The organism is Pedobacter nanyangensis (genome assembly GCF_003313505.1).
In the GTDB taxonomy this organism is placed as follows: Bacteria; Bacteroidota; Bacteroidia; order Sphingobacteriales; family Sphingobacteriaceae; genus Pedobacter; species Pedobacter nanyangensis.
The window spans coordinates 1-57,671 of sequence record NZ_QMHO01000003.1 but is presented as its reverse complement, the minus strand read 5'-3'; the positions used below and the strand labels follow the sequence as shown (position 1 = coordinate 57,671).

47 protein-coding genes (1 of these 47 running past the window's edge) are annotated in these 57,671 nt (G+C 40.5%); 35 read left to right on the top strand and 12 right to left on the bottom strand.

Features of this window, described 5'->3' with window-relative positions; genetic code table 11:
• The 13 genes from DUT71_RS06240 to DUT71_RS06175 form a co-directional block, all read left to right on the top strand.
• Positions 1–313: the 3' portion of a hypothetical protein gene (locus DUT71_RS06240; protein ID WP_113661693.1), read on the top strand. Its footprint begins 287 nt before the window's first position; only the last 313 of its 600 coding nucleotides appear in the window; its start codon lies off the left edge, out of view; it ends in the stop codon at positions 311–313.
• A gap of 528 nt (positions 314–841) precedes the next feature.
• Entirely contained in the window at positions 842–1,345 is a 504-nt protein-coding gene (locus DUT71_RS06230) for a hypothetical protein (RefSeq protein ID WP_113661691.1), read from the top strand.
• A gap of 61 nt (positions 1,346–1,406) precedes the next feature.
• The gene (locus DUT71_RS06225) at positions 1,407–1,883 is read left to right on the top strand and encodes a hypothetical protein (protein WP_113661690.1); all 477 of its coding nucleotides are present in this window, start codon (positions 1,407–1,409) and stop codon (positions 1,881–1,883) included.
• Positions 1,884–2,369: 486 nt separating this feature from the next.
• Entirely contained in the window at positions 2,370–2,810 is a 441-nt protein-coding gene (gene rplK, locus DUT71_RS06220; protein ID WP_113638761.1) for a 50S ribosomal protein L11, read from the top strand.
• Positions 2,811–2,836: 26 nt separating this feature from the next.
• Positions 2,837–3,535, top strand: a complete 699-nt coding sequence (rplA, locus tag DUT71_RS06215; RefSeq protein ID WP_113661689.1) for a 50S ribosomal protein L1 — start codon at positions 2,837–2,839, stop codon at positions 3,533–3,535.
• A 2-nt stretch (positions 3,536–3,537) separates the two neighbouring features.
• Positions 3,538–4,059: a 50S ribosomal protein L10 gene (gene rplJ / locus DUT71_RS06210; RefSeq protein ID WP_113661688.1), complete on the top strand. Its 522-nt coding sequence runs from the start codon at positions 3,538–3,540 to the stop codon at positions 4,057–4,059.
• 67 nt (positions 4,060–4,126) lie between these two features.
• The gene (rplL, locus tag DUT71_RS06205; protein ID WP_113638764.1) at positions 4,127–4,504 is read left to right on the top strand and encodes a 50S ribosomal protein L7/L12; all 378 of its coding nucleotides are present in this window, start codon (positions 4,127–4,129) and stop codon (positions 4,502–4,504) included.
• Between the two features lie 155 nt (positions 4,505–4,659).
• Positions 4,660–8,463 carry a DNA-directed RNA polymerase subunit beta gene (rpoB, locus tag DUT71_RS06200; protein ID WP_113661687.1) on the top strand — a complete coding sequence of 1,268 codons (3,804 nt, stop codon included), beginning with the start codon at positions 4,660–4,662 and terminating at the stop codon, positions 8,461–8,463.
• A 79-nt stretch (positions 8,464–8,542) separates the two neighbouring features.
• Positions 8,543–12,829: a DNA-directed RNA polymerase subunit beta' gene (rpoC, locus tag DUT71_RS06195; protein ID WP_113661686.1), complete on the top strand. Its 4,287-nt coding sequence runs from the start codon at positions 8,543–8,545 to the stop codon at positions 12,827–12,829.
• 287 nt (positions 12,830–13,116) lie between these two features.
• Complete coding sequence (locus DUT71_RS06190) at positions 13,117–13,428, top strand: DUF3467 domain-containing protein (RefSeq protein WP_113661685.1); 312 nt, start codon at positions 13,117–13,119, stop codon at positions 13,426–13,428.
• A gap of 46 nt (positions 13,429–13,474) precedes the next feature.
• A complete protein-coding gene (locus DUT71_RS06185) occupies positions 13,475–14,110 on the top strand; it encodes a Pr6Pr family membrane protein (RefSeq protein ID WP_113661684.1) in 636 nt (211 codons plus the stop codon).
• 199 nt (positions 14,111–14,309) lie between these two features.
• Positions 14,310–14,807 (top strand): cupin domain-containing protein, encoded by a 498-nt coding sequence (locus DUT71_RS06180; RefSeq protein ID WP_113661683.1) that lies wholly within the window; start codon positions 14,310–14,312, stop codon positions 14,805–14,807.
• Positions 14,808–14,870: 63 nt separating this feature from the next.
• On the top strand, positions 14,871–15,599 hold the full coding sequence (locus tag DUT71_RS06175; protein WP_113661682.1) for an acyl-CoA desaturase: 729 nt from the start codon (positions 14,871–14,873) through the stop codon (positions 15,597–15,599).
• Between the two features lie 279 nt (positions 15,600–15,878).
• Here the strand turns inward: DUT71_RS06175 and DUT71_RS06170 are convergent, their stop codons facing one another.
• Complete coding sequence (locus DUT71_RS06170) at positions 15,879–17,126, bottom strand: DEAD/DEAH box helicase (protein ID WP_113661681.1); 1,248 nt, start codon at positions 17,124–17,126, stop codon at positions 15,879–15,881.
• 1,810 nt (positions 17,127–18,936) lie between these two features.
• Between DUT71_RS06170 and tgt the strand changes: the two genes are divergently transcribed.
• The 6 genes from tgt to DUT71_RS06135 all read left to right on the top strand — a co-directional run bounded on the left by tgt (position 18,937) and on the right by DUT71_RS06135 (position 27,082).
• Positions 18,937–20,067, top strand: a complete 1,131-nt coding sequence (gene tgt / locus DUT71_RS06165) for a tRNA guanosine(34) transglycosylase Tgt (RefSeq protein ID WP_113661680.1) — start codon at positions 18,937–18,939, stop codon at positions 20,065–20,067.
• Positions 20,068–21,171: an LptF/LptG family permease gene (locus DUT71_RS06160; protein ID WP_113661679.1), complete on the top strand. Its 1,104-nt coding sequence runs from the start codon at positions 20,068–20,070 to the stop codon at positions 21,169–21,171.
• Between the two features lie 19 nt (positions 21,172–21,190).
• Positions 21,191–21,679, top strand: coding sequence for an SRPBCC family protein (locus DUT71_RS06155; protein WP_113662121.1), 489 nt, complete (start codon positions 21,191–21,193; stop codon positions 21,677–21,679).
• Between the two features lie 1,005 nt (positions 21,680–22,684).
• Positions 22,685–25,459: a TolB family protein gene (locus DUT71_RS06145; protein ID WP_113661677.1), complete on the top strand. Its 2,775-nt coding sequence runs from the start codon at positions 22,685–22,687 to the stop codon at positions 25,457–25,459.
• A gap of 4 nt (positions 25,460–25,463) precedes the next feature.
• Positions 25,464–25,745 carry a LapA family protein gene (locus DUT71_RS06140; RefSeq protein WP_113661676.1) on the top strand — a complete coding sequence of 94 codons (282 nt, stop codon included), beginning with the start codon at positions 25,464–25,466 and terminating at the stop codon, positions 25,743–25,745.
• Between the two features lie 275 nt (positions 25,746–26,020).
• Positions 26,021–27,082, top strand: coding sequence for a phosphopantetheine-binding protein (locus DUT71_RS06135; protein ID WP_113661675.1), 1,062 nt, complete (start codon positions 26,021–26,023; stop codon positions 27,080–27,082).
• 250 nt (positions 27,083–27,332) lie between these two features.
• Here the strand turns inward: DUT71_RS06135 and DUT71_RS06130 are convergent, their stop codons facing one another.
• Both DUT71_RS06130 and DUT71_RS06125 read right to left on the bottom strand, forming a co-directional pair.
• Positions 27,333–29,324 (bottom strand): T9SS type A sorting domain-containing protein, encoded by a 1,992-nt coding sequence (locus DUT71_RS06130; protein WP_113661674.1) that lies wholly within the window; start codon positions 29,322–29,324, stop codon positions 27,333–27,335.
• 97 nt (positions 29,325–29,421) lie between these two features.
• Positions 29,422–31,182: a tetratricopeptide repeat protein gene (locus DUT71_RS06125; RefSeq protein ID WP_113661673.1), complete on the bottom strand. Its 1,761-nt coding sequence runs from the start codon at positions 31,180–31,182 to the stop codon at positions 29,422–29,424.
• A gap of 107 nt (positions 31,183–31,289) precedes the next feature.
• On the opposite strand from DUT71_RS06125, the gene DUT71_RS06120 reads away from it, so the two are divergent.
• Positions 31,290–32,117 carry a CvfB family protein gene (locus tag DUT71_RS06120; protein ID WP_113661672.1) on the top strand — a complete coding sequence of 276 codons (828 nt, stop codon included), beginning with the start codon at positions 31,290–31,292 and terminating at the stop codon, positions 32,115–32,117.
• A gap of 323 nt (positions 32,118–32,440) precedes the next feature.
• Here DUT71_RS06120 and DUT71_RS06115 read toward each other — a convergent pair whose 3' ends face one another.
• From DUT71_RS06115 to DUT71_RS06100, 4 genes are all read right to left on the bottom strand, one after another.
• Positions 32,441–33,607: an O-succinylhomoserine sulfhydrylase gene (locus DUT71_RS06115; protein ID WP_205313869.1), complete on the bottom strand. Its 1,167-nt coding sequence runs from the start codon at positions 33,605–33,607 to the stop codon at positions 32,441–32,443.
• A 73-nt stretch (positions 33,608–33,680) separates the two neighbouring features.
• Positions 33,681–34,103: an OsmC family protein gene (locus DUT71_RS06110; RefSeq protein WP_113661670.1), complete on the bottom strand. Its 423-nt coding sequence runs from the start codon at positions 34,101–34,103 to the stop codon at positions 33,681–33,683.
• Between the two features lie 66 nt (positions 34,104–34,169).
• Positions 34,170–34,973 (bottom strand): 4-(cytidine 5'-diphospho)-2-C-methyl-D-erythritol kinase, encoded by an 804-nt coding sequence (gene ispE, locus DUT71_RS06105; protein ID WP_113661669.1) that lies wholly within the window; start codon positions 34,971–34,973, stop codon positions 34,170–34,172.
• Between the two features lie 80 nt (positions 34,974–35,053).
• Positions 35,054–35,644, bottom strand: a complete 591-nt coding sequence (locus DUT71_RS06100) for a DUF1287 domain-containing protein (RefSeq protein ID WP_205313867.1) — start codon at positions 35,642–35,644, stop codon at positions 35,054–35,056.
• Between the two features lie 266 nt (positions 35,645–35,910).
• On the opposite strand from DUT71_RS06100, the gene DUT71_RS06095 reads away from it, so the two are divergent.
• From DUT71_RS06095 to DUT71_RS06065, 7 genes are all read left to right on the top strand, one after another.
• Positions 35,911–36,705 (top strand): thymidylate synthase, encoded by a 795-nt coding sequence (locus tag DUT71_RS06095; protein ID WP_113661668.1) that lies wholly within the window; start codon positions 35,911–35,913, stop codon positions 36,703–36,705.
• An 84-nt stretch (positions 36,706–36,789) separates the two neighbouring features.
• Entirely contained in the window at positions 36,790–37,278 is a 489-nt protein-coding gene (locus DUT71_RS06090; protein WP_113661667.1) for a dihydrofolate reductase, read from the top strand.
• A 128-nt stretch (positions 37,279–37,406) separates the two neighbouring features.
• On the top strand, positions 37,407–40,364 hold the full coding sequence (secDF, locus tag DUT71_RS06085; protein WP_113661666.1) for a protein translocase subunit SecDF: 2,958 nt from the start codon (positions 37,407–37,409) through the stop codon (positions 40,362–40,364).
• Positions 40,365–41,102: 738 nt separating this feature from the next.
• Positions 41,103–42,398, top strand: coding sequence for an NAD(P)/FAD-dependent oxidoreductase (locus DUT71_RS06080; RefSeq protein WP_113661665.1), 1,296 nt, complete (start codon positions 41,103–41,105; stop codon positions 42,396–42,398).
• The gene (locus DUT71_RS06075; RefSeq protein WP_113661664.1) at positions 42,379–42,828 is read left to right on the top strand and encodes a methylglyoxal synthase; all 450 of its coding nucleotides are present in this window, start codon (positions 42,379–42,381) and stop codon (positions 42,826–42,828) included. The genes DUT71_RS06080 and DUT71_RS06075 overlap by 20 nt, the downstream gene beginning before the upstream one ends.
• On the top strand, positions 42,800–43,681 hold the full coding sequence (locus DUT71_RS06070; protein WP_113661663.1) for a hydroxymethylglutaryl-CoA lyase: 882 nt from the start codon (positions 42,800–42,802) through the stop codon (positions 43,679–43,681). Before DUT71_RS06075 ends, DUT71_RS06070 begins: the two co-directional genes overlap by 29 nt.
• 59 nt (positions 43,682–43,740) lie before the next feature.
• Positions 43,741–43,947: a hypothetical protein gene (locus DUT71_RS06065; protein WP_113661662.1), complete on the top strand. Its 207-nt coding sequence runs from the start codon at positions 43,741–43,743 to the stop codon at positions 43,945–43,947.
• Between the two features lie 10 nt (positions 43,948–43,957).
• Here the strand turns inward: DUT71_RS06065 and DUT71_RS06060 are convergent, their stop codons facing one another.
• A complete protein-coding gene (locus DUT71_RS06060; protein ID WP_113662119.1) occupies positions 43,958–44,524 on the bottom strand; it encodes a Crp/Fnr family transcriptional regulator in 567 nt (188 codons plus the stop codon).
• A 109-nt stretch (positions 44,525–44,633) separates the two neighbouring features.
• Here DUT71_RS06060 and DUT71_RS06055 point away from each other — a divergent pair, with 109 nt between their 5' ends.
• From DUT71_RS06055 to DUT71_RS06045, 3 genes are all read left to right on the top strand, one after another.
• A complete protein-coding gene (locus tag DUT71_RS06055) occupies positions 44,634–45,320 on the top strand; it encodes an HAD family hydrolase (protein ID WP_113661661.1) in 687 nt (228 codons plus the stop codon).
• Between the two features lie 146 nt (positions 45,321–45,466).
• On the top strand, positions 45,467–46,090 hold the full coding sequence (locus tag DUT71_RS06050) for a chloramphenicol acetyltransferase (RefSeq protein ID WP_113661660.1): 624 nt from the start codon (positions 45,467–45,469) through the stop codon (positions 46,088–46,090).
• 84 nt (positions 46,091–46,174) lie between these two features.
• A complete protein-coding gene (locus DUT71_RS06045) occupies positions 46,175–47,089 on the top strand; it encodes an NAD(P)/FAD-dependent oxidoreductase (protein WP_113661659.1) in 915 nt (304 codons plus the stop codon).
• A gap of 66 nt (positions 47,090–47,155) precedes the next feature.
• Here DUT71_RS06045 and DUT71_RS06040 read toward each other — a convergent pair whose 3' ends face one another.
• Positions 47,156–47,647 carry a low affinity iron permease family protein gene (locus tag DUT71_RS06040; protein ID WP_113662118.1) on the bottom strand — a complete coding sequence of 164 codons (492 nt, stop codon included), beginning with the start codon at positions 47,645–47,647 and terminating at the stop codon, positions 47,156–47,158.
• 156 nt (positions 47,648–47,803) lie between these two features.
• Positions 47,804–48,883, bottom strand: a complete 1,080-nt coding sequence (fbaA, locus tag DUT71_RS06035) for a class II fructose-bisphosphate aldolase (RefSeq protein ID WP_113661658.1) — start codon at positions 48,881–48,883, stop codon at positions 47,804–47,806.
• Positions 48,884–49,480: 597 nt separating this feature from the next.
• Here fbaA and accD point away from each other — a divergent pair.
• The 5 genes from accD to DUT71_RS06010 all read left to right on the top strand — a co-directional run bounded on the left by accD (position 49,481) and on the right by DUT71_RS06010 (position 54,852).
• The gene (gene accD / locus DUT71_RS06030) at positions 49,481–50,326 is read left to right on the top strand and encodes an acetyl-CoA carboxylase, carboxyltransferase subunit beta (protein ID WP_113661657.1); all 846 of its coding nucleotides are present in this window, start codon (positions 49,481–49,483) and stop codon (positions 50,324–50,326) included.
• A 456-nt stretch (positions 50,327–50,782) separates the two neighbouring features.
• The gene (locus DUT71_RS06025; RefSeq protein WP_113661656.1) at positions 50,783–51,238 is read left to right on the top strand and encodes a YciI family protein; all 456 of its coding nucleotides are present in this window, start codon (positions 50,783–50,785) and stop codon (positions 51,236–51,238) included.
• Positions 51,239–51,250: 12 nt separating this feature from the next.
• Positions 51,251–52,006: a helix-turn-helix domain-containing protein gene (locus tag DUT71_RS06020; RefSeq protein ID WP_240186869.1), complete on the top strand. Its 756-nt coding sequence runs from the start codon at positions 51,251–51,253 to the stop codon at positions 52,004–52,006.
• A 24-nt stretch (positions 52,007–52,030) separates the two neighbouring features.
• Positions 52,031–53,191 (top strand): FAD-dependent oxidoreductase, encoded by a 1,161-nt coding sequence (locus DUT71_RS06015; RefSeq protein ID WP_113661654.1) that lies wholly within the window; start codon positions 52,031–52,033, stop codon positions 53,189–53,191.
• Positions 53,192–53,304: 113 nt separating this feature from the next.
• Complete coding sequence (locus tag DUT71_RS06010; RefSeq protein ID WP_113661653.1) at positions 53,305–54,852, top strand: M20/M25/M40 family metallo-hydrolase; 1,548 nt, start codon at positions 53,305–53,307, stop codon at positions 54,850–54,852.
• A gap of 204 nt (positions 54,853–55,056) precedes the next feature.
• Here the strand turns inward: DUT71_RS06010 and DUT71_RS06005 are convergent, their stop codons facing one another.
• Complete coding sequence (locus tag DUT71_RS06005; protein ID WP_113661652.1) at positions 55,057–56,061, bottom strand: cytochrome d ubiquinol oxidase subunit II; 1,005 nt, start codon at positions 56,059–56,061, stop codon at positions 55,057–55,059.
• Positions 56,049–57,380 carry a cytochrome ubiquinol oxidase subunit I gene (locus DUT71_RS06000; protein ID WP_113661651.1) on the bottom strand — a complete coding sequence of 444 codons (1,332 nt, stop codon included), beginning with the start codon at positions 57,378–57,380 and terminating at the stop codon, positions 56,049–56,051. The genes DUT71_RS06005 and DUT71_RS06000 overlap by 13 nt, the downstream gene beginning before the upstream one ends.
• Positions 57,381–57,671: the final 291 nt, after the last annotated feature.

Genomic DNA, 57,671 nt, shown 5'->3' with positions numbered 1-57,671 from the left:
CGGAAGTGCGGCAGACATTAATCCTTATTTTACTATTGTTAATTTACCTGTGGACACTTTGAGGAGTTTTTGGAAAAGAAAAGAAACAATGGATATCTGGAAAGTTGTTGTAGATAACAGGGCACCTAATTGTGAGAAAAAATATACAGTTTCTACTCATCCAGATAAACTTATTATTTATTTAATTACAAAAAAGGAAATAAAATTACTCGAGTATGAATCTGCGTTTTTGTATGAAAAGATTTGTCCAGGTAATTTTAGCAGAAAGACGGCTGTTGGACTCTATTATTTATTTGAGACATACTTAAAATGAGTTTGACTTAGGATAGAAAGTTTTATGTTGGTACAATAAAGATGAACATGAAAAAAATATTTCTTTTTACCTGCATTTTAACAATATGTGCGACTGGTCTTTTTGCACAGCCGTCAAAAAAAACAGATACTACATATGTTATATGTTATCAAGAGAACTTAATTAATAAGTTCTATACAGTATCTCGTACTACAAATAAATTGTCAATCGGATTCTTTTTTAAAGTAGACGGGGAAATTCACGGATATAAAAAAGATATGTTTTTTTATATTATTTATCCCCTGATGAAAAAATGACCTGGGTTCATAATCCTATAGAATCTGATAAGTTTAGCAAAAAATGTTTATACCCTTGATCAGTTTACTAAGGAGTTAAGAAATAACAATTTTTTAGCACCAATAGCAAATGGAAAAGTTCAAATTATTATGCTTTATGGAGAAAAGTGCTCTACTAGATTTGAAATGTTTCCCGTAAAAGTGGGATCAGACTTATCCAGTGAAGGATAATGTATTCTTTTATTTTACGCTTATGAAAAATTATCTGTTTATAACTTTTGCATTGATTTTATTCACTCGCTTTGAACTGTATGCTCAAAATGAAAAACTAGATACTATTTATATCAGAACAAATATTGAAGATATAAGCAGTAAATTCCTTTCAAACTTTGAGAATCAGAATAGAGTCAGCTTTTTTTTCAAGATTGACTGGCAACTCCACGGGCACAAAAGAGATCATATTTATTTTTACTATTTATCTCCTAAAAAGAGTGGAATAAATGAATGGTCAACATTTATTAAAGACGAAAAGAATTTTATTAATAGTGGAAAATATTATACACTAAATCAATTTACTAAAAAGCTTGAAAATCAAGGCTTTTTTACACTTATATTCAATGGAAAAGCCCAAATCATTATACTATATGGGTCCAAATGTAGTAGTAAAGTAGAGGTATACCCCGTAAAGCTTGGTACAGATATCTCTAATGAAGGTCGATGGTTTTTGGCTGCCAATTTTTGTAGTAAAAGTATGTAGAATATCTTTTTATGATAGCTTAAGAAAAGAAAATATTCCTTGTAATTAATTTTTGATGATTATGAAAAGACTTTTAATATTTATGTGTTTACTTCAATTTTGCATAATTGAAATAAAAGCACAAAAAAGCAATAAATTAGATACAATTTATGTGATATGCCAACAAGAAAATTTAAATACGAAATATCATTTTATATCTTCTCAAAAAGATAGCTTTTATACCATTTTCTCATTTAAAGTACACTGGAAACTATATGGTTATGAAAAAGATACGTTTCAGTTTGATTTCCATTCAAAACCCGAACACTATAAGCCTGCTACCAATTTTTTTGTTAAAATGATAGACACAAGTGCAGTAAAGCACTTTAAGAACCTGTATACCTTAGAACAGTTTACCAAGGCATTAAATGAAGAGAAGTTTCTAGTGCCTATATTTAATGGAAAGGTTCAAATTATAATGCTATATGGGGCAAGTTGTCTTAGTAAAGTAGAAGTATATCCTGTTAAAGTAGGTACAGACTTGTCTAGCGAAGGTTAGTTTGCAATACGTATAAAGCGAGCAAAGGCTATCTAAGCCTGTAAAGTCAAACCATAGTTTTATAATGCAGCACTTTGAAGTAATATAAGATGATTAAAAAGTATTTCAGAGGTAAACAATTCAAATCATAGCCAATTTAGCGATTATCATTTTGAAGGTTTGGCATATGAGGGATTACATGAAACACAATATTATCAGCAAAAAGTTATTAAAGATATAGATGGGCAAATCATGTTGATTATAGTGATTTTCATTTCGATGCCCTAGCGTACAAGGCTTAACCGATACATCATGCCTCAGGCTAATCCAACAACTAATTATGAGATCATCAAGAAGAATTAAATAATTTTTATAAAAGTGTTGTAGGACTGGAAGTTAATTTTTATCTTTGCAGTCCTTTTTGCGTTATAATGCACTCAAAGGGATCTTAAATGTTACATTGCTTCCAAAATTTAACATTGAGTTTTAATTAAACAAAAACAAAAAATGGCAAAAGAAGTCAGTGCACTGATCAAATTACAGATCAAGGGAGGAGCTGCAAACCCATCGCCACCAGTAGGGCCTGCATTAGGTGCTAAGGGTGTGAACATCATGGAGTTTTGTAAACAATTCAATGCTCGTACCCAAGATAAGCCAGGTAAAGTTTTACCAGTTGTAATTACTGTATATGCTGACAAGTCTTTCGATTTCATCATCAAAACCCCTCCGGTTGCTATCCAATTATTGGATGCTACTAAATTACAGAGTGGTTCTGCTGAGCCTAACCGTAAAAAAGTTGGATCGGTGACTTGGGATCAAGTTAAGGCAATTGCTGAAGATAAAATGCCTGATTTAAATGCATTTACTATCGAATCAGCAATGAGTATGGTTGCTGGTACAGCACGTAGTATGGGTATCACTGTTTCAGGTGATGCGCCTTTTAACTAATTATTTAACATTAACAGTTTACACTAGTGGCTAAGTTAACAAAAAATCAAAAAATAGCACACGCTAAACTAGAAGCCGGTAAGTCTTATACCTTAAAAGAAGCATCTGCTTTGGTAAAAGAGATTACTACTACTAAGTTCGATGCATCGGTAGATATCGATGTAGCCTTAGGGGTAGATCCTCGTAAAGCCAACCAGATGGTTCGTGGTATAGCTACATTGCCTCACGGCACCGGTAAAACTGTTCGCGTTTTAGCTTTGGTAACTCCTGATAAGGAAGAAGAAGCTAAGGCAGCAGGAGCAGATTTCGTAGGTTTAGACGAGTATGTTGCTAAAATTGAAGGTGGTTGGACAGATGTTGACATTATTATCACTACGCCTGCGTGTATGGCAAAAGTTGGTAAGTTGGGCCGTGTTTTAGGTCCACGTAACTTAATGCCAAACCCAAAATCAGGTACAGTAACTAACGAAGTTGGTAAAGCTGTAACTGACGTAAAAGGTGGTAAGATCGATTTTAAAGTTGACAAAACTGGTATCATTCACGCTTCAATCGGTAAAGTATCATTCTCTCCGGAGAAACTATACGAGAATGCGTTAGAAGTACTTCAAACGATCTCAAAATTAAAACCTTCTGCAGCAAAGGGAACTTATTTCAAGAGCATTCACGTGTCTTCTACAATGAGTCCCGGAATTTCAGTGGAAACTAAATCAGTAGCGGGGATCTAATTATGAACAGAGAAGAAAAACAAGAAGTAGTTTTAGCACTACAGGAGAAAATGCAAGAGTATGGTAATTTCTATATTGCCGATACTTCTAGCCTATCTGTTGAGAAAGTAAATAGCATCCGTCGCAAGTGTTTTGAGAGTGGTATCGAAATGAAGGTTGCTAAAAATACCTTGATCAAAAAAGCGATCGAAGGATTAGAAGGCGACTCATCAGATATCTTCCCAGCATTAAAAGGCCAATCGGCTTTATTGTTTTCTAAAGTAGGTAATGCTCCAGCCAAGCTGATCAAAGCCCTTAGGAAAAATAAAGAAGAGAAACCTGTGCTGAAAGCAGCGTATGTAGATACAGCAATCTTTGTTGGAGATAACCAATTAGACGCATTAGTAAGCCTTAAATCAAGAGAGGAGCTTATTGGCGAAATCATTGGTCTATTACAATCACCAGCTAAAAATGTTGTTTCTGCACTACAATCGGGCGGAGGTAAAATTGCAGGTATTGTTAAAACATTGCAAGAAAGAGGTTAACGAACACCTGATAAGTTCGTATTTAAACAAACAACAATTTTGTAAAATTTTTTAAAATCTTAATAAAATGGCAGATTTAAAAGCGTTTGCTGAGCAATTAGTAAACTTAACAGTTAAAGAAGTTAATGAGTTAGCTCAAATCTTAAAAGACGAGTACGGTATCGAGCCTGCTGCTGCTGCAGTAGCTGTTGCTGCTCCTGCTGCTGGTGGCGATGCTCCTGCAGCTGAAGAGAAAACATCTTTTGATGTAATCTTGAAAGATGCTGGTGGTCAAAAATTAGCAGTAGTAAAATTGGTTAAAGACTTAACTGGTTTAGGTTTGAAAGAAGCTAAAGACCTAGTTGACGGTGCACCTAAAGAATTGAAAGCTGGTGTTGCTAAAGACGAAGCAGAAGCTCTTAAAAAACAATTAGAAGAAGCTGGAGCTGTAGTTGAGATTAAGTAATCACTTAATTTTAACAAAACTCAAAAGAAAAGACTCCGACTGTAAAGTTGGAGTCTATTCCCGTTTATAAACATTTCATTTTGTTTGGTTTATGGAATGTTCCCTTTTTAAAACCAAAAAATAGTTTATTCTTAAACTAAATTAAATTTAGTCCCTTGGCAAATAAAGTCGACCAAAGAGTAAATTTTGCACGTAGTAAGCACATTATCGATTATCCAGATTTTCTGGATGTGCAGTTGCAATCATTTAGAGAATTTTTTCAGATCGAAACCACCTCAGACAACCGTCACACCGAAGGCTTGTTCAAAGTGTTTGCTGAAAATTTTCCAATCACAGATTCTAGAAACATCTTTGTTTTAGAGTTTTTAGATTATTTTATTGACCCACCTCGTTATGACATCGCAGAATGTATTGACCGTGGGCTAACTTACAGCGTTCCGTTGAAAGCTAAATTGAAGCTTTCATGTAACGATGCTGAGCACGAAGATTTTGAAACCATTATACAAGACGTATACCTGGGAACCATTCCTTATATGACTCCTAAAGGTACGTTTGTAATTAACGGTGCAGAGCGTGTAATTGTATCGCAGTTACACCGGTCACCTGGGGTGTTCTTTGGCCAAAGCCGCCACACCAACGGTACCAAGTTGTATTCTGCCCGTGTAATTCCGTTTAAAGGTTCTTGGATCGAGTTTGCTACAGACGTGAACAACGTTATGTACGCTTACATCGACCGTAAGAAAAAATTCCCTGTAACAACGTTATTGCGTGCTATTGGCTACGATTCTGATAAGGATATCTTGGAGCTTTTCGATTTAGCTGACGAAGTAAAAGTGAGCAAATCAGGCTTGAAGAAATATATCGGGCGTAAGCTTGCTGCAAGGGTACTTAGAAAATGGGTAGAGGATTTTGTAGATGAGGATACCGGTGAGGTAGTTTCTATTGACCGTAACGAGGTAATCTTAGATAGGGATACCATTTTAGAAGACGAGCATATTGATTTAATCATCGATGCTGGTGTTAAGACCATCATCTTGTCTAAAGATGACGGTGCATCGCAAGCTGATTATACCATTATATATAATACTTTACAAAAAGATACTTCGAACTCTGAAAAAGAGGCCGTGGAGAACATCTATCGTGCTTTGCGTAATGCAGAACCACCTGATGAGGAAACCGCAAGAGGTATCATCGAGCGTTTGTTCTTCTCGGATAAACGTTACGACTTAGGTGATGTGGGCAGATACCGTATCAACCGTAAGTTGAAAATGGATACTCCTGATGATGTTAAAGTTTTAACTAAAGACGATATCATCGCTATCGTGAAGTATCTGATCAAACTGATCAACTCTAAGGAAGAGGTGGATGATATCGACCACTTGTCAAACCGTCGTGTACGTACGGTAGGTGAGCAGCTGTACGCACAATTTGGCGTAGGTTTGGCCCGTATGGCCAGAACAATCCGTGAGCGTATGAACATCCGCGATAACGAGGTGTTTACGCCAACAGATTTGATCAATGCCCGTACTTTGTCGTCTGTGATCAACTCTTTCTTTGGTACCAACCAGCTATCACAGTTTATGGACCAAACCAACCCGTTGGCAGAAATCACGCACAAGCGTCGTCTTTCAGCTTTAGGTCCGGGCGGTTTATCTCGTGAACGTGCAGGTTTCGAGGTTCGTGACGTTCACTATACGCACTACGGTCGTTTGTGTACTATCGAAACTCCTGAGGGTCCAAACATCGGTTTGATTTCATCACTTTGTGTTCACGCAAAAATCAACAGCCTGGGCTTTATCGAAACTCCATACAAAAAAGTAGTTGATGGTAAGGTTTCTGTGAATGAAGATGTCATCTACTTATCTGCAGAAGATGAGGATGGCAAAACTATCGCTCAAGCTAATGCTCAGTACGACGATAAAGGTAATTTCGCTACGCCACGTGTTAAAGCACGTTACGAAGGTGACTTCCCGATCATTGAGCCTGAGAAATTAGATTTGATGGATATTGCACCTAACCAGATTACCTCTATCGCAGCCTCATTAATTCCTTTCTTGGAACATGATGATGCGAACAGGGCTTTGATGGGATCCAACATGCAACGTCAGGCCGTACCATTGCTACGTCCTGAAGCGCCAATTGTAGGTACCGGTTTAGAGGGTCGCGTTGCTCGTGACTCAAGAACCTTGATCAACGCAGAAGGAAATGGTGTAGTAGAGTATGTAGATGCCAATCAGATTGTAATCAAATATGAAAGAAACGATGACGATCGTTTGGTTTCTTTCGAAGGAGATAGCAAAACCTACAAATTAACCAAGTTCAAGAAAACCAACCAAAATACTTGTATCAACCTGAAGCCAATCGTTAAGAAAGGCCAGAAAGTTACCAAAGGCCAAGTACTTTGTGAAGGTTATGCAACTCAAGACGGTGAACTGGCACTGGGAAGAAACTTAAAAGTAGCTTTCATGCCTTGGCAAGGATATAACTTTGAGGATGCGATTGTAATTAACGAACGTATTGTTAGAGAAGATATCTTTACTTCACTACACATCGAAGAGTTTGAACTTGAAGTACGTGATACTAAGCGTGGCGAGGAGGAGCTAACACCAGATATCCCTAACGTTTCAGAAGAGGCTACTAAAGACCTTGATGAAAATGGTATCATCCGCATTGGTGCAGAGGTTAAGGAAGGCGATATCCTTATTGGTAAAATTACGCCAAAAGGCGAGTCTGATCCTTCACCAGAGGAGAAATTACTTCGCGCCATCTTTGGTGACAAAGCTGGTGATGTGAAGGATGCTTCGTTGAAAACTCCGCCATCAATCAAAGGTGTAGTTATCGATACTAAATTATTCTCCAGGGCTAAGAAAACTTCTAAAGCGGAAGAAAAATCAGCCATTGAGAAGCTAGATAAGAAATACAACATTGCCATGGAAAACTTGAAAAACGAATTAGTTGACAAGTTGTTCCAAATTGTGAACGGTAAAACTTCGCAAGGCGTATTTAACGTATACAAAGAGCTTTTAATTGCTAAGGGCGCCAAGTTTACGCAAAAAATGTTGGTAGACTTAGAGTATGCTCATATCAATCCGTATAAATGGACTACTGATGATGATAAAAACGAGCAGATCAAAATGTTGTTGCACAACTATGGTATCCGTGTAAACGAAGAGCTAGGTGCTTACAAACGTGATAAATTTGCCATTAGCGTGGGCGATGAGCTTCCATCAGGAATTGTTCAGATGGCCAAGGTTTATGTGGCCAAAAAACGTAAGCTAAAAGTAGGTGATAAGATGGCAGGCCGTCACGGTAACAAGGGTATTGTAGCCCGTATTGTACGTGATGAGGATATGCCTTTCTTAGATGACGGAACACCAGTTGATATTGTGTTGAACCCGCTGGGCGTACCTTCACGTATGAACTTGGGCCAAATCTACGAAACCGTATTGGCTTGGGCCGGTAAAGAATTAGGGGTGAAGTTTGCTACCCCAATTTTTGACGGAGCTAAGAGCGATGAGGTAGAAGAGTGGATTGCTAAAGCCGGTTTGCCAGCTTCTGGTAGAACTTACCTGAACAATGGTTTAACAGGTGAGAAATTTGATCAACCAACTACCGTAGGTATTATTTACATGCTGAAACTAGGTCACATGGTTGATGATAAGATGCACGCCCGTTCTATCGGACCATACTCATTAATTACACAACAGCCATTGGGTGGTAAAGCCCAATTCGGTGGTCAGCGTTTTGGTGAGATGGAGGTTTGGGCATTAGAAGCATTTGGTGCGGCTAATATCCTTCAAGAGATCTTGACTGTGAAGTCGGATGATGTTATTGGAAGGGCCAAAACCTACGAAGCCATTGTTAAAGGCGAAAACCTGCCAACTCCAGGCGTACCAGAATCGTTCAACGTATTGGTACACGAGCTACGCGGCTTAGGTTTAGATATTACGTTAGACTAAAGTATAAAGTAAAAAGTTGAAAGTTTAAGGTCTCGACCACTTTCAACTTCTCACTTTTAACTTTCAACTCAAAAAGAATATGTCTTACAAAAAGGATAATAAATTAAAAAGTAACTTCACTTCCATTACCATTAGTTTGGCTTCTCCAGAGAATATCTTGGAGCGTTCAAGCGGTGAAGTTTTAAAGCCTGAAACCATTAACTATCGTACTTACAAACCAGAACGTGATGGTTTGTTCTGCGAGCGTATTTTTGGTCCGGTAAAAGATTACGAATGTCATTGCGGTAAATACAAACGCATCCGTTATAAAGGGATTGTTTGTGACCGTTGTGGTGTTGAAGTAACGGAGAAGAAAGTACGTAGAGAGCGTATGGGACACATCAACTTGGTGGTTCCTGTAGCGCACATCTGGTATTTCCGTTCTTTACCTAACAAAATCGGTTATCTTTTAGGTTTGCCAACCAAAAAATTAGACTTGATCATTTACTACGAGCGTTATGTAGTTATCCAAGCTGGTTTAATGGCTGAGCAAGGTATCCAGTTCATGGATTTCTTAACTGAAGAAGAGTACCTTGATATTTTAGATAAATTACCTAAAGAAAACCAATACCTAGACGATAAAGATCCTAATAAATTTGTAGCCAAAATGGGTGCAGAGGCGTTGGAAGATTTGTTGAAACGTATTGATTTAGATAGCTTATCTTATAACTTACGCCACCAAGCAGCTAACGAAACTTCTCAGCAACGTAAAAACGAAGCGTTAAAACGTCTTCAAGTAGTTGAGGCTTTCCGTAGCTCAAGAGAGAATATCGAGAATAACCCAGAGTGGATGATCATCAAGATCGTTCCAGTTATTCCACCGGAGTTACGTCCATTAGTTCCATTGGAAGGTGGTCGTTTTGCCACTTCAGATTTGAACGATTTATATCGTCGTGTGATTATCCGTAACAACCGTTTAAAACGTTTGATCGAGATTAAAGCACCAGAGGTTATTTTACGTAACGAAAAACGTATGTTACAGGAAGCTGTGGATTCGTTGTTCGATAACTCACGTAAGGTAAACGCTGTTAAAACTGAAGGTAACCGTGCCTTGAAATCACTTTCAGATATCTTGAAAGGTAAACAAGGTCGTTTCCGTCAAAACTTATTAGGTAAACGTGTAGATTATTCTGCCCGTTCGGTAATTGTTGTAGGTCCGAACCTTAAATTACACGAATGCGGTTTACCAAAAGATATGGCTGCTGAGCTTTACAAACCGTTCATCATTCGTAAGATGATTGAGCGTGGTGTTGTAAAAACAGTAAAATCAGCTAAAAAAATTGTTGATAGAAAAGACCCACTGGTTTGGGATATCCTTGAAAACGTATTGAAAGGACACCCAGTGTTGCTAAACCGTGCACCTACGCTTCACCGTTTGGGTATTCAGGCTTTCCAACCAAAATTAGTTGAAGGTAAAGCGATCCAATTACACCCCTTAGTGTGTACCGCATTCAACGCCGACTTTGACGGTGACCAGATGGCAGTTCACTTACCATTAGGTAATGCTGCAATTTTGGAAGCCCAAGTATTGATGTTGGCTGCACACAATATCCTTAACCCTGCTAACGGTACGCCAATCACCGTACCTTCTCAAGATATGGTTTTGGGTCTTTATTATATTACTAAAGGCCGCAGAACCGATGCTTCTAGAGTAGTAAAAGGTCAGGATATGAATTTCTACTCAGCTGAAGAGGTAATTATTGCCTACAATGAGAAAAGAGTAGATCTGCACGCCTGGATTAAAGTTAAAGCTAACGTTAAAGAGGCCGATGGTACTATTGTAAACAAGCTGATTGAAACTACAGTAGGCCGTGTGCTATTTAACCAAATGGTACCAGAGGAAGTTGGTTACATCAACGAACTATTGACCAAAAAATCTTTAAGAGATATCATTGGCGAAGTGGTAAAAATGACTGGTATGGCCCGCTCGGCCAAGTTCTTGGATGATATCAAAGAACTAGGTTTCCAAAGTGCTTTCCGTGGTGGTTTATCGTTTAACTTACAAGACGTAAACATCCCAGTAGAGAAACACACTTTATTGGAGCAAGCTGCCAATGAAGTTGAAGAGGTAAGAAACAACTATAACATGGGTTTCATTACCAACAACGAGCGTTACAACCAAATTATCGATATCTGGACCCGTATCAACAACCGTTTAACCACGTTTGTAATGAACCAGTTATCATCAGATAATCAAGGTTTCAACTCTGTTTACATGATGCTTGACTCTGGAGCCCGTGGTTCTAAGGAGCAGATCCGTCAGTTGGCAGGGATGAGGGGCTTGATGGCCAAACCTCAAAAATCAGGTTCTGGTGGTGAGATTATCGAGAACCCGATCCTTTCGAACTTTAAAGAAGGCTTGTCGGTACTAGAGTACTTTATCTCTACCCACGGTGCTCGTAAAGGTTTGGCGGATACGGCGTTAAAAACGGCGGATGCGGGTTACTTAACTCGTCGTTTGCATGACGTAGCGCAAGATATGATCGTGAATGATGTAGACTGTGGTACTTTAAGAGGTATGTACACTACAGCATTGAAAGATAACGAAGATATTGTAGAGCCTTTATACGAGCGTATTTTGGGTCGTACATCATTACACGATGTGTACAACCCGTTAAACGGCGAGTTATTGGTGGGCGCAGGTCAAGATATCGACGAAGATGTAGCCAAGGCCATCGAAGAATCTCCATTGGAAGGTATCGAAATCCGTTCGGTATTGACCTGTGAGAACAAGCGTGGTGTTTGTGCTTTATGTTACGGACGTAACCTGGCATCAGGTAAACGTGTTCAAAGAGGCGAGGCTGTAGGTGTAATTGCTGCACAGTCAATTGGTGAGCCGGGTACACAGTTAACACTTCGTACTTTCCACGTGGGTGGTACGGCGTCTAACATTGCCAATGAGTCGCAAATCAACGCTAAATTTGATGGTGTTATTGAATTTGAAAACTTACGTACGGTACAAACTACTACCGAAGAAGGTGTAATCGATATCGTATTAGGCCGTTCAGGGGAGTTCAGAATTGTTGAGCCGGGAACTAATAAAGTTATTGTTAACAACAATATCCCTTATGGAGCATTTTTATATGTGAAAGAAGGTGATAAAGTTGCCAAAGGCGATAAAATTGTATCTTGGGATCCATATAATGCGGTTATTATCTCGGAATTTGCAGGTAAGATCGAATTTGATGCCATCATTGATGGGGTTACCTATCGTGAAGAATCCGACGAGCAGACCGGCCACCGCGAGAAGGTAATTATCGATACTCGTGATAAAACCAAAAACCCTGCTATTAAGGTATTGGATAAAAAAGGCGAGCTGATCAGAACTTACAACATTCCAGTAGGTGCGCACATTGCAGTTGATGAAGGTGATGCGGTACAAAGCGGGCAGGTATTAGTTAAAATTCCTCGTGCTACCGGTAAAACCCGAGATATTACAGGTGGTTTACCTCGTGTAACGGAGTTATTTGAGGCTCGTAACCCATCAAACCCAGCCGTTGTTACCGAAATTGATGGTGTAGTAACCTTGGGCGGTATCAAACGTGGTAACCGTGAGATTACGATCGAATCTAGAGATGGTGAAGTGAAGAAATACTTGGTACCACTTTCGAAACACATCCTGGTACAGGATAATGACTTTGTGAAAGCGGGTATGCCATTATCAGACGGTTCTATCTCTCCAGCAGACATCTTGGCTATTAAAGGCCCTGCGGCAGTACAAGAATACTTGGTGAATGGTATCCAAGAGGTTTACCGTTTACAAGGGGTGAAAATCAATGATAAGCACTTTGAGGTAATTGTACACCAAATGATGCAGAAAGTCCATATCGAAGATCCGGGAGATACCCGTTTCCTAGAGAACGATTCTGTAGATCGTTGGGACTTCATGGATGAGAATGATGAAATCTTCGATAAGAAAGTTGTTGTGGAAGCAGGTGATTCGACTACCGTAAAACCAGGTCAGATCATTTCTTTACGTAAACTAAGAGATGAAAACTCTCAATTGAAACGCCAGGATTTAGCTCAGATCGAAGTAAGAGATGCCAAGCCAGCTACTGCAAGTTCAGTACTACAAGGTATCACCCGTGCTTCATTAGGTACTAAATCATTCATTTCTGCGGCATCATTCCAGGAAACTACAAAAGTGTTGAACGAAGCTGCAATTGCAGGTAAGAAAGACAAAATGTTAGGCTTGAAAGAAAACGTAATTGTTGGTCACTTGATTCCTTCAGGTACCGGTGTACGTGGCTACGAGCGTATCATTGTAGGTTCTCAAGAAGAGTACGACAAATTATTGGCTTCAAAACAAGAAGAAGTAGAAGCTTAATAAGCAGCAGTGCTGAAAAGCATTTGTAAATATAAATCCCTAGCGTTTTCGCTAGGGATTTTTTTATAAAGCAATATTTTAATTTGTGGGCAAACTGCAGACTTACGAAGTTTTTAAAACTTCGTAAGTCTTTACACTGGCAATATGAGCAATTGCCTCACTTAGCTACCCAAATGCTCGTTCGCAATACATTCTAAAATTCGACGATCATATAATAGTAACCATAAGACGGTAAACATTTTTTAAGAAACTTAGCACTTTTCAATTAAAGTATTAGCTTTGTTCATATGGAACAACAACAGCACGAAAACCAATTAAATATAGAATTGTCGGAAGAAGTAGCCGAAGGTATTTTTTCCAACCTGGCAATTATTACACATTCCAATACAGAATTTGTGTTGGATTTTATCAGGGTGATGCCGGGCATCCCCAAGGCAAAAGTAAAATCGAGGATTATTTTAACTCCAGAGCATGCCAAACGGTTAATGCATGCCATGCAAGACAATATCGAAAAGTTTGAAGCCGCACATGGGCGTATTAAAACCCAAGATGAAACACCTTTCCCTATGGGTTTTGGTGGCCCTACCGCCCAAGCTTAAAAAGAACAGCCACTTGCCCTAACAAGTGGCTTTTTTATGGAGCAGCATGAAACAAACGGAAAAAATATATTTGGGTTTGCTAACGGTAACCACCTGGTTTGCCCTTGTTTTTCAATTTTATTTGCATATTAACAGTGGAGTGGCTACTGGTGGTGAGTTGTTGGTGAGGTTTTTTAGCTACTTTACCATTGACAGTAATTTGCTGGTAGCGCTATGTGCAACGGCAATACTGTTAATGCCCCAAACTGCTTTGGGCAGGTTCTTTAAAAAGCCAAGTGTAATTACTGCCATTACGGTATATATTGCGGTAGTTGCATTGGTTTACAATGCGGTTTTAAGATTTTTATGGGTGTTAAATGGTTGGGCAATTGTGCTAAACGAACTGCTCCACGTAATTGTTCCCATTCTATTTTTAACCTATTGGATTTATTTTGTGCCCAAATATCAATTGAAATGGGCTAACATTTGGGGATGGCTGGTTTTTCCCTTGATTTATATCTTATTTGTGCTCACCAGGGGAAATTATGCTGATTTTTATCCATATCCTTTTTTAAACGTCAGCAAATTAGGGCTGCAGCAAGTGATCTTTAACTGCATGCTGATTACGCTTTTGTTGCTGATATTGTTCCTGGGATTTATCGCTATTGGTAAGCGTCAAATAAAAAGGCAAAGTGGCCAGTAAGAAACTATTTGAATTTCTATCAAAGAAAATACACCGACAGTGGGGAGGGCTTTCTTTGGCATGGCGAGCGTGGGCATAGCCCCAACAACAACCTCTGTAAAATAGCTGCTTGTTCCTAACAGCCAATAAGTATTCATTTATTTTTTAAAACTAGCTAATAATACATTTGTTTTAGAATTTAACTGTTATTTTTGAAGTTATGGACACTCAAAAGAGAGATATTTTTGATAGCGTGGCCCAGCGCTTAAAATTAGAAGGATTTAACGTTATCAATAGGGACGAAACCAGGCCCTGGGGTGGCTTTTTTGTGATAGATGAAGCTCAAGCTCAGCAATTTGCCGATACTTATTTTGACAGATTGGATGTAGATACCTTAAAGATAGGGGGTAAATTAAGCCCCAAAATATTAATTGTAGCACCAAATGCCAGGCTTTCATGGCAGTACCACCATAGGAGGGCTGAAATTTGGCAGGTAGTTACGGGTACCGTTGGGATTAAAACAAGCGAAACCGACCAAGAGGGCGAGCTTAAAACCTATGCGGTAAACCAGCAGATTAAACTGCACCAAGGTGAACGCCATCGTTTAATTGGACTTGACGATTGGGGCGTGGTAGCAGAAATATGGCAGCATACAGACGCTAATAACCCTTCGGACGAGGATGATATTGTACGCGTTCAGGACGATTTCGGAAGATAACCTTGTCCCCAAATATTAACTCAAAATAAATTTATGGCAAGAAAGCTATTCTTGCCCTTTTGTATGATTATTTTATATTTTTTCCTGGCACATTGGTTTTTATCATTGTTTAGCCAAACTTTTTTCCTTCACCGTTATTCATCGCATAAAATGTTTAAGATGAATAAGTTTTGGGAACGTTTTTTCTATCTGTTATTGTTGATTTCGCAAGGTTCTTCTTTTTTAAATCCGCGGGCTTATGCCATTTTGCACCGCATGCACCATGCCTATAGTGATACCGAAAAAGATCCGCATTCGCCGCACTTCTTTAAAGATGTTTTTGGGATGATGATTGCTACTAAGAATATGTACCTGGCTTATTTACTCCATAAAATAGAGCCAGAACCTGCTTTTAGAGGAAACTATCCTGAGTGGCCAATTATTGATAGAATAGGGGATTCATGGTTTTGGCGTATTGCATGCGGTTTATTCTATATTTGGTTTTATGTAACTTTTGCTACCTCATGGTGGATGTTTTTACTACTGCCCATCCATTTTTTGATGGGCCCAATTCATGGTGCAATTGTAAACTGGTGTGGGCACAAATATGGGTACTCCAATCACGATAACGATGACCATAGTAAAAACTCGCTACCTTGGGATTTTCTGTTGATGGGGGAACTGTTCCAGAATAACCACCATAAAAGGCCAAATTCGCCTAATTTTGCCACTCGCTGGTGGGAGTTTGATCCAACCTACCCCATGATGAAATTGATGCACTGGCTTAAAATTATTAAGCTTAGGAAAGCTTAATAGCATGCCTGTTTAGCAATGATATAAATTGTTGGCTATCAATTGGCATTTGCGGTTAGGGCATATTCCAGCTGATGCCGGAATAAGACCGGCGTGACGAAGCGCTACGGTAAAAACTGCCCCTGTATAGGCGTTGGTGACTTGGTGGCTGGCTTTATTTTGGGTTCAGGACGGGCGTAAAATAGCCCGGATTGCAGCGGCAGCGCCCGACCAAAGGGAGGGACTACAGCGGAAAGCCGGACTATCGTTTCATTTTTGTAGCTCAGTTGCGCTCCACAGCTATTTTCTACTCTTGTGAAATTTCCGTTTCTTTTTGCTCGCTGCTCCAGCATTTGCTTTGGAGTCTTTTTGTGGTTTCCTCACAACTTCTTTACTGGCCAGCATGCTTTGCCAGCTCAAAGGGTAGGGGTGATCTTCTACAATTGGAATCACCTTTTTGATCAATTTGTGGATAGCAATGAGGTACTCGTTTTCTTCGGCATCAACAAAGGAAATGGCATTGCCGTTGGCTCCGGCCCTGCCTGTACGGCCAATGCGGTGCACATAAGTTTCGGGCACATTGGGGAGGTCGTAATTGAAAACATAGGTTAAATCATCAATGTCAATTCCTCTGGCGGCAATATCGGTAGCTACCAATACCCTCAAAGTTCTGTCTTTAAACTCGGTTAGGGCACGTTGCCTGGCTCCCTGAGACTTATCTCCGTGAATAGCGGCAGCCTTCACGCCATCTTTAACCAAGTCTCTCGCAATTCTGTCGGCACCATGTTTAGTACGGGTAAAAATCAGGGTGTGATTGATCTTAAGGTCGTCCAGCAGGTGTTTTAAGAGCTTCCTTTTATCCGGTTTGTCTACAAAGTAAACGGATTGATTGATGGTTTCGGCGGTAGAAGAAACGGGAGTAACTTCTACCAATACCGGATCTTTTAAAATGGTATTGGCCAGTTTTTGTATCTCAGCAGGCATAGTGGCCGAGAAAAATAAGGTTTGTCTTTTTTGGGGCAGTTTACTTACAACCTTTTTTACGTCGTTGATAAATCCCATATCCAACATGCGGTCGGCTTCATCCAGTACAAAGATTTCTAGTTCGCTCAAGTTGATATGTCCCTGCGCCATTAAATCTAGCAATCTTCCCGGGGTAGCAACTAAAATGTCTACTCCTTTTTTTAGTGCTTCAACCTGTGGCTGTTGACCAACTCCGCCGAAAATCACGGTGTTTTTAACCGGCAGGTTTTTGCCATAAACACTAAAACTTTCTTGTATTTGGATAGCCAATTCTCTAGTTGGGGTTAAAACCAGGGCTTTAATGGCTTTCTTGTTGGTTTTTAAGTGCCTCATGTGCAAAATCTGCAACATCGGAATGGCAAAGGCCGCCGTTTTTCCGGTGCCTGTTTGCGCACAGCCCAGCAAATCCTTTAGTTTTAAAATGCTTGGGATCGCTTTTTCTTGTATGGGCGTTGGCTTTTGATATCCCTCAGATTCAACGGCTTTTAGTATAGGCTCAATTAGCCTTAATTGTGAAAATAACATTCTTTTTTAAGTAAAAAGTAAAAAGTAAAAAGTAAAAAGTAAAACAACCCCAAAGGAGGCATACTTACGAAGAAGCTAGAACAATCATTTGTTGAAGGACTAACTTTCGAGTTGCTTTAAATGATTAAAGAAATTCTGCTTCGAGCGACAAAGGTAGTTAAAATTTCGGGGTTTAACGATTTGGAAATGTTCGTTAGCTTTTCATCGCAGCATTAGTCCCGCTTTTCATTACAAGTCCTCGCCTCGTTTTACTCGGCTGTGGGCTTTCCATTACAATCGGGTTTAATAAACCTGGGTTCCATGAGCAAAAAGTATAAACCTTGTCCATAAATTCAGGTTTAAGACCTCGAAGAGGTCAAATATTTATAAAAATAGAGCTATGTCCTTTGGGTACGACTCCTACGGAGTCGCATGATTTCGCGTACATATTTCTCTGTAAGGATGGAAATCCTTCGGATTTTCGCTTCTCTAATGATGGGTGATAACAAGAGGTAAATTGCTTCTAAAAGGAGCAATTCGGAGCTTGGAGGTTCAATGTTGCTTCTCGGATAAAGCAATATGCTGCTTTATGGACAAAATTGTTTGTAAAAGGTTCGGCTTTGAGCTTTTGAGGGTCGAAATTGCTTCTCGGATAAGGAAACTTTGATGCGCTAAGTAGGAAATTGCTTGTAAGAGCAAGAAATTCGAACCTTGTAGAAGAAACATTGCTTCTCGGACAAGGAAACTTTGCTGCTCTAAAGAGGAAATTGCTTGTAAAAGCAAGAAATTCGAAACTTATAGAAGGAACGTTGCTTCTCGGATAAGGAAATTTTTAGACCTGTGGTTGGTGTTATCACCAACCACCCGCACTAAACCATCACTAACCATTGTATAAACATATCCAAAGATCTCTCCACAAGGTCGAGATGACGAAATGCCTATACCACTAACCATTCTATTGATCGTCATTATAAAAACATCAAATTCTATTTTTGAGAGCAATGTTTGTCAGCCTTTCATCGCAGCATTAGTCCCGCTTTTCATTACAAGTCCTCGCCTCGTTTTACTCGGCTGTGGGCTTTCCATTACAATCGGGTTTAATAAACCTGGGTTCCATGAGCAAAAAGTATAAACCTTGTCCATAAATTCAGGTTTAAGACCTCGAAGAGGTCAAATATTTATAAAAATAGGCCTATGTGCTTTGTATACGACTCCTACGGAGTCGCATGACTTCGCGTACATATTTCTCTATAAGGATGGAAATCCTTCGGATTTTCGCTTCTCTAATGGTGGGTGATAATACAGGGTGCTAGTTTAATTTTGTAATGGATGATGACAGTACAAGCCATAAGCTCATCTACTGATCGTCATTATAAAAACATCAAATTCTATTTTTGAAAAGCAATGTTCGTCAGCTTTTTATCGCAGCATTAGTCCCGCTTTCCGTTATAATCTTTTTGTGGTTCCTTTGCTATCGTTGCAAGGAAAGAGGAATCTATTCCTGAACTGCCTTAACCTACAGGTAAAACAAAAAGTATTTCCACTTCAATCGGGTTTAGGATACTTAAACCTGTGCACAGCAGTAGTGCGATAAACCCGATTGTAGCGGGCACGAGCAGCAGCGCCAGCGGTGCGAAGTAAAGCGGAAAGCGGGAATGACATTGATCGCAGCAGGTATTTTGCTTTTCTTGTCCTATTGGTTAATGAAGTTTTAAAAGTTAGTACATAAGCCATTTGCTTTTAAGGGCAACCTTAGAAACCTACAAGGTTTAGGGTACAATTTGACAATTAATATTTACTTTTGTCGGATTTTTGAAGAGGAAAGCAACGCATGAAATTTAACTTACAGGCAAAGGACCCACATTCCAAAGCAAGAGCAGGTGTAATTACCACCGCTCACGGCGATATACAAACCCCTATTTTTATGCCTGTAGGCACCGCCGGAACGGTAAAAGCGGTACACCAAAAAGAATTAAAGGACGACATTAAGGCCCAAATTATATTGGGCAATACCTATCACCTGTACCTACGTCCGGGCTTGGATGTGCTGGAACCAGCGGGCGGTCTGCATCAGTTTATTGGCTGGGACAGGCCCATTTTAACCGACAGCGGCGGCTACCAGGTGTATTCGCTAAGCCAGGTACGTAAAATTAAGGAAGAGGGAGTTACTTTCCGTTCACATATTGATGGCTCAAAGCATTTGTTTACGCCAGAGTATGCCATGGATATCCAACGTACCATTGGTGCGGATATCATTATGGCCTTTGATGAATGTACGCCTTATCCTTGCGATTATAAATATGCGGCAAACTCGATCAATATGACCCACCGTTGGCTGAAAAGGTGCTGCGAACGTTTTGACGCCACTGAACCCAAATATGGCTACGACCAAACCTTGTTCCCTATTGTACAGGGCTCGGTTTATAAAGACTTAAGGGTAAAATCTGCCGAGTTTATCGCTTCGATGGATCGTGAAGGCAATGCCATTGGCGGCCTGTCGGTAGGCGAGCCAGCGGAGGAAATGTACGCCATGACGGAAGTGGTTTGTGATATTTTACCTTACGAAAAACCCCGTTATTTAATGGGCGTGGGCACGCCAATCAATATTTTGGAGAATATTGCGTTAGGAGTAGATATGTTTGATTGTGTAATGCCTACCAGAAATGCCAGAAACGGCATGCTGTTTACCAGAAAGGGTATCATCAATATTGGCAATAAAAAATGGGCCAATGATTTTTCGCCAATTGATGCCGACAGCGATCTTTTGGCCGACCAGGTTTACTCTAAAGCCTATTTAAGGCACCTGATGCACAGCAAAGAAATTTTGGGATCGCAAATTGCCACGCTGCACAACTTGCATTTTTACCTTTGGCTGGTAAATGAGGCCCGTGAAAAAATCATTAGCGGCGAGTTTTATGAGTGGAAAAACAAAATGGTTACTATCTTAGGAACAAAACTCTAAATGAAATTTCTCTTCCGACGTTCGAAAATCATAGACGCCTATATTATTGGCAAATACCTGGGCACTTTTGTGTACACCCTGGCCGTATTTGTGGTGGTAATTGTGATTTTTGACCTTTCGGAAAAACTGGATGATTTCCTGGAGAACGACATGACGATATGGGAGATTTTTTCCCAGTACTACGCCGGCTCTATTCCATTTTATGTGAATATGCTCTCGCCGTTGATGAATTTTATCGCGGTGATCTTTTTTACGGCAAAAATGGCCGATCATACGGAAATTGTCCCCATTTTAAGCGGCGGGGTTAGTTTCAACCGTTTTTTAAGGCCTTATTTCATCTCGGCTTTTATCATTTTTGCGCTGAATTTGGGCGCCAACCTTTTCTTGCTGCCGTACACCAACAAAATCAAGAACAGCTTCGAAAATCAGGTTATCAAGAAAAACGACCCTTATACCAAGTCGAACATTCACATGAAAATAGATGAACATACCTATATTTTTATTGATAATTTCGATAACCGCAGCAACATCGGCTACAGGTTTACGCTAGATCGTTTTAAAGGCGATGTATTGGAAAAAAAGCTGATGGCCGAGCAGATTAGCTACGACTCGGTGAAAAGAGTTTGGAAGCTGAGCAATTATACGACCCGTAATATCGACGGTTTAAAGGAAAGCATGGTTTACGGCAACACCAAAACTAAGGATACCGTACTAGACATGAAACCTGATGATTTCTCGGTGTACGATAACGTGGTAGAAAGCATGACGAGCAGAGAGCTGGCAGACAAAATCAAGAAAGAAAAAATTAGGGGGTCTGGCGTAATGAACGATTTGCTTTTTGAGCAATATAAGCGTTTTATACAGCCCTTATCGGCCTTTGTACTTACCCTGATTGGGGTGGCCCTATCTTCTAGAAAGGTACGCGGCGGGGTGGGTTTACCATTGGGAATTGGCATTGTATTGAGCTTTTTGTTCATTGTACTCAATCAGTTCGCCAAAATGTTCTCTACCAAGGGCGGTTTGCCACCGCTAGTAGCCAATTTACTGCCTGTAGTAATATTTGCCATACTTGGCCTATATTTGTTACGCAGAGCGCCCAAATAATTTTAAGCAAACCAGTACTATGCCAAAAATTGAGCTCGTTACTGAAATAAACGCCCCTATTGACATTTGCTTTGATTTGTCCCGAAGTATCGACCTGCATCAAATTTCGACAGCGCACACCTCCGAAAAAGCCATATCTGGCGTTACCAGCGGGCTAATTGGCCTAAATGAACACGTAACCTGGCAGGCCATACATTTTGGCCTCAAGCAAACGCTAAGCTCAAAAATTACCGCCTTTGAAAGGCCCTATTATTTTGTTGACGAACAAATACAAGGCGCCTTCAAATCGATTTACCATACCCATAAATTTGAGGAGGTAAATGGCTGGGTGACCATGACAGATCATTTCGATTTTAGCACGCCTTGCGGAATATTGGGGAAGCTTTTTAATGTACTAATCCTAACTTCATACCTACGAAAACTACTGCTCAAGAGGAACGAAATCATCAAGTATTATGCGGAAACAGACCAATGGAAATTGGTTCTTGACGAGCGTAAATACCGTTAAAAAAAACTAAACCGGGTGCCTGCCCAAAGGCACTCATCCCCTCCCGTTCCACTTTCAAAATCGCATCAAAAAGCGCCTTGAAAAAGGTGTAAAAAACTTAGTTTCCCGCTCCATTTCAACACCAAAACCAGTTACCAAAAACAACCTGAAGCAGTCGTATTTTCTGAAGAAAAAACCGACAGTAAAACGGGCCATTTTAACCGGTCAACAACCCGCTTAAAGCAAGCGAAAAAACACCTCAAACCTAACAATCAAAAAACGCAAAATACAGGCTATTTCTTGCCACGCAAATCCCGTGGAAAACACCCCAAGCGCCCTACAAAACAACACGCTAAAAAACTTAAAAAACCCGCCAAAACCAATGGTCAAAAAGCTCATCCGTAATCATATTTCCCGACAGCAAAAAGCAACGAGTTAAATTCAAAAAACCAAAAAGCCCGAACTAAATCCGATACACCAACAAGCGCACTCCTTACGCCAAGCTTATCGATAGCCAAACAAATTCCACCAAAACATAAAGAAAAAAAATACACTATCTACCTTTAAAAACCAACATAATTTTGAGCGTAAGCCCGCCGTTGATTTCAAAAAAAACCATGCTAAAATCTGATCATTTTTTCATTAGCAGATGAAATATTCCAGCTATTTCAAGTCTATCCGTAACACGGCAGCTACGTTTAAAATTTTAATTTCGCTATACATATTCAAAAATAAGATGAATTTTACTTCAAAAAAATAAGCATCAATAGTGTACAAGTTATATCAATAAAATAACCTATCTTAGAAATCGAAAAATAAGCCAAACAACACTAAAAACACCCTTAACGATCTTAAAAAAAACAGCTGAAACGTTTTTATTTTAAAAACATATAAATTTCTAAAAATCAGTAAATTTAAATCAACAATATCAACAATAAATAAACATAAAATAAAATCAAAAACCAGCACAAAAACTAATTTTTTTAGCAAACAATTTATACCACCAACATATAAAATAAAAATCAATTGAAATTCAGAATATTAACCTCACTATTATTAAGTTTTTGTTCACAAGCGGTTTTTTCGCAGTTTTTTGATGAAAGCCAAACGCCGCTTAGTGTAAAATGGAGGCAAATTGAACACGGCGGCTTCAAAATCATCTATCCCAGCTCGCTCGAAAAAGAAGCGCAGCGAATGGCCAATACTTTCGCCTACATCTACCCTACCGTGGGCCGAAGCCTGGGCGAAAGCAAAACCATTATCCCTATTGTATTACAAAACCAAGGAACCACCTCAAATGGCTTTGTACAGCTAGCCCCAAAAAAATCACAATTCTACACTATGCCCTCTCAGCAATTCGATAGTCAAGAGTGGTTAAACAACCTCGCAGTTCATGAATTGAGGCACGTTGCCCAGTTCAATAAAATCAGCGGAACCAAGGGCTTTCCCTTTCCCGAAGAAGTTTACTTTGGCTATATTGGAGTGAGCACTCCACTTTGGTTTTTGGAAGGCGATGCGGTAAGCACCGAGACCTCGTTGACCTACTCGGGAAGAGGCCGTCAGCCCAACTGGATTATGCCATTCAGAACCTCCATTTTAGCGGGCAAAAACTTCAACTATTCCAAGGCTTATTTCGGCTCTGAAAAAGACGTGACACCCGGCTATTATCAACTGGGTTATTTGATCAATTCCAACCTCCAAAAAAACTATGGAAACAACATCGCAAACGAGTTACTTTCCGACCTCAACAAACGTCCTTTAAGACTCTACCCTTTTTCGCAAAGTCTTAAAAAATTTACTGGTAAAAATACCAGGCAATACTACCTCAAAACACTTGATGATTTAAGGGCTGCCTGGGCCCAACAAAACGACCAAAATCAATCTGTCAATTACCCAAGCTTAAACCCCAAAAGCACTTACGCTACCAACTACCATTTACCTACCCAGCTACCCAACCAAAATATCGTTGCCATTAAGCAGAGCAAGAGCGAAACCCCAGCTTTCGTTAGCCTGGCTCCAAATGGCAAAGAAAAGGTACTTTTGAAAATTGGATACCAAGAGCAGCCATGGTACAGTTACGGAAATGGCAAAATCGTTTGGGACGAGCGACGGGAAGATCCGAGGTACAAACAACGAAGCTACAATGTGATTTGCATTTACGACTTACAAAGCGGCAAAAAGCAACAGCTCACTCACCAAACCCGGTTATTTGCACCAAGCATTTCGGCCGACGGCCAAAAACTCCTTGCCGTAAGGATTGATCTTAGCAATCAAAACACTTTGGTCACCCTGGATATCGCCACGGGAAAAATCATCGACAGTTTGGCTAATCCAACAAACGACCAAATCCAAACACCTGCATTTAACCAAAATGGCAGCAAAACAACTTGGATTACCGTTACCGAAAAAGGGAAATCGCTTTGGCTAAAAGACGGTAAAAACATTAGCCAATTAATCAGCAACAGTAGGCAGCAGCTAAGCAGGCCAATATTTTTTGGCGATAAGATCGCCTTTAACGCCCATTTTAGCGGCGTAGATAATATTTATGAGATAGACCCCGCCTCCAAAAAGATCAGTGCGCTCACAGCCTCAAAATACGGCGCCTTCAATGCCAGCTTTCCAGCAGACGGCAAAACACTTTTGTTTAACAACTACCAGTTGATGGGCTACGAGATCGCTAAAACCGAGTTACAGCCAACAGCCATACCCCAAGACCACTTTGTATACTTTGGCCAGCCTACCCAGCCCGAAGACTATGTGTTTGCCCACGTTCCCGATAGCACTTTCAGCTCTAGAAGTTACAGCCCGCTAAAGCATCTGTTCAATTTCCACAGCATTAGCCCTACTTCTGATGACAATGTAGAACGCGTAGGCCTACAGCTTAAATCCGACGACCTGCTGAACACCGCCAGCTTTTACGCCGGCGTTACCTATGAGAGCTCCTTGCGCCGTTTCGAGTACAATGCCGGGTTCAAGTACAAAGCACTCTATCCGGTCATCAACCTCAACTATCGTAACAGGCCGCGTTTGGCCAATTACCGCTACCAAAATGCCATTCACCAGGCCAAATGGCGTGAAGATTACCTCGCCCTGACCACTTCGCTGCCCATAAGTTTTAACTCGTTCAACCACCTTTTTAGCTTTATAGGCGAAGCGGGAACCTATTATGTAAACCGGCATTTCAACCCCGTTGACGACAAAAGATTGGTAAACACCATCGAATTCCCGATGAGCTACAGGATAGGCTTCAACCATCAGGTGCGCAGCGCAGAGCGGGATATTGCACCTAAATGGGCACAGCTTATCGAACTTAAATATCAAAATTTACCGTTTGACCGCAGCCTTACGGGGCGGCTTTTTGCCTTCGAAAGCTTCTTCTATTTCCCGGGCCTGGCTAAAAACCATACCCTACTAACCAGCTTTAGCTACCAACAAAACAGCGGCACTTTCAGAACCGTTAATGACATTCCCACGGTTTACGGCTACAACCAAATCAGGGCAAAAAGCCTACTGAAAAACACATTACTGCTCAACTATCGCTTCCCGTTTTTATTTCCAGATTTGGAAATTGGCCCATTTGCCTACATCAGGAATGTAAGGGCAAACTTTTTTAGCCACTACGAAAACATTGGCAAGGAAACCAATTTGGCACAGCCCAAAACTTTCGGCATCGAATTGCGTAGCGACATGAACCTTTTGCGCTACCAACCCGTGGCCGATGTGGGCGCCCGCTTAATTTTTGTTAACAACATCTACAATCAAAATCCTATATTCGAAGTGTTATTCAACTATTATTTCTAAAAACATGAAAGGCAAAACCATATTCATCATTGTCATTACCGCACTACTCACCCTGTTTTTAGTGGCCAACAACGACGCGGTTGAGTTCAACTTCCTTATCGGCAAGCCCGTAGAAGTATCAAAATTGATCGTCATCGGCATCTGTATCCTAACCGGCTTTATTTTGGGTTTCATTGCCGGCAGGCCCCGCAAAACCTACAGCAGCTATAATGATGAAGTGGAAAAAAACTACGCCAACGAACAGAAAAGCGCCCTAAGCGACGAGGACAGAGACTACATCAGTTAGTTTTTTTGAAAATCAACCACACAAGCGCTTGGGAAAATGCGGCCCTGCTTTCCGGCTTTAGGCCCTCGCTACGCTCTGGGCGCTGCCGCCTGCAATCAGGTTTAGTTGGCAAATACAGTGGTACAATGGTCAATTCGCAAAGGAAATTCAACGTGCTACCGCAACCCCATCTCCGCCAATCGCTAAAATTTCTACCCGATTCAGCCTAGTACCTTTTGCCCACCCCTACACCAAGGAAAATCAAGCTTACTAACATTTTCAAAAACAAATAAATAATGCTTCAAAAAAACAAAATCCTGTTAGGTTGCCTGTTTATGGCCACCATTTGCAGCTTTGGCTGCAAAAAAGACGAACTGGCCGCACAACCCCTAAACCAAAATAAGGACCTGCTTTGGACCACAGACCTTGGGCAAAAAACCAGCTATTCCAGCACCGTAACCACTCCGTATCAAGTAGAAACGGAAGTAAAACGAATTATTAGCGAGCAGCTAGGCCTCCCGCTTAATTTAATTACCTATGGTGCCTCGTTAACAAATGATCTTGGTGCAGATGAGCTTGACCTCCTAGAAATTTCAACCGAAATAAGAGATTTTTTTAACATTCAGTTCAGTACTGGCGATGTAGAGAACTTAACCTCCGTAGGAAGCTGGGTGGAATATGTAACAAACAAAATAAACCCCGTTACCGCTCCCAACAGCCATAGCGATTTTATTCAAACGCCAATAGCCAACGGCAATATCAATGTAACCTTTGCCTGCAAGATTTCAGAAAAAGCGGATGGTAAAATTACAGAAATCAAAGACCTCACCTCAAGTGGCACTGTCAATATCCACAATATTTACGATTCCAATTCAAATATCATTAAAACCATTACAACTTCCTATTCTCCAAAACCAAGTAGCTTTTCCATAAGCCAGCCAACCAACGGACCTGTATTAGTTTCGTGGAATGGCGAGGTTAAAGTTGAGGAAAACATAAGCGGTGTAAAAACTACCTATAAATATGCCCTTCTACATCAAGCCTGGATTCCGGCAGGCAGTCCCATTACCACAAACGTCCTTACACCAATTACAGGTAATGGCGGCGGCAACCCAAACCCTGCATTCCGTGACAGGCTGGTGAACTTATTTGTAGAGGTTTATGGCTGTAATCCCGCTGCCGTACTGGATACGGTATTGTGGCAAACCAACGCCCTTGGCGGTGATGATTTATCCTCCACAGAGCTTGTTATTAAAGCTAAGAACGAATTTGGATGTGAAATCCCAGATGAGCAGTTAGAGCTTCTGCCTACCGTAGCAGACTTATACCAATACCTACTGGCCCATTATACCTATTAATTTTGATAGCCGCCAACGGAGGAATAGTTGGCGGCTATGATATAAACGGTTGCCTAGCGGCCTGCAAACATAATTTAGCAGCCATAAAGGATAAATTTCGACCTTATTTCCCTACCCAAACAGCCTTATTATCATGGTCAAAATCTATTTATCTGATTCTGGTAGTAACACCACACCGCAATAATCAATATTACGGCTATCACCAACAACCACATCAATAGCTTATTATTTTTTTCCCCACTCATAAAACCTATTGTTTCAATACCCTTAGCGTGCTGGTTTCATTGCCCAGTAGTTTTACCAAGTATAGGCCAGATGAGAATTTGGACAGATCAAATGAAACGGCAACATCATTGGGAAGTATCGTTTTAATTTCGAGCTGCTGACCGATCATATTAAACAATGCCGCTTCTTTAAATACGTGGCCGGCCAAATCCACCTTGATGATATTTTGAGTAGGGTTTGGATATGCTGATATTGAAGCGATCTGAAAATCGAGTACTCCCATTGCCAGGTTTTTTGGCAAACCATTGTAGTCTACCTGCTGCAATTGATAGTAGTTTTTCCCTCCTTGCGGGCTGGCATCATACCATGAATAGCTACCCGGTCCCTTAGCCGGAATTTTTCCTAAAAACTTAAAATCAACACCATTACCAGCCCTTAAAACAACAAATTCCTTATGATTAATTTCGGTCTCTGTTTTCCAGGTCAACAAAGCACCATTTAATTGTTTAGCCACATTAAAGCCAACCAAAGTTACCGGCAATGCGGTTTGATATTCAACAGCTCCAATATCAATCTTTGCTCCATCTAAACGAGGATTTCCGTAAATATCCTTATCCGTTAACAGATTTACATTCCCGGTGTATAATGCGTCATCACCAGCATTTACAGCAACGCTACCGGATGAGGGCGCAAAATTGTTAGCCCCCGCAAACAAAGGGTTTTGGGAAAAAACATTGGCCGAAGAGGTTAATACAAGGGCAGGCGAAGCATTGAGAACACTGTTTTTAATTATAGCACTCTGCGGCTGATTATCGGGCAGCAAAATGGCGGGAATATTGACCGCATCATTCCATGCAATACTGTTATAAAATTCAAAAGAGCTAGCCATCGACAATGAAATCAGCTCATTAGCTGCGTGGTGCAAGGTTGAATTAATCAATTTCAGATTAGCCTCCCTGTTAAAAACAGTAGCTTTATTGTTGTTATAAAACAGCGAATTGTAAATGGTTACATTAGCTTTTTTTACCGCAGCTATTGCACTTCCGTTGCCATAGGTAGCATAATTATGCGCTGTAAAAGTAATGGCCGTGACATTATCGTTAAAAGTACTGTTCCTTACGGTTAGACTACCTTTTCCTAAAGCGCAGATAGCACCTCCCGAACTTTCGGCCCCACGTGATTGCGAGTTGTTATTTACACTGTTGTTTTTAAATGTACAATTAGCTACATCTACATTGTAATAGTGTTGCGCCGTGTTACCCGCATCTAAAAATGCTTCATCGTAGAAAAACATCAAAGCACCTCCTATCCAGCTGGATGAATTACCCTCGAAATGGCATTGCTTAATCGACAATTGTTCTGAAGTGCTTAAAAGTCCATCAAAATAGATCGCTGCCCCACCCTGATATGCCGCATTATTTAAAAATTTACAATTGGAAACTATGGGATAACTTTTTTGACTATAATCTTGGATGGTAATAAATAGTGCTGCTCCCATATATAAAGGCAATTCCTGATTAATTACAGCGCCAGAATTGGCATTAGCCTCTTTAAATACAATGCCATCTATTATCGTTTGATCACTGATAACGGCATCAGTTTTTGGCCAAACCACCAACAAATGGTAGCTATTGTCTGTACTTGTAGCGACATTGCCGATATTCCCACTAAGGGTGGTAGTGTTTGTGGCCAAATCTCTTTCGGCAATTAGGTTTTCGGTGCCATTGAACCCTCCGTAAACCTTTATATTACGGGTAATTTCCAAATATTTTTGCCTATCTGTATCATTGGTTGGATAATAGGTCCCGGATTTTATCCAAATCTGCTGGATGGCAGTATTGGTTTTAGCTGCCATAAATGAGGGTCTAATCTCCGCAGCATTGGCCCACGAATCTCCAGATTTGTTTCCAGAACCCTGTTCATCTACATAAACAATACCATTGGCATTTGGTGTAATTTGCGCATGTAATAGCGCAACACCCAATAACATAAAAAGAAGAGTGATTTTTGTTTTCATCTTGTTTCCTCATGAAGCATTTGTAACTCCACAAAGATTGGGGCATAACAAGAATTAAACAAGGTTTTAAGGCGGACAAAAAACGGACAATGCGGGGTCAAATGTCGGCAACGAGCGCTAAGATATACACTTCTAGGGTTTGATCTGCTGGCACGGGCAACTTCTGCTTTAAGCGCCGCTTACTTCTGGACACGCTATCTACACTAATCCCCAATGTACCAGCAATTTCCTTATTGCTCATCTGTAGAAATATCAAGCTCGAAAGGCGCTCTTCTGCCGCGGTAAGCCCGGGCATTTTGGCACGAAGGCTTGGATAAAAAGTAGGGTAAACCTTATCAAAATCAGCCCTAAAAATTTCCCACTCTGCATCCGTTACCAATACATAAGCCAGTAAGTTTTTACCTATAAGTTTTTCATCTAACACATGTTGCAGTGAACTTTTTCGTAACGATTGTTTTAGGTTAACAATGAGCTTATCTTTTTCAACCAATTGATGCCTAAATTGGAGCAAGCTGTTTTTAGCCTTATCTACTGCAGCTTTTGCCTGCAAGTTTTCAAACGCCATCGCTTGTTTTTCGAGCTTTATTTTTAGTGCCTGCCTGTTATAAAGCAACCAACCTATTATCATGAGCAACACGATAGCACCAATAATGATATTCCTAGTTTGCCGTAATACTGAAATGCTTTCATTAGCTTTTTCTAAGTTCCGTTGACTGTTATCAAACAATATTCTGGCATTCATGGCGGATAATTTGCCGTTATTGATCATCTCATTTTGTTGTTGCAGATAACGTCCATAACTATGCTGATAATAAACAGCACTATCCGTCTGTCCCAAGTAGGTATAGGCAACAGCAATTCCCTTGGAAGCTTTCACCTTGTCGTCCATTTTTTTGCTAAAAATGGCTGCTTTTAAGGCCTCTTTAAAGGCAATTAATGCAATTCCATATCGCTTTTGGCTTAAAAATATTTCGCCCCTAACATTTTGGGCAATGGCAATATTGTTATATTGTTGGTATTTAATACCTGCTTGTAATTGCTGATTGATCAAAGGCAACGCAGCTGCAGCATTTCCTTCGTAAAAATAACATCTGCCAATGTTCCCTCTGGCTATCGCTATCCATAGCTCATCAGGTTTAGGATGTATAGGCTTTTTTTGTAGGGTGTCTATAATTTGTTTATAGTAATTAATGGCCTCCTTATATTCGCCTAGCGCTAAATGCGAGGCTCCCAATACATCCAGCTGGAAAATATAAACCATGGGGTCCCATTCATAAACTTTCACCTTTTTAAAAGTCAGGCACCTTTCTCCATATTTGATACTCTCGCGAAAATCTTTGGTTTTGTAAAGCGATAAACTTGCTCCTAAAAACCTATTTTGAACATAAGAAAAATATTGATAGCCTATTTCCTTTTGCAATTCGATAGCTTTTAAGTTATAAAGTAAATAACCGCCCTCATAGTCTATATCGGCAGCCAAAGCATAAATTTCTGCCAGCAGCTGGTCGTCTTTTAAATTACTGGCCAACTTAATGGCTTCGGTCATTTTCAAACTATCTTGACGAGTTAATACTACATTGAACACTCTCCTGCCCAACAAATCAAACATGCACCACCTTGCTCTCAATCGCTTATCAGATTTTTTTTGAAGATACTCGTCAAACTCAGCACTCAGCTTGAGGAAGCTTTTCAAATTAAACTCATTTCTAAGAACCACATAACTAGCTTCGGCACTATCTGTTTGTGCCGTTCCTGTTACCGACCAAGATTTTGCAAAAGCCTTTACATATTTTTCTTGAGCGAAAACATTTGCAGAAAAAACCAGTATAAATATCAGAAAGACGGCTAATAGGCGCATAAAGACGGTATCTTAAACCAAAGATAAGATTCCTGGCTATTTAAACCTGTAAAAACGCAAAAGCTAATCTTCATATTCTTAGTATCTTTGCAGGCTAATTAAACAAGATGATCGCAATAGGCAAATACAATAAACTACGCATAGCCGCAAAAAACAGCCAAGGTTTAAGCTTAACCGACGGTACCGAAGAAGTACTCTTACCATTTACAGAAGTGCCCAAAGATGTAAACTTGGGCGATGATGTAGAGGCTTTTGTTTACCTCAATAAAGACGGCAGTACCGTGGCTACTTTAAAGGAAGTGCTGGCAACAGCCGATGAATTTGCCTTATTAACGGTAGTAAGTGTAAATGATGACGGTGCTTTTTTAGACATCGGCATTGATAAAGATATTTTTGTACCCAGGAGGGAGCAAAAAAAACCAATGGAGCTTGGCGAAAGCTATGTAGTTTTTGTTTACCTTGATGATTTCTCGAATAAGTTACTGGCTTCTTCCAAGGTAGACCAGTTTGTAGAGCTACACAACTTTGATTTCGAAGAGGGCGATGCCGTTGACCTTTTGATTGTGGATAAATCCGATTTGGGCTACAATGCCATCATCAATAACGAATTTATGGGACTACTATACCACAATGAAGTTTTTTCAATAGTAGAGCCTGGACAAAGAACCACTGGGTGGATCAAAAAAATTAGGATTGAGGGCAAAATTGACCTCACTTTACAGCCCTCGGGCTTTGGGCATATTTTAGAAACCAAAGACTATATTTTGGAGGAGCTACGTGTTGTTGGCGAAATTAACCTTGGTGACAAAAGTACCCCTGAAGAGATTTATAACAGGTTTCAAGTAAGTAAAAGTGCTTTTAAAAAGGCCATTGGTGGTTTGTACAAAGAGCGTTTAATTACCCTTTCAGATCATCACATTAAGCTGGTGAAATAGAAACATCTTCCGTCATTGCGAGGTACGAAGCAATCTCAATAAAATAGCTTTAAGATTGCTTCGTACCTCGCAATGACGAAACGCATAATTACAATAAGACTTACGAAGTTTTAAAAACTTCGTAAGTCTAGAAATATCTAGAACGAGTTTACGAGGAGAGATCTAGCAACATAACATACACTCGTTAGATTTCTCTCCCTAAAATTCGGGACTACGCTCCGGTCGAAATGACGAGATGTATCATAAAAAAGGAGTCCCGCAAGTGCGGGACTCCTTTTTCGTGCTCGCTGCTGCTTGAAAACTGTTAACCGAAATACCTACCGTTAACTGCCTAAAGCCTGCTCAATATCTTTCAAAATATCATCAATATGTTCTAAACCGATAGATAAGCGGATAGAACCTTGCTCAATGCCTACAATATTACGTTCTTCTTCGCTCAGCTTGCTGTGTGTACTGGTTGCGGGATGCGTTGCAATTGACCTTGTATCAGCCAAATTCGCAGAAATAGAGAACATTTTTAAGCCATCCATAAATTTACGGGCGGCTTCTATGCCTCCGTTAACCACAATAGTTACAATACCACCACCTTGTTTCATCTGCTTTTTAGCGATGCTGTATTGCGGATGCGACTCCAAAAATGGATATTTCACCAATTTAATTTTTGGATGCTTCTCCAGGTATTGCGCTACCTTCAAAGCATTTTCGCAATGACGGTCCATGCGAACGGCCAATGTTTCTAAGCTTTTTGACAAGATCCATGCGTTGAAAGGCGATAGTGAAGGTCCACTGTGACGAGCAAAAGCAACCACTTCAGCAATTAGAGCCTTGCTTCCCAAAATAATTCCGCCCAAGGCACGTCCTTGTCCATCGATGTATTTGGTAGCCGAGTGGATAGAAATATGCGCTCCCAATTTTAGGGGCTGTTGTAAATATGGCGTAGCAAAACAATTATCTACCGCTAGTAAAACATTGTGCTTTTTAGCCAGCCCACCTAAAAATTCCAAATCAATAATATCAATACCAGGATTTGATGGCGTTTCCACAAAAATCATTTTGGTATTTGGCTTAATCAAACCTTCCCAATCTTGCGGTTTATCTAAATCTGCATAGTCAAAAGTTACGCCCCATTTCGAAAAGATGTTGGTCAACAATTGATGGGTTGAACCAAATACCGAGCGGCTTGAAACAATGTGGTCGCCGCTTTTAAGAAAGGCCGCAAAGGTGGTGAAAATAGCCGCCATGCCCGTTGCGGTTGCAAATCCGTCTTCGGCACCTTCCAACAGCACCATCTTCTCAATAAACTCTGAAGTATTTGGGTTAGAATAACGGCTATACACATTACCCTCTTTTTCGTTAGCAAACAAGGCACGCATTTCTTCCGCATCATCAAACTTATAGCTCGAAGTGAGATAAATAGGTGATGAATGCTCCTTGTGCGAACTTCTTTCGGTTTGAGTGCGTATCGCTATGGTTTCGAAATTATCTGACATTATTAAGTTGTAGGTTTTAAGTATTAAGTTTTACGTTGGTTATAGCATTAGTTGCTTATAACTTAAAAACGTATTACTTATTACCATTTATAGTATATGTAAAATTTATAGTTGCCGACCTGCCCAAGATGTTGGAAACAGAACAGTATTTATCAAAAGTCATTTGTAGGGCACGTTCCACTTTCTGAACGCTTAAATCTCCGAACAGGTTGAAATGAATATCGATCACGTCAAATATAGGCGGCATTTCTTCATCCTTTCGAGTAGCTTTAATATTGATTTTGATATCGTTTAATGGCTCCTTTTGTTTGGTGAGTACATTTACCATATCAATACCACTACAGCCGCCCAAACCTACCAGCAACATCTCCATCGGGCGAAAGCCCTTGCCTTCTCCCCCAATAGCGGGCTTTGCATCCAATTCAACAGTAAAACCGTTATCGTTTTCTGCCTCAAAATTAAATTTTCCGCTTTTGCGGATCAGGTTGATTTCCATATTAGTATTGAGATATGAGTATCGAGTATCAAGACCTTATGCCTTAGCCCCTACACCTCAAACCTATTAAACATCGTAAAAAACTAAATTCTCTTTCTCCAGATCTGGCAGTTTTACCTCATTTTCAAAAATCGCAAATACAGATGAACCACTACCACTCATGAGCGCAAATTTAGCCCCAGCTTGGTAAAGCTTTGTTTTTATTTCGTCAATTTCTGGATATTTTGCAAAAACAGAAGGCTCAAAATCGTTGAAAATATGAACTTGCCAGTCTTGTAGCGGCAAATGTATCAAATCTTTTAAAGAAGTGGAAGGCTGTTTTACGTTTATATTGCTGTAAGCCTGCGCTGTGGAAACATGCACGGGCGGTTTAACCAATACCAAATAGTACGCAGACAGATCTATAGATAAGTCTTCAAACTCATCGCCTTTGGCAAAAGCATAAGTAGGTTTATTTTTGATGAAGAAAGCACAATCGGCGCCCAAGGGCCTGGCATACGCCTCCATTTTCTCATCCGTTAAACCCAATTCGAACTTTTGGTTAACGAGTTTGATCAAAAAGCCCGCATCGGCGCTGCCGCCACCCAAACCTGCGCCCACAGGAATATTTTTAAGTAATATGATCTGCTGAGGAGGTAAATTAAAATCTCGTTGTAAAGTTTGAAATGCCTTAAAACAGATATTATCTGTAGCATTTCCCGGAATACCAATCCCTTTGATCAGCATCGAGGTCTCCTCGGCGTCCACCAACTCCACCACATCATGTATTTTAATGGGATAAAAAACCGTTTGCAGGTTATGGTAACCATCTGCTCGTTTTTCGGTTAGGAACAAGCCCAGGTTTATTTTAGCATTGGCAAGTGTCAGCATCCTCGGATTTTAGATTGGTAAAAGAATAAAGCGCAAAGATAAAAGAGCAAAGACCAAACGCACAACTTAAAACGTAATACCTACGGCCTATAAACATAATGCCCAATAATTTTCCAGGCGAACAGCACATCTTCTACCACCTGTCCAGCGCCAATGTTGTGCACAATTAAATACCGCTTGCCATCTCCAGATTTACGGTTAACCACTAAACCTATATGCGTTTGTCTACCATTTAAATCCCAACATACAATATCTCCTGGCAAGTAATCCTCTGGCCTTTTAGTCATGGGCTTTTTAGTTCCTTTTCTACCAAAAAACACCATTAAATTGGGCACACGCCGATGGTCTATATTTCTATCGGTAGTTTTCATGCCCCAGTTTTTTGGATAAAGCCTGAAATTCGCTTTCATATCCTCGTGTACTTCCTTCTGTAAATCTGTACCCAGTTTACGATAGGCCCTAATCACTACATCGGTACAAACGCCTTTATCCGCAGGCACGTCTCCGTTAGGATAGGCTATCTTAAAATAGGCAGGATCGTAAATTACCCTATCTTTAGTAAGCTCAAGAGCTGCGTTTGACAGTTTTGCGGCTTGTTGACTTTGGGCAAAGCTATAAACGCCAAACCAAGCAACTGCGATTAGGGATAAGATAATTTTTCTGAACATCATTGTGAACAAATCTAAGGCATTTAAGACATATTAAGGCACTTCTTGGAGTAGAAATCAACAAAAAAATACCCTGTGGAAAAACGGATGAACATTCCTTCCTATTTAATCTTTAAATTTGTATTTCACATTTTAATGCGGACTTTAATCAATGCGTCATTTCGAGCGAAACATCGTGTAGTCGAGAAATCTTTTAAGCATATTTAAAGATTTCTCCATTCCGCTGCGCTTCAGTCGAAATGACGACCGTACAACTGTTAAGATAACACATGAAACAATATTTAGATTTGATGCAGCATGTGCTGGATAATGGCACACAAAAACACGACAGAACCGGAACAGGCACCATTAGCGTATTTGGGTATCAGATGCGTTTTAATTTGCAGGAAGGTTTTCCAATGGTCACTACCAAGAAACTGCATCTAAAATCTATCATCCACGAGCTGATTTGGTTTTTGCAAGGCGATACCAATATCAAATACCTAAAAGATAATGGCGTACGTATTTGGGATGAATGGGCGGATGAAAACGGTGACTTAGGACCAGTTTATGGTTCACAATGGCGCAGTTGGCCTAAGCCCGACGGTGGTCACATCGACCAGATTACCCAAATCATCAATACCATTAAAAACAACCCTGATTCGAGACGTATTATAGTATCTGCCTGGAACGTTGCCGAGATTGAGAACATGGCCTTACCTCCTTGCCACGCTTTTTTTCAATTCTACGTGGCCGAGGGAAAATTAAGCTGCCAATTGTACCAACGTAGCGCCGATATTTTCTTGGGCGTACCTTTTAATATTGCTTCTTATGCGTTGCTAACCATGATGGTGGCGCAAGTTTGCGGTTTAGCGGCTGGCGATTTCATCCATACCTTTGGCGATGCCCACATTTACAACAACCATTTGGAGCAGGTTAAGCTGCAATTGAGCAGAGATCCCAAACCACTACCAACCATGAAAATCAACCCTGAAGTGAAAGATATCTTTGATTTCAAATTTGAGGATTTTGAATTGGTAAATTACGAAGCACATCCGCATATTAAGGGGATTGTTGCAGTTTAATTTATATCGTCATTGCGAGGCACGAAGCAATCTCTTTCGCTTTAAGATTGCTTCGTGCCTCGCAATGACGCAACCCCGAAAGAAATGAACCAAATATCCATCGTAGTAGCCGTATCAGAAAACAATGCCATTGGCAAAGACAACCAATTGCTTTGGCACTTGCCTGCTGATTTAAAGCACTTTAAAAACATCACCACTGGACACACCATTATCATGGGGCGCAAAACCTATGATTCTATTGGCAAACCTCTTCCCAACAGAAGAAATATCATCATTACCCGTCAAAAAAATTTACATATTGAGGGCGTAGAAGTAGTGAACTCTTTAGATGAAGCTTTAGCCCTAAGTAAAGACCAAGAAGAAGTTTTTATTATCGGTGGAGCCGAAATCTACAAACAGGCCCTTGCCGTTTCTCATCGCATTTACCTTACAAGGGTACATCAGGAATTTGAAGCCGATGCTTTTTTCCCGGAACTTGAAAATGAGACCTGGAAAGAAGTTGAAAAAGTAGACCACTTGCCCGACGAAAAGAACAAATTCGCCTATACTTTTTCTACTTTAGAGCGCCGCTAAGACAAAATCAAGTCTTTTAAGTACTTGTCCTAACAAAATTACAATTAGAGGTTCTATTATTTAAAAAAATAATTAGATTTGCCGACTTGTTAAAAAACAGCTTATTATAAAATAGATTTAAACAAACAATGCAAGGTAAAGGTTTTATAAAATTCATGGCGATACTTTTAGGTATTGTCTGTCTGTATTCACTTTCTTTCAACATCATTACTTACAACGTAGAGAAAAAGGCTAAGGAATTTGCAAAAGGCGATGAAGCAAAAGAAAAAGCATACTTAGACTCGATGGCTACCGAAAAGGTATATCCTTTATTGGGCCTTACCTATCAGCAAGTAAAAAGCAAAGAAATCAACTTAGGTCTTGACTTAAAAGGTGGTATGAATGTTACCATGGAAATTTCTTTAGCAGAGTTGACCAAATCATTGGCGGGCAACACTTCTGATGAGAACTTTAACAAGGCACTATCTAACGCTCAAACCCAAATGAACGCCGGTGGCAGAGATTTCATTGCATTGTTTGTAAGCGAATATGAAAAATTAGTGCCTAACGGAAAGTTAGCAGACTTCTTTGCGAACCAAGACAACTCGGCGCAACTGAAAGCTACTGCGAGCAACGCTGAGGTAAAAACTTATTTGAGCAAAGAAGCCACTAGCGCTATCGACCGTTCATTTATCATCTTACGTAGCCGTATCGACGGTTTTGGTGTAGTAAGTCCTAACATGCAGAAACAAGAAGGTTCAAACAGGATCTTCATTGAGATGCCGGGCATCCAAGACAAAGAACGTGTTCGTAAATTATTACAAGGTTCTGCCGAGCTTCAGTTCTGGCAAGTATACCAATCGCAAGAGGTGTATCCTATTTTAGAGAACATCAACAAAACCCTTGCTGCAACTTTAAAAGATACAGTAGCTAAAGCTGCTGTTACTGATACCACTGCAAAAGGTGGTAAATTAGCTGGCTTAACTAAAGGTGCTACCACTCCTGCGGCTAAAGATACTAGCGCAAGTGCCAAAACTGCTGAACTTGCAAAAACAAGTCCGCTAATTAATACCGTATTACAATTACCAATTTATCAAGGCGAAAATGGCCAACCTCAATTAATGCCAGGTGCAGTAGTTGGTTACGCTTTGCAAAAAGATACCGCTAAAGTAAATGCTTACTTAGCTAAACCAGAAATCAAGTCGTTAATTCCAACTACCATGAAATTCATGTGGGGATTAAAACCTAGAACTGGAACTAAAGCATTTGAACTTTATGCCATTAAAGTAACTTCATTGGATGGCCGTCCTGATTTAAGTGGTGATGCTGTTGCGAACGCCCGTGATGGTTTTGACCAAAACAACAATCCTGATGTAACCATGTTCATGACCAGCGAAGGTGCTGCGAAATGGAAAAAAATGACAGCCGAAGCTGCTGCTGACCCAAACAACAAAAAAGCAATTGCAATTGTGTTGGACAACACGGTTTACTCAGCTCCTACCGTACAAAACGAAATTCCTAACGGTGTTTCTTCAATCACTGGAAGTTTCACTAAAGAAGATACCAAAGACTTAGCTAACGTATTAAAAGCCGGTAAGTTACCTGCTCCTGCTAAAATCGTTTCCGATTTCGTAGTAGGTCCATCACTAGGTCAACAAGCTATCGATAGCGGTTTATTATCTTTCGTATTAGCTTTCGTGGTAATTCTTGCTTTCATGGCATTCTATTACAACAAAGCAGGTTGGGTAGCAAACATTGCCTTGGTAATCAACGTATTCTTTATCATGGGTGTTTTAGCCGCATTTGGTGCAGTATTAACACTTCCTGGTATCGCAGGTATCGTATTAACCATTGGTTTATCGGTAGATGCTAACATCCTAATCTTCGAACGTGTTCGTGAAGAACTGGCACAGGGTAAATCTACCAACGTAGCCATCAGAGAAGGCTTTAAACATGCCATGTCATCCATCTTAGACTCAAACATTACCGTATTCATTTTAGGTATTATCCTATTTGTTTTCGGTTCTGGGCCAGTACAAGGTTTCGCAACCACTTTATGTGTGGGTATTGCTACTTCATTGTTTGCGGCGGTATTAATTTCTCGTTTAATCTTCGAATCGATGATGAACAAGAAAGCAAATATCACTTTCGACAACAGCATCACCCGTAACGCATTCAAAAACCTAGCGTTTAACTTCGTAGGTCGCAGAAAGCTTTACTACATCATCTCCGCTGTAATCATCATTTTAGGAGGTGTTTTCTATGGCAAAAATGGTGGCCTTCACTTAGGTGTTGACTTTAAAGGTGGTAGAACTTACATGGTGAAGTTCGACAAGCAACTAAACACCGAAGAAGTTGCTAAAACCTTATCCGCAAACTTCGAAGGTGAAGAAGCCTTAGTTAAAACTATCGGAACTGATAATTCATTAAAAATTACTACACCTTACCACATTACCGACCAAGATCCTAATGCAGATAAAATTGTTGAAACTGCATTGCGAAAAGGTTTAGACGGTTTAGGTGCAAAATACACCATTGAAAGTTCACAAAAAGTAACACCTACCATTGCTAGCGACATTATTACCAGTGCTGTTTATGCCGTATTGTTCTCCTGTTTAGTAATGTTCATCTACATCTTGGTACGTTTCAAAAAATGGCAATATGGTTTAGGTGCGGTAATCGCTCTATTCCACGACGTTTTATTGGTACTTTCATTCTACACTATTTTAGATGGCGTGTTGCCATTCCCTCTAGAAATTGGTCAAGACTTTATTGCCGCAATTTTAACCGTAATGGGTTACACCATGACAGAAACGGTAATTGTATTTGACCGTATCCGTGAGCGTTTGGCCGAAAGCGGCAAAACAGACGTACAAGGCGAAGAGCGCAACAAGCTCATCAACTTTGCTTTGAACAGTACCTTAAGCCGTACCATTTTAACCTCATTATCGGTGTTCTTCGTATTGATCGTGATCTTCATCTTCGGTGGCGATAGCATCCGTGGTTTCATCTTTGCCTTATTAATTGGTCGTATCATCGGTACATACTCATCATTATGTATCTCTACGCCTATCGTAATCGACTTATCAAAAGACGATAAGAAATAAACAGCATAACTAAACCAAATTATAAATCAAGAGGGTCCCGAGCATTTCGGGATCCTTTTTTGTTTTGGTGCTTTGCGGTCTTTGCGAAAACTTCATTAACCTTTGCGGTAAAACTCAAACACCAAGAAATATAAACCCCTAAGAAACATGAAGAGTTATGCGAAGAACGCAAAGCATTACCGAGCTATGTGAGTTTACGAGCCAAATTTGGCTACGCAATTCCCAAACAACCAACTCGGTAATTCCTTAATCGTTAAATAAAACAAAATTGTTAATAGAAAAGCAAATCACTGCACCAAACAACGCTCAGCCCCGCCAACCGCTCATACTGCACAAGGCCTTAGCCACAAGGCCGGTATCCGCTCATGTCGGGTTTAGAAAGCAAGTAACCCGCTCCTATTAAAGCCTGTCGAACCCCCTTCTTTGCGTCACTTTGCGAAAACTTCATCAACCTTTGCGGTAAAACTCAAACACCAAGAAAAATAAACCGCCAAAAAAAGAGTCACACGAAAAACGCGAACCCTCAAACCAACTGTTTCACAACCACCCTTTGCGTCACTTTGCGAAAACTTCATCAACCTTTGCGGTAAAACTCAAATACCAAGAAAACTCCTTCCCGAATCACCCTTTGTCAAAGCAATTCCACAATCCAAACAACCAAACACCCAAACACCCAAAAAACGATATAATTCCTATATTTACCGCAAACCAAATGGAGGTTTACTTAGTTTATTTGATATGGAACACAAAAAGAAAATCGTGATTATTGGCGGTGGTTTTGGCGGGATTGAGTTAGCTAAAAAACTGAAAAGTCAAAATGTAGACATTGTCATTTTAGATAAACACAATTACCACACCTTTCAGCCCCTACTCTATCAAGTGGCCACAGGCGGACTTGAAGCCGATTCGATTGCCTTCCCTATCCGAAAAATTTTCAAAGGGCAAAAAAACCTCAAATTCCGTGTTACCGAAGTAAAAAAGGTAGTTCCCGAAGAAAATAAACTGGAAACTACCATTGGCGATTATCATTACGATTACCTGGTGATTGCCACGGGCTCTACCAGCAATTTCTTTGGGCAAACAGAGATTGCTCAAAATGCCATGCCCATGAAATCTATTCCCGAAGCATTGAACCTGCGCAGTTTGATTTTACAAAATCTCGAAGCCGCCATTATTGCCACGGATCCTGAAAGAGAACACGAGCTGCTCAACTTTGTGGTGGTTGGCGGTGGACCAACAGGTGTAGAAACGGCGGGCGCTATTGCCGAGCTCAAAAAGCACGTACTCAAAAACGACTACCCAGAACTAGATCTTAATAAAGTAAACATTTACCTCATTGAGGGTTCTCCAGAACTATTGGGCGCCATGTCGGTACAGGCCCAACAAAAATCGAAAGCCTTTTTAGAAGAACTTGGCGTAACCGTGTATACTGAGGCACGCGTACAAGGTTACGATGGCAAAACACTGTCCTTAGTTGATGGCAGGAACATCGGTTCGGCCACTGTTATTTGGAGCGCTGGAGTTAAAGGTGTAGTTTTAGATGGCTTAAATACCGAAATTGTGGTACGAGGAAATCGCTTAAAAGTAAACGATATTAACCTGGTAGAAGGCTATCAAAATATTTTTGCCATAGGCGATGTAGCAGCCATGATTACCGATGAAACCCCAAATGGGCATCCTGGAGTAGCACCGGCAGCCATACAACAAGGCAAGCAATTGGCTAAGAACCTTATCAACATGATCGAGAATAAGCCTACCGTTCCTTTTAAATACTTTGATAAAGGCGCTATGGCCACCGTGGGCAGAAACAGAGCGGTAGTAGATATCAATAAAATAAGATTTCAAGGAATATTTGCTTGGTTTACTTGGATGTTCGTACATTTAATGACCTTAGTAGGATTTAGGAACAAATTAGTGGTGTTTGTGAATTGGGTATGGAGTTACTTTAGCTACGACAGGGGTACCCGACTAATCATTAGACCATTTAAACCTTATAAAGAGTACAAAAAAGCACATGACCCAGAAAAAACTTGAAGCCAATAAAACCATTGCCCTTGTGGCGCACGACCACCGTAAGGATGATTTGATTAAATGGGCCGCAGCCAATAAAGCGGCTCTTGCCCAACATCATTTAATGGCTACTGGAACCACTGGCAGATTAATAGAGGAACAACTCCAATTACCTGTACAAAAACTATTGAGTGGCCCGCTAGGTGGCGACCAACAAATTGGGGCTTTGATTGCGCAAGGTGAAATTGACGTCCTCATCTTTTTTTGGGACCCTATGGAGGCACAACCTCATGATCCTGATGTGAAAGCTTTACTGCGTGTGGGCATTGTTTGGAACATCCCAATGGCCTGTGATGTAGCTACGGCCGACTTTCTCATCTCCTCGCCGTACATGAACGGCACCTATACCGCTGCACTTACCGACTATGACGAATATAAAAACCGAAAACTCTAAACAAGCCATTAAACTGGTCGAATGCCCGCGTGACGCCATGCAGGGCCTACACGATTTTATACCTACCGAAACCAAAGTAAAATATTTAAACCTTCTGCTTCAAGTGGGATTTGACACCCTTGATTTTGGCAGTTTTGTTTCGCCTAAGGCCATTCCGCAAATGCGGGATACCGAAGAGGTGCTTGCGCAATTAGATTTACCTAGCAAAACCAAATTACTGGCCATTGTGGCTAATTTAAAAGGCGTAGAAAACGCGGTTAAGCATCCTGAAATTAGCTATTTGGGCTTTCCCTTTTCTATTTCAGAAACGTTCCAACAACGCAATACCAATTCGAGCATTGCACAATCGTTAAACACGGTACAGGAAATGCTTGAACTGTGCAACAAGCACAACAAAGAGGCGGTAGTGTATCTTTCTATGGGCTTTGGCAATCCTTATGGCGATGAATGGAATACCGATATTGTAACCCATTGGGCCAACCAACTGGTAGAAAAAGGCGTGAAAATTATTTCAGTGGCCGATACCGTTGGCGTTTCAACACCCGAAAAAATAACGGCCATCCTCCCTCCTTTGGTGCAACAATTTCCTACTATTGAGTTTGGTTTGCACTTGCACAGTACGCCACAGCAACGTTTAGAGAAAATTGAAGCTGCCTTTAGCGCTGGCTGTACCCGTATGGATAGTGCCCTAAAAGGTTTTGGTGGTTGTCCAATGGCCGCTGATGACCTTACAGGTAATATTGCTACCGAAGAGGTAATTTACTACCTGAATAAACAAAACAAAAAACTAAATTTAGATATGGAAAAATGGCGGGAAGCGGTGCTGTTTTCTAGCCATATTTTCCATGTATAACTCACATTAAAACATTTAGCTCAAAACTTCAATTATTCAAATATTTAATCTTTAAACAAATGTACATCCCAATTTTTATCGCTATCCTTTTAGGATTATTATCACCAAGCAACAATACATCTGCCAACAAAAAAGGATCTATTTACATCAATACTAACGAGCCCCCTAAATACTCAACCTTTGATACAGATAGCACCTCTACAGAAATTGAAGATGGTACCGGTGGAGAAAATGGTCAATTGCCTCCCCCTAAGCCAAAACCTTAAAAATAAAGCCTCATTTAGTACCAACCAGCTTCAAAGCCCTGTTCAAACTGCGCAAGGTAATCCCTAAATAAGCAGCCATATCATCCTTACTGATCTGTATATCTAGTTTCTGCTGCAGCTCTAAAAGTTTGCCCAGGCCGTGGTCAACCGTATACAATTGTTGAAAAGATGCCCTACTGCTTGTGTTCACGATACGTTCCGCCAATTCATGCAGCAGCAATTTGTTTAGTGTCAGATCTTTAGTCAACAACTCTCTAAAAACAGCTACTGGGATGGCATAAGCTTCTAAGGGGGTTAATGCCGATACATTACAAAGACAATGGGTATTCCTCAACGTTTCTATCTCACCTAAAATCTCCCCATCGCCCAAAAATTCCAGGATATAGTCCTTACCATTCTCTTCCAAAAAATAACACTTTGCAATCCCCTCTTTAACCACCAGCACTTTAACACAGGCTTCGCCTTGTGTAAGCAACAAATCCCCCTTTTTAAAATGCTGTAAAGCAATAGATGGATAACGCTGACTTTGGTAAAGCGCATCCATGTAGGATAAAAATTCGGTGTTTGTTCTCAGCATAACAAGGTTGGGACATTTGTCCTTTTTTGCTTCAGGTATTTCCTTCACCTTTGCAACATTTACAAAGATAATGCGATAGCAAAGCATCGCAAATAAATAATTAAACCAAATGAAGAATCAAATTACCACCATTGCGTTTGATGCCGATGACACCCTTTGGGAAAATGAGCCCTATTTCAGACAGGCAGAAGAAAAATTTTCGGTATTGTTCAGCCATCTTCCTGCTGATGATGTGATTAAACAATTGTTTGATATTGAGATGGAAAACCTGAAAATGTATGGCTACGGCATTAAAGGTTTTATGTTGTGCATGGTAGAAACATTGGCCAAGCTCAGTGGGGATCAGATCGACAAAAATTTGATTACAAAAATATTTGAAATAGGCCATGAGTTATTGCAAAAGCCTATTATCCTACTGGAAGGAATTGAAGAAACCCTACAGCACCTACATGGAAAATACAGATTGGTAATGGCTACCAAAGGCGATTTATTGGACCAAGAAAGAAAACTGGAAAAATCTGGCTTGGCAAAATACTTTCACCATATTGAAATCATGAGCGATAAACAACCTGCCAATTATCGCAAACTTATTCAGCATTTGGATTGCAAACCTGAAAACTTTTTAATGGTGGGCAATTCTCGAAAATCGGATATTTTACCTGTTTTGGCCATCAATGCTTTTGCGGTGGAGGTAACGTACCACACCACTTGGATACACGAAGCACATGAAGACGAGATTGTACACCCTAACTTCATCAGCGTGGAAAGCATTGATCAGGTAATTCCTTTGTTGTAGTAATTATTTGCGGCAGATGCACAGAGATATCCCGTAGATTGCTTCGTCATTCTTCCTCGCAAAGACGATTACACATCCGTCATTGCGAGCTTTGCGAAGCAATCTCATGAATAAATGCTTGCCAACTGTGGCTAAACAAAAAAGATATGAAAACAATCAACATAGAAACCTGGAAAAGACGGGACCATTTTAAACTCTTCAGTCAGTTTGAAGAGCCGTTCTTTGGGGTAGTCGTGAGTATCGACTGTACTAATGCCTACGCAAATGCAAAAGCTGAGAAAAAATCGTTCTTTTTGCACTACCTGTACAGAGCACTAAAAGCGGCAAATTCAATTGAAGAATTTCGTTACCGCATTTTAAATAACGAGGTCATCCTTCATGAACAAATCAGTGTTTCCACCACCATTAACAGACCAAATGGCACTTTCGGCTTTGGTTACTTCGACTATAACAACGATGAGCGTATTTTTATTGCCGATGCTCAAAAAGCCATACAAGAAGTGCAAAATGCTGAAGGGTTAATTCCGTCGCAAGCAGGTGCCAGCGAGATCCATTTTTCGGCCATCCCATGGGTAGATTTTACTTCATTATCGCATGCCCGCAGTTTTAGCTTTCCAGATAGCGCTCCAAAAATCTCTTTTGGAAAAGTTACCGAACAAAATGGAATCAAAACCATGCCCGTATCCATTCACCTACATCACGGACTAGGCGATGGTTATCATGTAGGACTTTTTGCAGAGAAATTCCAAGCCTTGATGAACGAAGCCTAGCCTTGTCATTGTTTTGAAATATTAAATGCAACAATATTGCATTATAAATTTAATCCGTACTTTCGTTTACACAATTAAACGAACATGGAAATTTCACCAACATACGATGTTATCATCATTGGGGGCAGCTACGCAGGTTTATCAGCTGCAATGGCTTTGGGCCGGGCCATCAGAACCGTATTGGTATTGGACAATGGAAAGCCCTGCAATGCGCAAACGCCCCATTCACATAACTTCCTTACCCAAGATGGAAAAACGCCAAAGGAAATTGCAGATCTTGCTAAGCAACAGGTTGCTAAATACGAAACCGTCACTTTTGTTGATGATAAGGCGATAGATGCCACCAAAACAAGCAGTGGTTTTCAGATCAGCACTGCCAAGGGAAATATTTTTGAAACCAAAAAAATCATCTTCGCCAGCGGCATTAAAGACGAGCTTCCAAATATTGAAGGCTTTGCCGAGTGCTGGGGTATTTCGGTTATCCACTGTCCTTATTGCCACGGCTACGAAGTGCGTAACCAAACCACCGGAATTTTCGGTAACGGCGACATGGCCTATGAATTTGCCAAATTGATTTGGAACTGGAGCAAGGATTTAACACTATTTACCAATGGAAAATCTACCTTAAGTCTGGAGCAAACCAACATGCTTCAATCAAGGCAAATTAACGTTGTCGAAAAAGAAATCATTAAGGTTTCTCATCAAAATGGGCAGCTCGAATATTTGGTGTTTACCGATGGTACCACCCAACGTTTAAATGCCTTATATGCCAAATTGGGTTTTAAACAAAGTACACACCTCCCAACTCTCTTAGGTTGCGAATTATCCGAAAGTGGTTACATTAATGTAGATATGATACAAAAAACCACTGTCGAAGGTGTATTTGCGTGTGGCGATAATACCAACATGATGCGCTCGGTGGCCAATGCCGTTTACAGTGGTAACATGGCGGGAGCTATTGCCAGTAAAGAATTAATTGCAGAAGCGTTCAACAACTAACCTTTGTCAAAATTTTCCTCATAACCATTCAATTTATCAGGAAAATTTTTTCATAAGGATATTTCATTAACAATCTTTCGAAGATTTCATTTCATCGGATAATGCTTGAGCTATTTTCATCACCTTTCTACGATGTAGCTTCTTGGCAACGTCTATAGAATGGGATTGATGAATATCCGATTCATTTTTAGCCAATTGGGCTAAGGCTACATAAAACTGGTGAAATTGGTCTAACTCCTCTTCGGTCAAATCTTCGATATCAACCATGCGGTTACTGGCCTTCTCGTGCGCTGCAATCAACTCGTTTAGTTTGAGCTGTATGGCCTTACTATCTTTGTTCTGTGCTTTTTGGATCAAAAAAACCATTAAAAAGGTAATAATAGTTGTTCCGGTATTGATCACCAATTGCCAGGTTTCAGAGTAGTTAAAAATAGGGCCCGAAACTGCCCAAGCCACTACAATTGCCGCGGCCAAAATAAATGCGGGCGAACTTCCTGTAAATCTGGTAGCGGCGTTTGAAAAACTTTCAAACAATCCAATTTTATTTTCTTTGCTCATGCTATAAAAATTGATGTCGTAAATTAAGCTTTTTTTAGTCAAACTTAATTTCAATAAAGCAACTGTATGTTAGAAACATAGCATTTCAAATAAAAGTTTCATCCCACAAAAAAACGCCGCATTTTTGGTGCGGCGCTCTCTTATCTTTTAAATGAATTACAATTTATCGTTTACATTCACGCAGTTCAAATCTTCGAAAGCCACTTTTAAACGAGCAACAAAAGTTTCTTCCGCTTTGCGCAACCATACACGTGGGTCGTAAAATTTCTTGTTAGGTTTATCTTCGCCATCAGGGTTACCAATTTGGCCTTGCAAATAAGCCTCGTTCTTTTGGTAGAAACCTAAAACACCATCCCAAAATGCCCACTGCAAGTCAGTATCGATGTTCATTTTAATCGCTCCGTAAGAAATAGCTTCCCTAATTTCTTCCTGCGAAGAACCTGAACCACCGTGGAATACAAAATTGATAGGCTTTTCGGCAGTTAAACCGTATTTCTCTTTGATAAAATCCTGCGAATTTTTCAAGATAATTGGCTGCAATTTCACGTTACCTGGTTTGTAAACCCCATGTACGTTACCAAAGGCCGCAGCAACGGTAAACTGGTCGCTCACTTTGCTCAATTCTTCGTAGGCATAAGCCACTTCACTAGGCTGGGTATATAATTTAGCGCTATCTACATCGCTATTGTCAACGCCATCTTCCTCGCCACCGGTAACCCCCAGCTCAATTTCAATGGTCATTCCCAATTTCTTCATGCGCTCTAGGTATTTTGCAGAAATTTCAAGGTTCTCCTCAATTGGCTCTTCAGAAAGGTCCAACATGTGCGATGAGAACAAAGGTTTGCCGGTTTCAGCGAAGAATTTCTCGCCGTGGTCCAACAAGCCGTCAATCCAGGGCAACAATTTTTTAGCGGCATGGTCAGTGTGCAAAATCACGGCAACACCATAATGCTCAGCCAATAAATGTACGTGCTTGGCCGCAGAAACAGCGCCTAAAACACAAGCCTGTAGGTTATCATTGTTTAAGGTTTTACCTGCATAAAATTGTGCGCCGCCGTTAGACAATTGGATGATTACCGGCGAATTTACCGCCTTTGCTGTTTCCATTACCGCATTAATCGTATTGGTTCCTGTTACGTTTACTGCTGGAAGTGCAAATTGATGTTTTTTGGCCTGCTCAAACAGTTCCTGTACAGCAGCTCCGTGAATTACGCCTTTGTAGCCTTTTAAACTCATTTTATATTTAGTTTTAAATTGTTTCGAAGTTAGGAATTTTAATCTAACTATAGATGTTATTTGGCAAATGTAATCAAAAATTACTTATTGTCAATTATACACTAAGGCTAGTTTTGGTTAACCGTTTAAATTGGTGATTTGGCTAATTGTGTCATTTGTTCATTCGTACAATGGCTCATGTGCCCATTGGTTTAGTTAGTTGGGCGCTTTTGTTAATTTGGAGTTTGGCCATTGTTTATTTGTTATGATTAGAAAGCAATTGCTGCTCCCAAACGTTCCGCTAGCCCCGCTTTACGCTGTAGCCCTCGTTCCTCGGGGCTGTCGCTGCAATCGGGTTTGGGGAACTTAAACCGGTGCAATAAGCCCCGCCCCCTAAACCTGATTGAGCGGATTAGCCCGGAAGCGAGTGAAAGCGTAGCGCAACGAAGCTGAGGACTATGAGCGAAAGCAGGACTAAACTAAAATAGTAGTACGATAGGGTCTTTTCAAATCACAATAACGAGGCGGTAATTTAAAACTGATGGTTGTTAACTGAAAACTGCGTTTTGCGTTAATTTTTTTTTTCGTTTCTTTGTAGTCGCATTTTTAAAAAGTAACATGTCTTGGTTTAGAAGAGAGAAAAAAGGGATCAGTACCAGCACTGAAGAAAAAAAAGAAGCTCCTGATGGTTTATGGAACAAATGTCCAAACTGCAAAAAAGCGCTTCACAGTGCCGACCTTCAGGAAAACAAGTGGGTTTGTCAATACTGCAGCTATCACCTCAGGGTAGGTTCCAAAGAATATTTTAATGTACTTTTCGATAATAACGAATATACAGAACTCTTTGCCGACCTTACTTCGGGCGATCCGTTGCACTTTATCGACAGCAAACCATATACCGACAGGCTTTTAGAAACCACCAAAAAAACAGGGCTCAAGGATGCCATTCGTGCGGCCCATGGTAAAATTGACGGTGAGGAGATTATGATTGCCTGTATGGACTTCAATTTCATTGGCGGTTCAATGGGCTCTGTAGTGGGCGAAAAAATTGCCAGATCGATTGATTACAGCCTTAAAAAGAAAGTCCCTTTCTTAATGATCTCTAAATCAGGTGGTGCAAGGATGATGGAAGCCGCGTTTTCGTTAATGCAAATGGCAAAAACCTCCGCCAAACTAGCCTTGTTAAGCCAAGCTAAAATCCCTTACATTTCGCTATTGACCGACCCTACCACTGGCGGCGTAACCGCTTCTTATGCCATGTTGGGCGACATTAATATTGCCGAACCAGGTGCCCTAATCGGCTTTGCCGGACCTCGGGTAATTAAAGAAACCATTAAAAAAGATTTGCCAAAAGGCTTCCAAACTTCGGAGTTTGTATTGGAGCACGGTTTCCTTGATTTTATTGTAGACCGTAGGGAAATGAAAGCTAAACTGGCCACGTTCCTGAAAATGATGAAGAAATAACTTGTTCAGTAGTTCATTAGCTCAATAGTTCATTTGGATAATATGCAAAACCAATGAACAAATGATACCAATGAACTCATCATATTAGAAAAGCAGGGTTCCTACATTTAAACAATGTTAGCCCTGCTTTTTGGCTTTAGTTGCTCGTTGCACTTCGCAAGCTGCCGCCGGCAATCAGGTTTAGAGAACAAAATCTTTGCGTTCTTGGCGTAACTCTTCCTTTCTTGGCGTTAAACATCTACCACAAAGGCTGATGAAGACATCGCAAAGCAACGAAAAGACATTTCATTATTTCGGCTTTTCCCTTTGCGTTCTTGGCGTAACTCTTCCTTTCTTAGCGTTAAACATCTACCGCAAAGGTTGATGAAGACATCGCAAAGCAACGCAATGACAGTAGTTATGGTTTGAGTACCTCCAAAACATTTATTAACTTAACATCAACAAACAACAGTAATCATGAAAAAAATATTATTCACCATACTACTGACCAGCTTTGCACTTTATAGCCAAGCACAAGAAAAAGCAAAATACGACGAAGCCCTGGCCAAAAAACTAGGTGCCGACAACTATGGCATGAAAATGTACGTGCTGGTAATCCTTAAAACAGGTAGCAACACTACCTTAACCAAAACTCAAACGGATAGCCTCTTTAAAGGGCACATGAGCAATATGCAAGTGCTTTCCAAGGCCAACAGACTTATTGTAGCAGGCCCAATGGGCAAAAACGACAAGCAATACCGGGGCATCTTTATTTTAAATACCAAATCAATCGATGAAGCAAAACTTTGGCTTGCTACCGACCCAGCAGTGAACGCCAAGCTGCTAGATGCCGAACTTTACAACTGGTACGGCTCTGCGGCACTTGCTGAATATTTACCTTATCACGATAAAGTGCAGAAAGGCAGTTTTTAACTTGATGTTGCCATGATGGATAACCGCCTAGACTATCGGTTTAGCAAACCAGCGCCAGAACTCGCAGATTTTGTGGACAGATTTTCCTCGCTTAAAAACCTGTCGAATAAAAGTGATGGCGTAATTATACCAAATGGCAGAATAGACCTGCTTTTTTCCAAAACGGTTGACAACCAGTTTCAAGTTACCTTGATGGGCTTAGAAACCCAGCCCAAACCGATGCCGAAAATGAAGATTTCGACATTTTTTTCAATCAGTTTTAATCCATTGGCTATAGAATACATATTAAAACATTCCATTGCCCCAATTTTAAATAGCGGAAAAATACTCCCAAATGATTTCTGGGGCTTTAACATGAGTGACCTTGACGATTTTGAGAAATTTTGCGAAAAGGCAACCGAAAAAATAAAATCCATTTTACCCAACAACATAGACGAGCGCAAGAAAAAATTGTTCCAGCTTATTTTTTCTACCAATGGCGAAATGAGCATTAGGGAACTTTCTGAAACAGTATATTGGACCGAACGCCAAATTAACCGCCATTTTAACCAACAGTTAGGCATTTCGTTAAAAGCCTATTGCAGTATCCTTCGTTTTCAAGCCTCACTCCCATACATTAAAGATGGGCAACTCTCTCCCCAGCTCAACTTTACTGACCAATCTCATTTCATTAAAGAGATCAAAAAACTTGCGGGTGTTTCCCCTAAAGAACTCTTTAAAAATCAAAACGACCGTTTTTTACAATTCCTGGTGTACGACAAGAAATAATTTTGCAACATAAATTTTAAAATAATGTTGTTAAAAGATAAATCAATTGCCATCATTGGTGGTGGCCCAGGTGGGCTAACACTAGCAAAGCTCTTAGCGCTTAAAGGCGCAAACGTTAAAGTTTACGAAAGGGATATAGATAAATATGCTAGAGTTCAGGGGTCCCCGCTAGATTTACATGATGAATCTGGCTTAGCTGCACTTCGAAAAGCCAATTTGTTGGAGGCATTTAAAATCAATTTTATGCCAGGTGCAGACAAAAAACTAATTATGAACGAACAGGCCAAGGTATTTTTCAGCGACCACGACCAAAAGATCAGGGAAGATTTCGAAAATCCATATTTTCGGCCTGAAATAGACCGAGGCGTACTTAGAAAAATCCTTTTAGAAGCTCTGGACCCTGCAACTGTAGTATGGAACAGCCATTTCATTTCGATGGAAAAAGAAAATGGCGGCTGGCTGCTACATTTCAAAAATAGCCCCGCTGTTTATGCCGATATTGTGATAGCCGCTGATGGAGCGAATTCCAAAATACGCCCTTACCTTACAAACATCAAACCATTCTATACTGGCATTACCATGCTCGAAGGAAATATCTACGATGCCGAAAAAACGGCACCCAATATATACAAATTATTAAAAGGAGGAAAAATCATGGCTTTTGGCAACGAAAAAGACATCCTCATGGGACAAAAGGCCAACGGTGAAATTGGATTTTACGCCAGCTTTAAAGCAGAAGAAAATTGGTCTAAAAGTAACGGGCTTGATTATACCGACCGTCATCAAATGTTGGCTTGGTTTAAATCGAAGTACCCTGAATGGGACAATATCTGGATTGAATTATTCGAAAATGCAACAATGCCATTTATCCCTCGCCCCATTCACTGCATGCCTTTAGACCAACAATGGAAAGCCTCAGCTAACCTAACCATTATTGGTGACGCCGCTCATGTAATGCCTCCGTTTGCAGGTGAAGGTGTAAACATGGCCATGTTAGACGCCTTAGAGTTGAGTGAATGCTTAACCTCAAATCGTTATCGCAATTTGCTCGAGGCTATCGCTTCTTACGAAATAAATATGCGTAAAAGAGCTGCTTTGGCTGCAAAAGAATCTATTCAAAATGGGGAGATAATGCATTCCAAAAATGCTTTAAACCAGATGTTGAGCTTATTTTCCGCTCACTAAGCCTATTTCTACAATAAAGAACACACCATGTACCACTTGCAACATTTCTATTAAGGAAGGTTTATAATGCACTTATTAACTAATTTAGAAGGCTATTAAACAAATAACCTAAAATGAATAGAAAACTACTTTTACCAAGTTTATTGCTATTCACTTCTTCCTTCGTTTTTGCGCAAGATAAAGTGATAGACAATATCGTTAAAGAAGCCAACGAAAACTCACAGTTAGAAAAATTAGCCCATGAGCTATTAGATGTAGTTGGACCTCGTTTGGTGGGTACGCCACAAATGAAACAAGCCAATGACTGGGTAGTAAAAAAATATGCCGATTGGGGTATTAGTGCCAAAAATGAGCAATGGGGACAATGGCGTGGCTGGGAACGCGGTGTAACCCATGTTGATTTGGTGAGCCCACGTTTAAGGACCTTGGAAGCTACACAACTGGCCTGGAGCCCATCAACCAATGGAAAACCCGTTAAAGCTGAAGCGATTATCCTACCAGAAAACATTGCGGATTCGGTTTCGTTCCAAAAATGGTTGCCAAACGTAAAAGGCAAAGTAGTATTAATTTCTCATAACCAAATTTCTGGCCGTCCTGACAAAAACTGGGAGGAGTTTGCTACCAAAGACCTTTTTGAGAAGTATAAAAAAGAAAAAGCAGCGGCTTTAAAAAAATTCAACGATAACCTAGCCAAAACAGGCTTAAAAGCCAAAGATCTAGCTTTAGCATTGGAGAACGCTGGAGCGGCAGCATTGGCCATCAACAACTGGTCGCAAGGCTTTGGGGTTGATAAGGTGTTTGGCGCAAACACCAAGAAAATCCCTACCATTAATCTTTCCGTAGAAGATTACGGCTTAGTTTTTCGTTTAGTAAAATTCGGCGCTAAACCTGTCCTTAATATCGTTTCAGAATCTAAAGAACTTGGATTAGTGCCAACCTTTAACACCGTAGCCGAAATCAAGAGCAAAGACAAACCAAATGAGTACGTGATGCTATCTGCACACCTCGATTCTTGGGATGCTGCCAGCGGTGCTACAGATAACGGTTCTGGCACAATCTTGATGATGGAAACCATGCGTATCCTGAAAAAATTCTATCCAAACCCTAAACGCACCATTTTAGTGGGGCACTGGGGCAGCGAAGAGCAAGGTTTAAACGGATCGAGAGCATTTGTGGAAGATCATCCTGAAATCGTGAAAAACCTACAGGCATTGTTCAACCAAGATAATGGAACAGGTAGGGTGGTAAATTTAGCTGGACAAGGCTTTGCTAATGCCGAGAAATTCTTGACTCGCTGGTTGGCAAAAGTTCCAGATACGATCAAAAATCAAATCAAAACTTCGTTCCCTGGTATTCCGGGCGCTGGCGGTTCCGATTTTGCTTCTTTCGTAGCGGTTGGCGCACCGGGGTTTTCATTAAGTTCAACCAGCTGGGATTATGGCACTTACACATGGCACACTAATCGTGATAGCTATGACAAGATGGTATTCGACGAGATCAGGAGCAATGCCATTTTAGCGGCAATTATGGTTTACATGGCTTGCGAAGATCCTGAAAGATTAACTACCGAAAGAGCTGAACTGCAAGTAAATCCACGTACCGGGCAAAAAGTAACTTGGCCTGAGCAGAAAAAAGCTATTCGTAAAGGCGGTGTAGATTAGGAAATTTTTGTCGTCATCTCGAACGCAGAGAGCATTGAAAATCAACGAAGTTAAATCTAACAGCTTTATATTTTTTTAACCACCTAAGACACCTAAGTTCATTTTAGTTTTATTTAGTTCTCTTTACTTGAATGCTCTAAGATGTCTAAGGTGGTTATTTAAACGCTATTTTTAACCATCCAAAACAACCTCTTCTTAAATGCTCTACTCCTCTTTTTGTTGGAACTTATAAAACAAATAACCCAAAAAAGGTAAAATCAACAAACTGCCCAACACCAATGCCCAGCCCAAACTTTGTATGGTTTTATCAGGGCCAATGGTTGTATATAAAGAAATTACCTCGCCCCCTTTCAAACGAATAAAATTAGGGAAATGGGCATAACTGATAGCTACCAAAATCATCGTTACCTGAAAGCCTGCTAACAAGCGCAAAACCTTTGTCTTGCCCTTAAGCAACAAATACCAGAGTATCACTAACGATAAACTGGCTAAGCTAACAGCCGTTAATCCAACTTTGTTGTAAACCACCCAGTTCATTAGCGGTACATTTTCCATGGCAGCACTAAAAAATACCATTGCACCAAAAACTACCGCTGCAATGTTCATGTACTCTGCCTTTTTGATAAAGCGCTTTTTATCTTCCACAGTCTTACATTCGCCAATCAAATAAATAGCCGCCAAAAAGCCACAAAGTGCCGTGGTGAACAATCCTACGGAAACAGAAAACCAATTCAGCCAGCTAAAAATATAGGCATCCGCAAAGTTGTTGGCCTTTAAATCTATCTGCCCAGAAAGCACACTTCCAGCAATGATGCCCAAAAATAATGGCGTGATAAAGCTTGAATAAACAAAAATCTGGTTGTAAACCGCCTGCATGTTATCCTTAACGGCATCATAATGCCTAAACACAAAAGCCGTTCCGCGGGCAATAATGCCAATGAGCATAATGGCCAACGGAATATGCAAATGCACCGACATGGTGGTATAGATAAAAGGGAAGCCCACAAACAAAATCACGATGGCAATAATTAGCCACATGTGATTAGCCTCCCACACTGGTCCTATGGCATGATACATCGTATTACGGGTTTTGCTCCTATTCTTCTCCGAGGTGAAAAGCTCAATAATACCCGCACCAAAATCGGCTCCGCCCAATAAAAAATATAGCAGAATGGCCAAACATAAAAAGACAATCACTACTTGTTCCATGAGTCGGTATTTGAAGATTGATAAAGTACAGGAACCATTTTAATTTGCCGGTACAGCAAGAAGATGACAATCAGGCTCAAAGAAAAATAAATGGCCGAAAAGAGATAAAATGACCAGACAATACCTGGCATTGGCGTTACCGCATCTTTGGTTCGCATAATACCATTAATGATCCAGGGCTGCCTGCCTACTTCCGTTACCGTCCAACCTGCCTCCAAAGCAATGTATCCTAAGGGGATGGCAAAAACGAAGAGTTTCAGCAGCCATTTGGTACCTAAAACCGTCTTCTTTCGCCACAAAACCACAAAATAAATGAAGGAAATGATCATCATTACCGTACCCAAGCCCACCATAATTTGAAAAGCATAGTGGGTAATGGCCACTGGCGGATGTTCATCTTCGGGAATTTGGTCTAAGCCCTTCACCTCGGCCTTAAAATCGCCATGCGCTAAAAAACTTAAAGCCCCGGGAATTTCTATGGCCTTACTTACGGTCTTATTTTTTTCATCTACAATACCCCCAATTAATAAGGGTGCTGGTTTTTCGGTTTTGTACAAGGCTTCCATGGCCGCTAGTTTTGCTGGCTGTCGCTGGGCCACATCCTTAGCCGAAATATCCCCGCTGATAGGCTGTAACAGCGCCGCTACCGTAGCAAAAGCCGCTGCAATTTTAAATGACTTATAATGGAAATCCGTGTGTTGTTTCTTTAAAATCATTAGGGCGTGCACACCTGCTACCGCAAAACCTGTGGCCGTAAACGCCGCCAAACACATGTGTAGTGCCTGCGTAAACCAAGCATCGTTAAACATGGCCTTAATAGGATCAATATTGGTGTACTGGCCATTTACGTACTCAAAACCAGCAGGACTATTCATCCAGGCATTGGCGGCCACCACTAAAATACCCGAAGCCAAACCACTCACTCCTACCACCACGCCAGTAAACCAATGGAACCATTTATTAAGCTTGTCCCATCCATACAAAAAGAAACCCAGTGCAATGGCCTCAATAAAAAACGCCGTTCCTTCTAACGAAAAAGGCATCCCAAATATGGGGCCTGCATGTTCCATAAACTTGGGCCAAAGCAAGCCCAGTTCAAAGGAAAGCATGGTACCCGAAACGGCACCTGTAGCAAAAAAAATGGCTACGCCTTTGCTCCAAGCTTTGGTAACATGCTTATAAACTTCGTGGTTTGTCTTTAACCACTTGTAGTGCGAAACCGCCATAAAAAACGGCATCACCATACCAATACAAGCATAAATAATGTGAAAGCCCAGGGATAGGGCCATTTGCGAACGGGCTGCTAAAAAATCATCCATAAGTTGGGGAATTGGATTAAAACAAATATAGCGCTTAAGCCCTTAACTCGTCGGCGGCTAATCTCCTTTCAAAGAGATATTTAAAATATAGAATGTTTATAAATTAAATTCTTTTTGCGAGAACTGTTTTATATTCATTAACGGAAAAGCAAATTCATCACCTTTTTGTAAAAGCAGCCCCGCTCAATATCTTTATCTTTAATAAAACAATCAGAGAAGTGAGGCAAGTCGAGGTCCCGCTCATTACAAGTCCTTGCCTCGCTTTACTCGGCTGTGGGCTTTCCATTACAA

Coding starts and splice junctions, on each gene's coding strand:
- secDF (WP_113661666.1), top strand. CDS start 37,407: ATGCAAGGTAAAGGTTTTATAAAATTCATGGCGATACTTTTAGGTATT.
- DUT71_RS06230 (WP_113661691.1), top strand. CDS start 842: ATGAAAAATTATCTGTTTATAACTTTTGCATTGATTTTATTCACTCGC.
- DUT71_RS06155 (WP_113662121.1), top strand. CDS start 21,191: ATGCCAAAAATTGAGCTCGTTACTGAAATAAACGCCCCTATTGACATT.
- rpoC (WP_113661686.1), top strand. CDS start 8,543: ATGTCTTACAAAAAGGATAATAAATTAAAAAGTAACTTCACTTCCATT.
- DUT71_RS06160 (WP_113661679.1), top strand. CDS start 20,068: ATGAAATTTCTCTTCCGACGTTCGAAAATCATAGACGCCTATATTATT.
- DUT71_RS06090 (WP_113661667.1), top strand. CDS start 36,790: ATGAACCAAATATCCATCGTAGTAGCCGTATCAGAAAACAATGCCATT.
- rplL (WP_113638764.1), top strand. CDS start 4,127: ATGGCAGATTTAAAAGCGTTTGCTGAGCAATTAGTAAACTTAACAGTT.
- DUT71_RS06050 (WP_113661660.1), top strand. CDS start 45,467: ATGAAAACAATCAACATAGAAACCTGGAAAAGACGGGACCATTTTAAA.
- tgt (WP_113661680.1), top strand. CDS start 18,937: ATGAAATTTAACTTACAGGCAAAGGACCCACATTCCAAAGCAAGAGCA.
- DUT71_RS06000 (WP_113661651.1), bottom strand. CDS start 57,380: ATGGATGATTTTTTAGCAGCCCGTTCGCAAATGGCCCTATCCCTGGGC.
- DUT71_RS06025 (WP_113661656.1), top strand. CDS start 50,783: ATGAAAAAAATATTATTCACCATACTACTGACCAGCTTTGCACTTTAT.
- DUT71_RS06170 (WP_113661681.1), bottom strand. CDS start 17,126: ATGTTATTTTCACAATTAAGGCTAATTGAGCCTATACTAAAAGCCGTT.
- fbaA (WP_113661658.1), bottom strand. CDS start 48,883: ATGAGTTTAAAAGGCTACAAAGGCGTAATTCACGGAGCTGCTGTACAG.
- DUT71_RS06125 (WP_113661673.1), bottom strand. CDS start 31,182: ATGCGCCTATTAGCCGTCTTTCTGATATTTATACTGGTTTTTTCTGCA.
- DUT71_RS06045 (WP_113661659.1), top strand. CDS start 46,175: ATGGAAATTTCACCAACATACGATGTTATCATCATTGGGGGCAGCTAC.
- DUT71_RS06065 (WP_113661662.1), top strand. CDS start 43,741: ATGTACATCCCAATTTTTATCGCTATCCTTTTAGGATTATTATCACCA.
- DUT71_RS06135 (WP_113661675.1), top strand. CDS start 26,021: ATGCTTCAAAAAAACAAAATCCTGTTAGGTTGCCTGTTTATGGCCACC.
- DUT71_RS06110 (WP_113661670.1), bottom strand. CDS start 34,103: ATGGAAATCAACCTGATCCGCAAAAGCGGAAAATTTAATTTTGAGGCA.
- DUT71_RS06180 (WP_113661683.1), top strand. CDS start 14,310: ATGGACACTCAAAAGAGAGATATTTTTGATAGCGTGGCCCAGCGCTTA.
- DUT71_RS06100 (WP_205313867.1), bottom strand. CDS start 35,644: ATGATGTTCAGAAAAATTATCTTATCCCTAATCGCAGTTGCTTGGTTT.
- DUT71_RS06190 (WP_113661685.1), top strand. CDS start 13,117: ATGGAACAACAACAGCACGAAAACCAATTAAATATAGAATTGTCGGAA.
- DUT71_RS06095 (WP_113661668.1), top strand. CDS start 35,911: ATGAAACAATATTTAGATTTGATGCAGCATGTGCTGGATAATGGCACA.
- DUT71_RS06080 (WP_113661665.1), top strand. CDS start 41,103: ATGGAACACAAAAAGAAAATCGTGATTATTGGCGGTGGTTTTGGCGGG.
- DUT71_RS06175 (WP_113661682.1), top strand. CDS start 14,871: ATGATTATTTTATATTTTTTCCTGGCACATTGGTTTTTATCATTGTTT.
- DUT71_RS06130 (WP_113661674.1), bottom strand. CDS start 29,324: ATGAAAACAAAAATCACTCTTCTTTTTATGTTATTGGGTGTTGCGCTA.
- DUT71_RS06120 (WP_113661672.1), top strand. CDS start 31,290: ATGATCGCAATAGGCAAATACAATAAACTACGCATAGCCGCAAAAAAC.
- ispE (WP_113661669.1), bottom strand. CDS start 34,973: ATGCTGACACTTGCCAATGCTAAAATAAACCTGGGCTTGTTCCTAACC.
- DUT71_RS06040 (WP_113662118.1), bottom strand. CDS start 47,647: ATGAGCAAAGAAAATAAAATTGGATTGTTTGAAAGTTTTTCAAACGCC.
- DUT71_RS06070 (WP_113661663.1), top strand. CDS start 42,800: ATGACGAATATAAAAACCGAAAACTCTAAACAAGCCATTAAACTGGTC.
- accD (WP_113661657.1), top strand. CDS start 49,481: ATGTCTTGGTTTAGAAGAGAGAAAAAAGGGATCAGTACCAGCACTGAA.
- DUT71_RS06060 (WP_113662119.1), bottom strand. CDS start 44,524: ATGCTGAGAACAAACACCGAATTTTTATCCTACATGGATGCGCTTTAC.
- DUT71_RS06015 (WP_113661654.1), top strand. CDS start 52,031: ATGTTGTTAAAAGATAAATCAATTGCCATCATTGGTGGTGGCCCAGGT.
- DUT71_RS06005 (WP_113661652.1), bottom strand. CDS start 56,061: ATGGAACAAGTAGTGATTGTCTTTTTATGTTTGGCCATTCTGCTATAT.
- DUT71_RS06185 (WP_113661684.1), top strand. CDS start 13,475: ATGAAACAAACGGAAAAAATATATTTGGGTTTGCTAACGGTAACCACC.
- DUT71_RS06020 (WP_240186869.1), top strand. CDS start 51,251: ATGATGGATAACCGCCTAGACTATCGGTTTAGCAAACCAGCGCCAGAA.
- DUT71_RS06115 (WP_205313869.1), bottom strand. CDS start 33,607: ATGTCAGATAATTTCGAAACCATAGCGATACGCACTCAAACCGAAAGA.
- DUT71_RS06075 (WP_113661664.1), top strand. CDS start 42,379: ATGACCCAGAAAAAACTTGAAGCCAATAAAACCATTGCCCTTGTGGCG.
- DUT71_RS06140 (WP_113661676.1), top strand. CDS start 25,464: ATGAAAGGCAAAACCATATTCATCATTGTCATTACCGCACTACTCACC.
- rplK (WP_113638761.1), top strand. CDS start 2,370: ATGGCAAAAGAAGTCAGTGCACTGATCAAATTACAGATCAAGGGAGGA.
- rplJ (WP_113661688.1), top strand. CDS start 3,538: ATGAACAGAGAAGAAAAACAAGAAGTAGTTTTAGCACTACAGGAGAAA.
- DUT71_RS06225 (WP_113661690.1), top strand. CDS start 1,407: ATGAAAAGACTTTTAATATTTATGTGTTTACTTCAATTTTGCATAATT.
- DUT71_RS06055 (WP_113661661.1), top strand. CDS start 44,634: ATGAAGAATCAAATTACCACCATTGCGTTTGATGCCGATGACACCCTT.
- DUT71_RS06010 (WP_113661653.1), top strand. CDS start 53,305: ATGAATAGAAAACTACTTTTACCAAGTTTATTGCTATTCACTTCTTCC.